The sequence below is a fragment of the Shewanella jiangmenensis genome (genome assembly GCF_018596335.1).
Taxonomy (GTDB): domain Bacteria; phylum Pseudomonadota; class Gammaproteobacteria; order Enterobacterales; family Shewanellaceae; genus Shewanella; species Shewanella jiangmenensis.
This window is the reverse complement of the sequence record NZ_JAHEPS010000002.1, coordinates 633,727-691,397: the sequence shown is the minus strand read 5'-3', so window position 1 is coordinate 691,397 and position 57,671 is coordinate 633,727. Positions and strand designations below refer to the sequence as shown.

The window sequence follows — 57,671 nt, the reverse complement described above, 5'->3', positions numbered from 1 at the left end:
GAGCGTTGGTCCTGGTTTGCCGGCCCCTCTCTCCACTACGGCAGCGCCAACTGGTGGGCGACGCTCACCTGGCTGCCACAACTCGCCGGTGGCGGAGAGCAGTTCGATGGCCAGGACACCAGCCTGCACCTGATCGAGAAAACCGAGCAGGAATGGCGCTTTAAGGTTGCCTACAACTTCTGATCCGCAAAGGGGCACGCACTGTGCCCCTTTCAAAAGCATGACTTTTCAGTTTTTGGGAGAATGACGATGTCTGAATCTCTATTCAACAACAGCTTATGGTTTATTCCGATGGCGCTTGTCGCAGCCCCCGCAATCGCCACCGACTACCTGAGCATCCCTCAGGCGCAGCAGCTGCTGTTTGCCCAGGCCAATCAGTTCAGTGAGCGCCCGACCCTGCTCAGCGACGATGCCCGCGATGCCATCAAGTCCCGCGCCGGTACCCGCCAACGCCAGAGCAATCAACCCATCTGGCGCGCCGAAAAGGATGGCGAGTTTCTGGGCTGGTTTATCGTCGATGACGTGATTGGCAAGCATGAATACATCACCTATGCCACCGCCATCAGCCCCACCGGCGAAGTGCTGGGTATCGAAGTGCTGAGCTACCGCGAGACCCACGGCGGCGAAGTCAGGGAGCAAAGCTGGCGCGCCAATTTCAAGGGCAAAACCCTCAAAGACCCGTTCAAGCTCGATGAAGATGTGCCCAACATCAGCGGCGCAACCCTGAGTTGCCGTAACCTGCTGGATGGCGTCAAGCGACTGCTCACCATACACGAGCTATACCTGACAAAAGATGCCTGAACGCCCTGAGTCGTTGCGCCGAGCCAGACCCCTGCTTGGCACCTTCACCGACATCCGTATCATAGATGCGGGCAGCGCCTGCCCGCAGTCGGCAATAGAGGCCGCCTTCATGGCGATGAAATCGATCGATGAGGCACTCTCGTTTCATCGGCCGGACAGCGAGCTGTCACGGCTCAATGCCCATCCGGGCAGCTGGCAGCCCATGGGCCGCCATGGCCTGAGGCTGCTGAAACTCGCGCAAATCTTGGGCAGGCACAGCGACGACGGCTTCAACGTCACAGTGGGCGGCGAACTCGTTGCCGCAGGTGCCCTGCCACGCCACGTTAGCCATACTTTTATCCCCATGGGCAACTGGCAGGATATCGAGCTTAAACCCGGGCATGCCAGGCTTCGACGCCCGGTGCTGATAACCCTCGATGGCATCGCCAAGGGTTATGCGGTGGATTTGGCGATAGCGAGCCTTAAGCGCCATGGCGTGCAAGGCGCCTCGGTGAACGCTGGCGGCGATCTGCGGGTGTTTGGCGAAACGGCTATTCGCATCGTACTAAGACACGATAATGGCTTAGCGCTTGGAAACGATAACGGCTTAGTACTTAGAAACGATAACGGCGTAGCGCTTGGAAACGAAAAGGGTATATCGCAAGTGCTTTGGCTTAAAAATGCCGCCATCGCCAGCTCTCGCCACGGCGGCAAAGAAGATGCACGTTTTGCCTCGCGGATTATTACCGGCAACGCCATGCCTGAAAGCGCGCAGCTTCACAGCGTTATCGCCCCCTTTGCCTGGCGCGCCGATGCGCTGACCAAAATAGCCGCCAGCGGTAATGAGGCAAAGCTTTTACGCCTTGGCGGCCGCCGTGCCGACCGCCGTGCCGACCGCCGTGCCGACCAGAGTCTTCTTAAGGTTTGATAATGAAAAAACTCAATGGCTATCCCGATTGGTTCTTCTATCTCCTCCTTGGCGCCATGCTGATGAGCGCCCTCACTGGCCTTGCGCTGTTTCCCTGGGTGATGGAATTCAAACTGGAATGGGAGCTTGGCAGCACTTTGCCGGGCAGCATGCGCCTGCCGATAGTCAGCAGCCATGCATTGGCATCCTTTATCCTGCTGATGCTGCTTGGCGCCCTGTGGCAGGTGCACATACGCGCAGGCTGGCGCCGGCGGGAAAATCACAAAAGCGGCCTGATGCTGGCGCTGTCACTACTGCTGCTGATGTTGACTGGCACCGGGCTTTATTATCTGAGCAGCAGCGATTGGCAGCTCAGTGCAAGCCTTATTCACTCGGCCGCCGGGCTGATGCTGAGCCTTGGATTTATCTGGCATTGGATTGCCGGGCGCAGGATAAGGCTCGGCCTCATCGCACGCGCCAAGCATCGATAGTAAAAGCATTGACAATAAAAACATCGGCAATAAAAGCATCAGCAATACGGAGATGTGCCTTAAAAAGGCTTGGCACAAAAAAACCAAGCCCCGTGTAAAAGCAGAGCCCATATGCTCAGTAAGTAAACCCAGCAAGCGGGCTGCGACAAGCCGGATTATTTGCGCTCAAGCGCGTCGTCTTTCATCAGCTGATCGTTATGGGTTTTCATCGGGTCGGCCTCGGGCGCAGCCGTATCAGACACCTTTTCCTCTTCAACGCTGACCCCTTCCCACTCAAACGACTCGCAGCCACCAAGCAAGGCGGTGCTTAACAGGGTAACGGGCAGCAAAAGTGCGGTTTTTCTTATCACAAACATCTCCTTTGTATTCAAATCTTCTCTGGCATCAAACGTCACAGAGCCTTCGCCGCAAACAGCCATCATCGCGAAAAGCCAATGCCGCAAACAGCCGGCTTAAACATCCAGGTTTACCGGCTAAAGAGTAAAGGCCGGAAGGCTTAGCATAAAGAAGGCGCAAAGAGTGTTATCCCCGCGCCTTGCTGACTGTTAAGAGTCTCTTATCTTTGAAAAAGTTCCTCAAGGTGCCTGACGGCCCTGTTCCTCAAGGCCCGGGCGGCACCATTCCTCAAGGCCAGGGCGGCTCTGATCCTCAAGGTGCCTAACGGCCCTTTGGGGCAAAATGAGTGCGACCAGCTCATCAATGCGGCTGTCGCTCAATTGGCGGTAATCGAAATAGGGGCAAACAATAATCCGGCGCTGGATATCGATGGCAAAGGATTCATTAAGCCAGCTAAGCCGTATTCCACGCTGTGGCTCGGATGAAAGTGCCTTGCCGTAACCCCGGCCCATCACTATGTATAGCGAAGGCGCTTCGGCCAAAGCCTTTTGTGCGCTTGCTGCAGTCAATGCCTTGTGCGCACCTTCAGCAGTCAGTGCCTTGTGCGCTCCGGTATCAGCCACAGGCGGCGGGCTAAACAGCAGCGCAGTGCCGGAGCCGGGCCTTAGCAATCTGGCATCGCGGTACGCTTGCCAGCTTGGATATTCAAGAACTTGTGCTAGAAGTGGCCCAAGATGCGGTGCAAGCAAAGCCGCATCATCAGACGCGGCTTCCGTTTCATCCTGCTGGCGTCGCCATTCAGTTGCCAATGCCCACAATAGCTTGGCGTAGACATTAAACACCTTGCGCCAGCCATTGCCGCAGGCCTGGCCGATAGCCGCAATTTCGCCATCGACCAGCCCCTGAAACCCCGAAAGCTCGTCCAGATGCATAAAGGCCGGCCGCTTATCGATGCAGGCTGCAATCCGGTATTGGGCATCGCCAAGACCCGTATTTATGTCGCTTTTCATGCGATTATTCCGGCTCAGGTTCATGAGGCCGGGCTGCTTTGCTGACTCTCGTCGCCGCCAAGCACCTGACGATAGATACTGAGTACCCGCTCGGCATGGTCCTGTACCGTAATTTCAGGCAGTTGGCCCGCCAGACGCTGCAGGGTCAAGCGATGATTTTCATCCCGCAGGTTGCAGTAGGCGGCCACCAGCTGCTGCGCCTGATTGAGCGGCAGAATATCAAGCTCTGCCGCCGTCTGGAAAATCCGCACATTGTCAGACCAGACGGTAAGCTCCGGATGCTCATGGCTGCCCGCAAGCACCAGATACTGGGCAATAAATTCGATGTCGGCGATGCCGCCGGGGCTTTGCTTCAGGTCAAACAAACCGGCATCGACACTGAGAAGGTGCTCGCGCATCTTGATGCGCATGTCCCGCACCTCGGTCTTGAGCGTGGCTTTATCCCGCGTCTTGCCGAGCACCTCGGCGCGAATTTCGCTGAAACGCGCCGCCAGGCTGTTATCGCCAAACACAAAGCGCGAACGCACCAGCGCCTGATGCTCCCAGGTCCAGGCTTCGTCGCGCTGATATTCGCCAAAGCGCTCGATTTCACTCACCAGCAGTCCAGAAGCGCCGGAGGGCCGCAGGCGCATATCGACCTCATACAGCTCACCCGAGGTGGTGCGGGTAGAAAAGAGATGCAAAATCCGCTGCGCAAGCTTGATATAAAAGTGGCCGACTTCAATCTGGCGCTCACCGTTCGTCACGCCGCTGCCCTGATGATTGTGCAAAAACACCAGATCCAGATCCGAGCCATACCCAAGCTCTATGCCGCCAAGCTTGCCATAGGCCACCACCGCAAAGCCCATGTCACCGGGTTCAAGCGCAGGCGGCACGCCATGGCGGGCAGCCACCTGCCCCCAGGCCTGATGCACCACCTGCTCGATAATGGCCTCAGCCAAAAAGGTTAAGTGATCGCTTACCTGCATAATTGGCAGCACCCCGGTCACATCGGCGGCGGCAATCTTAAGCTGCTGCGTGAGCTTAAACTGTCGCAGCGCCTCCATTTGCTGCTCCATGTCATCTTCGGGAACCCTGAGCAGATATTGGCGCAGTTCACTGCCGTAGTCATCGAGCGAGGTGATGTCATACAGCGCCGCCGGATCGATAAGCTCATCCAGCAGCATGGGGAATTTTGCCAGCTGATCGGCAATCCAGGGGCTGGCGCAGCACAGGCTCACCAACTGGGCCCGGGCGCCGGGGTTTTCGCACAGAAGCTCAAGGTACGTAGTGCGGGTCAGCACCTGCTCGACCACGTTGAACACAGGCGCAAATGCCGCCGAGGGTTTGGGCATGATCACCAGCTCACCGAGCAGCTTGGGCATCATCCGGTCGAGTGTCTCACGGCCGCGCGGACCTATGGGGCGACGGGCCATGGTTTCGCGCCAGGCTTTAAGCAGCGGCCAAAACTCCGCATCGTCGATTTGCTGATCTTTCAGCAGTGCCTCTGCGTGATCTTCTTCCTGCACATTCCAGAACTGCCAGGTCCAGTGCTCATGATTGTCTTCGGTTTCTTCACCGCCAACGGTGGCGCGAAAATGCTTGTGAATTTTGGCCATGGCCGCCTCGATATGGGCGCGCAGGTCAAATTCATTCGCCATCTCAAGGGCATGGCATAAACGCTGCCAGTCGAGCGGGTTGTCGGGCAGGGTCTGGGTTTGCTTATCGTCTATGGCCTGCAGCAGGTTTTCGACCCGCCTTAACAGCTCATAGGCATTTTTAAGCTCATCCACCGCCAGATATTCAAGCTGCCCCAGGCTGTAGAGGGTATCGATGGCGCCAAACAGGCTTTGGGTGCGCAGGCTTGGCTCGCGCCCGCCACGGATAAGCTGAAAGCTTTGCACCACGAACTCCACTTCGCGGATGCCGCCGGCACCGAGTTTGATGTTATCGGTGAGCTGACGGCGGCGCACTTCCTGGGCAATCATCTGCTTCATCCTTCGCAGCGATTCAATGGCCGAAAAATCGATGTAACGGCGATACACAAAGGGGCGCAGCAGGCTGTGCAGCTCGTCGCTGTAGCCACTCCAGGGCCCGAGCGAGCGCGCCTTGACCATGGCGTAACGCTCCCAGTCACGGCCCTGCTCCTGATAATAATCCTCAAGGGCGCTGAAACTGACCACCAGCGGGCCGCTGTCGCCATAGGGACGCAGGCGCATATCGACCCGAAACACAAAACCATCGGCGGTTACCTGCGACAGCAAATTCACGAGCCGCTGCCCCATTCGGATAAAAAACTGCTGGTTATCCAGCGTTTTACGCCCGCCTTGGGTCTCGCCGTGCTCAGGAAAGGTGAAAATCAGGTCGATGTCAGACGAAAAGTTAAGCTCGCGGCCGCCAAGCTTGCCCATGCCAAGGATCATCAAAGGCTGCGGCTTGCCATTGGCATCGGTCGGGGTGCCGAGTGACTGACACATGTCTTTATAAAGCCAGTCGCGGGCGGCAATAATCAGCGCTTCGGCGAGCGCCGAAATGTCCAGCAGCGACTCTTTAAGCGCCACCTGTCCGGTAAAGTCACGCCACGCCAGCCGCACCATCTGCAAATTGCGGTAGCGGCGCAGCACCGCCTTGGCCTCATCTTCGCTGCTTACCGACTCAAGCTCGCGGTGCAGCTCTTTATCAAAGCAGGCGCGCTCCACTTTGTTGAGTAGCCCCTGCTGGAGCAAGGCAATCCGCTCGGGATGTCGCAAAAGCTCCCTGGCAATAAAATCACTGAGCCCGGTTATCCGTTTAAGCTCGGCGCAGGCCGCGCCATCAAGCAGCGCAGCGCCCTCGGGCCAGCGCTCATTCAAAGCGGCAAAAAACGCCTCGCCCTTGGCCAGGATCTGCGGTGTGATTTCTGTCTGATGTGGCTTGGACATACAATTCCCTGACAAACTGAGTATCGACATATTATGTCGAGAGTGATATAGCTAGTGCCATGCGTTGGCATTGCAAAGGCGTGCTTAAACATCCATGCGGCCCGGGTCCAACACCCAGTTCTCGCATCCTGGCGACAAAAGCACGCTGCAAAGGCCCGCCTGCGATTAAGGTTACTATAAACCCTCCGCCTTCAACCATGGAATAAACCGATAATATTCCCAGATTTTTAACCGGGCAGCGCAGGTAATCAGCACTTCGGGAGGTAGAAGTTAGATGGCAACATGGCGTCATACCCTGGCAAGCATCACGCTGGCCGCGTCGCTGCTGGGTTTAAGCGGCTGCTCTGATAATCAGGCCAAACTTGAGGCGGCGCAGGCTCAGGAAATCAGTCAATACCAACGGCTTGCCGGCGAGCGTATCGCAGCCTTGGGTGAGCTGCTCGATAAAGGCGAAGTGCGAAATGCGACCCTTATCCGCCACTACAGCGAGCGTATCAAGGCAGCCGACCCAAGCCTTGCGCCAATTGTTGATGCACTGGAAAAAGATGGCGGCCGCGGCCCCTTGTATCAAAACCTTGAGCGGCGCTTGGCCGAAAGTGAGGATCCAAACCGTTTCAGCGATAACAGCCTGCGTCTCGCAGAGACTGAAAACCTGTATCAGGCGGCCGACCCTGCGCTTTACAACGACATGCTGTCCGATCCGCTGAACGCCCTCGCCGATATGTCTGGCGGCACCCTGCCCCGGGTCAGCGCCATCAGCCGCGAAGCCGAAATTGCTGCCACGGGCGACGACCTCGGCGCAGGCAGTCAGCTTATCGGCAACCCAGCCTATGGTGAGTGGCAAACCCCTAGCGATGGCACCTCCTTCTGGGCCTGGTATGGCATGTACGCCATGTTCTCAAACCTTATCAACCGGCCTGTTTACTACGACACCTGGGCCGGCAGGCGCCATTACAGCTATTACCATGATGTGGGCCGCTATCGTTACAGCTCGCCAAGGGACTTGCTGCGCCAGCAGCAGGTGTTTACCGAAACCAAAAAACGCTTTGATAATCAGGGCAAACGCTTTGACAGCCCCTACGCCAAGGTGCGAACCGGTGCCAGCGGTCTGTCGCGTCAGAGTCAGCAGGCCCCTACTGTCGCCCAGGCTGCGAAAACCAGTGCCCAGAAACTAAGCGCACAAAAAGAAGGCTCTGAAAAACAAAAGTTTCGCTCAAACTACTCCAAAAGCGGCAACTACCGAAAGTCCTCAGGCAGCAAACGCAGCTTCAGGCGCAGATAACGGCCGTTTCGGGCACAGATAAAAGCACACCACAGAATTAAGGAACAAGGACTCCACCATGATGCTCTTAGAAAACCACGGCCTGCCGCAGGAGCTTTTGATAATCCTCGGCATCGATTTGGCCATCGCCGTGCTGCTGCTCACCGCCATGCGTTACCTGCAGGGCTGGAGCGTTAACGTCAATAGCAGTAAAGAGCTGGCCGAAAAAGACAACTTCGCCTTTGGGATAAGCACCGCCGGCGCAGTGCTGGCGCTTGGCATAGTGCTCACCGGCGCCATCACAGGCGCGCCCGCAAGCGACTATGTGACCGAGGCCATCGGCGTTACCGCATACGGCCTCTTTGGCATGCTGCTTATTAAGGTCGGCCGGGTGATGCACGATAAAATCGCCCTCAACAACATCGACAAAAACACCTTTATCCTCAAAGGCAATGTTTCTGTGGCGCTGGTGGATGCAGCGGCGGCCGTGGCCACCGCCATTATCATCCGCGCCAGCCTGCTGTGGGTCGAAGATTTAACCCTCAACACCTTTATCGCCATCGTCAGCGCGTTTTTGATTGCCCAGCTGATGCTGGTGCTCCTGACCCGGATGCGGGAAAACCGCTTTGCCTCGCGTAATCAGGGCGCCTGCATGCAGGATGCGCTCGCCAAAGGCCACACGGCGCTCGCCATCCGCCATGCAGGCCACATGCTGGCCATGGCATTAAGCTTCAACGCCGCCAGTCACTTTGTGATTTATTCACCCACAGGTTATGTGAGTAACCTGCTGGGGTGGTTTGCCTTTTCCATCATCATGCTGCTAAGCCTCACCGTGCTGCTGACCCTGGTCAAAGCCATGGTGCTGGCGCGCATTCGCCTTGCCGATGAGATTGAGCGTCAGCACAATGTGGGGCTTGCGGCGGTGGAAGTGGCCATCAGTATCTCAATTGCACTTATCCTGACGGCACTGATGGCCTAAGTCATCCAGCGCCATCGGCTAACACACAAGGACGTCGCCGATTACCCTGTGCGCTACCCAAATGACAACGCCTGAACTAAAAGGCAGTTGTTACAGGAAGCGCTATGGCAATGCAGTTCGGCAGCGATGAAAAAACCGCCAAAATAACACTTGACATATTATGTCCCAGTGTTATTTTGAACACAGACATAATATGTCAAAGAGGACGACTATGAATATCCACGCCATCGCCAACCACCTCAACGGACTGGGTGACAACAGCCAGACGGGTTTTCGGTTTGACTGTTATCCCATCGAAGGAGATGTGGAGGTGCTGCAGGTCAATATCGTAGGCCGGGAGGAGATCCCAATTTTTGTGTCGGTGACCGACAACCAGGTGCTGTGCATCAGCTACCTGTGGGGTGAAGACGAAGTCAAACCCGAGACCCGCGCCGAAATGTTTGAAACCATGTTGGAGCTGAACATTCCCATGCCACTGTCGGCCTTTGCCAAAATTGACGACAAATACGTGGTGTACGGGGCGTTGTCACTCAAATCCAGCATGGCCGAAATTGAACAGGAACTCAGCGTCCTGTCAGACAACTGTCTGGAAGTTATTGCCGAAATGGTCGATTACCTGAACTGAGGAGCAAGATTATGGGCATTCTGAACAAAATTCTGACCGCATTTCGTGGCGGCGCCAACGAAGTGGGCCAAAGCATAGTCGACGCCAACTCGACCCGTATTTTCGAGCAGGAAATCCGCGACGCCGAAAAGCATCTGACCAAGGCCAAGCGCGATCTGACCGATGTGATGGCCAAAGAAATGGCCGCCGCCCGTGAAGTGGATCGCTTAAAGCGCACCATCAGCGAGCACGAAGGCTACGCCAGTCAAGCGCTGGATAAAGGCAACGAAGCACTGGCACTGGAAGTGGCCGAAAAGATCGCCCAGCTTGAGCTTGAACTTTCTGAGCAGCACTCAGCCAACGAAAGTTTCTCGGCCAATGCCGCCAAGCTTAAAGAACTGGTGAAAAAGACCGAGCGCCAACTGGCTGATTATCAGCGCCAGCTGTCGATGGTTAAAACCACCGAGAGTGTGCAAAAGGCTACCGCGTCTATTACCGACTCGTTTGCCTCCAGCAACTCCAAGCTGCTCAACGCCAAAGAATCTCTCGAGCGCATCAAGGCCCGTCAGCAGCAGTTTGACGATCGCATGAAAGCCGCCGAGACCCTGGAAAACGAAAACAGCGACAAGTCGCTGGCCGCCAAACTGGCCGAAGCCGGCATCGGCGAGCAAAAGAGCGATGCCAATGCGGTGCTCGAACGGCTCAAAGCCCGTAAAGGCTAAGCAAGCGTTATCATCAACACCCGGCCCAGTGCCGGGTGTTGGCGTTTGATTTTTTAACTGCTTACCCGGCGGAGACACTCCATGAGCTTTTTTAAAAGCCTCTTTGGCGGCGACAAAGCCCCAACGCCCCGCAGCATTCGCCATCCGCGCGAGCTGATGAAAGGCGATATTATCAGCCTGGACAACGACTTTGGTTTACCCGCGCAGCTGCGCGGACAGTCGCTGGAAGTGGTAGCCATCAACACCTACGAGTTCGAGCGCAGCCAGGAAACCGAGTGGCAGCTTAAAGGTCCAAGCGGCGCGCCGGTGTTTTTAAGCCTGGTGGAAGGGGATGAAACCTGGCTGCATTTTTGCACCAAAATCACCCGCGCTGAAGTCGACGAGGTATTTGGCCTCGATGCCTTTGCCGACGTATTTGAGGAAGATTGTCAGCTGGCGCTGACCACGCAAAGCGAGCCGGTGCAGCTATCTCAGTGGCTTGGGCAGCATTATCACAGGGTAAGCTTTGCGCTTTTTGGCTATTTCCACCGCGAAGATTACCGCAATTTGCGCCCGCCCCAGGACGCCCATGGCGCAACCGGCGAGCCGTTTGAGTTTTACTTTCTTGAAGATGAAAACGAAAAGTACAGCGTCACGGTAGAAGTGAGTGAAGGCGGCGATACCGAGGTGTCAGTCGGCTTTTATGCACCGCTCAGCCTTATCCGCGAGTATTGGCCAGGAAAATCAGCATGACCAAAACCAAACATCCACTGCCCGAAACCTGGTTACAAAACCAGAAAGCTGCCAAAGCAACCCAGGTCGCCTTTGATTTGGATGAAAAATTTCAGTATCAAATCCGTAAAGCAGCACTCGACTCCAACTTGAGCCCATCGGATCAAATCCGCTCTATTTTGGGTTTGTCGGTGGCCAAGCGCCCCACCCGCCCACGGCTTACCGTGTCGCTGAGTGCCGAAGATTACGTGCTGTTGGCCGAAAAATATGGCCTCAGCGCCGAGATGCAGCTTGAAATCAAAAAGCGGGTGCTTGAAGACCTGGTAAAGTTTGTCGCCGATAAATAAGGCACTGACGTTTCGGGGGATTAATGTCAGAACATCTTCATGTGCGGCGGGTAAAGAGTCCGGCTCCCATCGAGCTTGCGATGATGCTGCTGTCATTGCTGGCGGTGATTGTGGTGCTGGTCATGACCTTTGGCCGGCTCGACGACGAAACTTACCGGCTGCTGTTTATTATCGATACCGGCATTTGCTGTATCTTTTTGCTGCATTTTTTTGTTGGCCTGTTTCGCGCCGATAATAAATGGGTGTTTATCAAGCATCACTGGATAGACTTTGTCGCCAGTATTCCGGCCATTGAGGCGCTGCGCTTTGCCAGACTGTTTCAGATCCTGCGGGTCATCCGGCTTATCCGCATGAGCCGCTCGCTGCTGTCGCAGGTACTGAGGCAGCGCCGTCAGGCCACATTGGCAAGCCTGTTGGTGGCGCTTATCACCATTTTAACCCTGTCGTCGGTGGCGATTTTGCTGGTCGAATCCCCGGCCGAAGGCGCCAACATACTCACCGCCGAGCAGGCTATCTGGTGGGCCATGGTGACTATCTCCACCGTTGGCTATGGCGACCATTATCCGGTGACCACCGCAGGCCACATCGTCGGCTCCATGGTCATTGTTTGTGGCGTCAGCTTCTTCGGTATCATTTCGGGTTATATGGCGTCGGTGTTTGTCGCCCCGGATGAGGAAGAGCGGCAGGAGTCGCAAACCGAAACCCTGCGCCATGACATGGAAGCGGCGCTCAAACGCTTGGAAGATAATCAGGCAACCATGCTCAGGGAAATGGCAGCGCTCAAACACGCGCTCAAAGAAGCCCGCGACGCCGCCCCATCAAGGCCGCAGGACTGAACCGCTTCACTTTTCAGCTACAGCAATCAACAAAAATCCCGGCAACCGCCGGGATTTTTATTGCTTAGCCAATAGTTAACCGGCTTTAATGCCTAAAGCGCGCTAATGCCAATAGCGCTTAAGTGCCAATAGCGCTTAAGTGCCAATAGGGCTTAAGTGCCAAAAGCGCCGCAAGACTCTGGCGCGCGCCAAAGTTCAAGGTCACGCCTTTATCATCCAGCCAGTCGTGCATCTCGGCATCGGGACCCGCAAGCTTGCCAAGCAGCTGATAGGCACCAAGCACATCAAAGCGCTGCTTCGCATCCTGCCAGGCGGCGCGGTAATGGCGTCTTGCCGCCGGCTCATAAAGCTCACCGAAAGTGATATCGGCAAGGCGCATCGACTCAAGTTCAGCGCCGGCATCACGCAGGGCTGGACTGAGCAGCTCTGCACTTAGCTCGATTGTGCTATTCGATGCCGCCGCGCGCTCGATAGCAACCAGCTCATCAAGGCATTGCTGCAAACGTTGGGCGGCGATGGTAGCAATGGTCGAAGCAGGCATAGTCGAAGCAGCCATAGTCGGAGCAGCCATCGACGAAGAAGCAGAAGTTGCTATTTGCCCCTCAGCTTGCGGTTTCTTAAAAAGCAGGCTGACCATCGCCAGTTGCACCTGACCATACGCTGGCAGACGCCACAGCCGCTCAAGCCTCGCAAGCAAGTCATCACTCTTCAGCCGGTGCGCGGCATCATCCTGCCAGCGCTTGCTATCCGGGCGACGGCCAAGGAGCTCATCGCGGTTTTCAGCAATCAGGGCCAGAGCCTGCGCTTCATCAATAAAATCAAGCTGCGCCAGGATCTCTGAAAAGCCCGCCGCCAGAGTATCTGTCATCACGCCGAATTGACGACAGGCCGCGTCAAGCAGCATGACTGCAGTGCGAAGCCTTGCCCACAGCGGCGCAGCGCCGAGCGGATCGCCGCTTGACTGAGCGAGCAAATCCTCAAGCAGCTGCCAGCGCTCGAGCGCCGTTTCAATAATCAGCGCAAACCCAGCGCCAGCGTCACTGACACCAGCAAGTGGCACCCCTTCAAGCACCTCAAGCGCCCGCTTACCGCCAAGACCGGCCAGACGATAACCGCGCTGGGCCTTACTCGCTTTGCCAAGTCGCATCGGCACTTTGGCAACCAGCTTGTCGGCAAGGCTCAGCAAATCAGCCGGGACGCCGGAGAGCAGCTCAAACTCAAGCTCGCATAGCGGCTCACTTTTATTACCGCTGCTGATGGTGCCTTCATCAAGGGCGATTTCTATCCGGCTTTCGCCCTCGGTCACATGCCATGTCAGGCGACGAAAATCGGTATGAAACACGCACCCAAGCCGCGCCTGAGTGGCGCCAAGGTCGGCGCCCTCGGGCCAAATTGCAGCGGGGAACAGCGAAAGCTCCGGGGTATCAGCATCAATGGCCACATTATATTCGGGCCGACTGTGGATACCGCCCACCACCTTGCCGGCAGTTTTGATGGTCTGCTCACGCTCGCCGTTGCGGCCACGAACCCGAAGGCCCATGTCCCAATGTCTCAGTTGCAGGTCTTCCGTATCAAAATAGCCGTTACTGAGCACGACATCCGACTGAAAATCACCACTAAACAGGTGATTAATCTCGTTAATGAGGTTATTTTTATTCTCGGGAAGAAAAAAGAGTTTGAGTTCTATCTCGGCGTCCATGTGCTCCGGGCCTTAAGTCGTGTCATTAAAAGTTCATTGAACCGACACCTGAGTGTCACAATGTCATACAGTTGTCATAATTCGTCTGTATGATTTGCGTCGCGGGTCAGGTTATAACCCGTTAGTATAAATACTGACGTTTTTTAGGTAAAAACACAGTTTCAATACGTGGACGCATGGGGTAACATGCGCCCGCAATTTCCAATGGTGGAATAACCTACGTAGGTAAACGGCTATGCCAGTAAACTCCATTTTGGGCGTGTTTGCAAAATCGCCAATCAAGCCACTGCAAGAGCACATCGATAAAGTCAGCGAATGTGCAAACATTCTGGTCCCCTTCTTTGAAGCTACAACCGCGGGTGACTGGGAAAAAGCAACGGAACTGCGTAAGCAAATCAATAAAGCAGAAAAAGATGCGGATGCACTGAAGCGTGAAATCCGTCTCACCTTGCCCGGCGGTCTGTTTATGCCGGTCGAGCGCACAGACCTGCTGGAACTTCTCACCCAGCAAGATAAAATCGCCAATAAAACCAAAGACATCTCCGGCCGAATCATTGGCCGCAACCTGGTAATCCCTGCACCTATCCAGGAACCCTTCATGTCCTACCTCAAGCGTTGTCTTGATGCCGTTGCGCTGGCCAAAGAAGCCATCAACGAACTGGACGAGCTGCTGGAAACCGGTTTCCGCGGCCGCGAAGTCGACCTGGTAGAAAAAATGGTTAAAGAACTCGACTTGATCGAAGAAGACACCGACGAGCTGCAAATTGCCGTGCGCCGTGGTCTGTATGCCGTTGAAGAAGGCATGAGCGCGGTCGATGTCATGTTCCTGTATAAAATTATCGAGTGGGTCGGCGACCTGGCAGACCTTGCCGAGCGCGTTGGTTCCCGTTTAGAGCTGATGTTAGCTCGCGTTTAACGAAGGTTTTACTACTATGGTTGATATTTTTGTCACCTATGGCCCCTGGCTTATTGGTCTGGCGGCTGTGTTTGGTTTTCTGATGGCTTGGGGTATTGGCGCCAACGACGTAGCCAACGCCATGGGCACCTCAGTAGGCTCAAACGCCATTACTATCAAGCAAGCTATTATCATTGCGATGATTTTCGAATTTGCCGGCGCGTTTCTCGCCGGTGGCGAAGTGACCAACACCATTCGCAGCGGCATCATCGATTCCAGTTACTTCAACGACGTACCGCACCTTTTGGTTTACGGCATGATTTCAGCGTTGCTGGCGGCCGGGATCTGGTTGGTGGTTGCGTCTGCGCTGGGCTGGCCTGTGTCTACCACGCACTCCATCATCGGCGCCATCATTGGCTTTGCCGCGGTGGGTGTTGGTACCGAAGCCGTTGCCTGGGGTAAAGTAACCGGCATCGTTGGCTCCTGGGTTGTGACGCCGGCTATTTCTGGTTTCATCGCCTTCCTGATTTTCCAAAGCGCCCAAAAGCTGATTTTCGATACCGACAATCCGCTGGAAAACTCCAAGCGCTACGTGCCTATGTACATGTTCTTCGCCGGCTTTATGATGTCGCTGGTGACCATCGACAAGGGTCTGGTGCATGTGGGTCTGGACTTCACCACCGCGCAGTCTTACGGCCTTGCAGCCGCTATCGGTGTGGTTGTAGCCATTGTGGGTAAGTTCTTTATCAGCCGCCTGAAAATGAGCGATAAAGCCGACCGCCACACCCAGTTTGCCAACGTAGAAAAAGTATTCGCCATCATGATGGTGATGTCAGCCTGTTGTATGGCCTTTGCCCACGGCTCTAATGATGTGGCCAACGCCATCGGTCCGGTTGCCTCTGTGGTATCTACCGTAAACAACCACGGCGAAATCGTTGCCAAGGCACACCTCGACTGGTGGATCCTGCCTCTGGGCGCCTTCGGTATCGTGTCGGGTCTGGCGCTGTTTGGTAAGCGTGTAATGCAGACCATCGGTAAGAACATCACTCACCTGACCCCAAGCCGCGGCTTTGCTGCTGAGCTTGCTGCTGCCTCTACCGTGGTAATCGCCTCAGGTACGGGTCTGCCAATCTCCACCACCCAAACTCTGGTGGGTGCGGTGCTCGGTGTGGGCATGGCCCGTGGTATTGCCGCCATCAACATTGGTGTGGTGCGCAACATCGTGGTGAGCTGGGTTGTTACCCTGCCAGCCGGCGCAGGTCTTGCGATTGTATTCTTCTATATCATCCGCGCTGTGTTTGGTGGCTAAGCTTACGCCTAAGCCCCTGTAGCAAGGTTGAAAACAAGAGGGAAGTCCACGGACTTCCCTCTTGCATTGAAGGGCGCAAATCCCTAGCATGTTGGCAAACTTTACCTGATGGGATGTTATCTGTGTTCAGACCCTTGCTCGTAGCAGGAGCCCTGCTCCTCTCCCCTGTTGTAATTGCGGAAAATCAGCCCCGCGTAATCTCCGATGACATCTTCGTTTACCTGCTCAATGGCCCGGGTACCGAGTACCGGATTTTGGGCAGCATCACCGCTGGCACCCCGGTCACCTTCACCGGTGAAATCTCTGGCGATTACGCCCGCATCAGCGATCACCGTGGCCGCGATGGCTGGGTACTGAAGAGCTCGCTGAGCAGCGAAAAGAGCATCAGGCAAAAGCTGGCTGAAACCGAGCAGGCCCTGATGGAAAGCCGTGCTGAACTTGCCTCCTTCAACGAGCAATACTCAGATACCGCCGGCACCATCAATGCGCTGAAAGATCAGCTCGCCAAGGCCGATGAGCTGGTGCGTGCCGCCACCGAAGGCAAAGTAGCCGCCGAAGCGGCCCGCGATGCGGCGATTGCCAAAATCCAGAGCGCCGAAGAGGAAAAGCGTTATCAATTCTGGAAAGAAGGTGGCCTGATCGCCGCCGTTGGCGCGCTCATCGGCATTATTCTGGTGTATCTGCCACGGCCACAACGTCGCAGCAGAAAGCGCTGGATGAACTGATTTACTGTCAAGACCCGGGCCTTTTCAAACGCCCGGGTCTTGTCAATTGTGCGTTACGCCCGCCTCGATTAATCCAAATCAAACAATCTTCACATTCCCTCCCCGTCCAGTGTCACCGATCACAATTTGCATGTATAATTTGCGCGCCCGAGACGCAAAATTGTATACAAAATGAAAAAGGCGTCCGCCGGAGCTTTGGAAAGCCGCCCTCAAGGCTGCCTATAACCCCTTACCGGCCCAGATGGAAAGATAACTATGTTCAAAGCGAGTGAAGTACTGGCAGGTCGTTATGACAACGCCAATCTCGACGAATTGTTCAGTCTGATCAGTCAAAACTACATCGTGGATGAAGAGGCCTACCTCAAAGAACTGATTGCACTGGTTCCGTCGAGTGACGACGAAATCGCGCGTATCACAAGCCGCGCTCACGATCTGGTCGCCAAGGTGCGCCAGTACGAAAAGAAAGGTCTGATGGTCGGCGTTGACGCCTTCCTGCAGCAGTACACGCTCGAGACCCAGGAAGGTATTATCCTGATGTGTCTGGCCGAAGCCCTGCTGCGTATCCCCGACGCCGAAACTGCCGACGCGCTGATTGCCGACAAGCTGTCCGGCGCCAAGTGGGACGAGCACATGTCCAAGAGTGACTCAGTGCTGGTTAACGCCTCCACCTGGGGCTTGATGCTTACCGGCAAAATCATTCAGCTCGACAAAAACATCGACGGCACCCCAAGCAACCTGCTGAGCCGTCTGGTTAACCGTCTGGGTGAACCTGTTATCCGTCAGGCCATGTACGCCGCGATGAAAATCATGGGCAAGCAGTTCGTGCTTGGCCGAACCATCGAAGAAGGCATCAAAAACGCCGCTGAAAAGCGCAAACTCGGTTACACCCATTCTTACGACATGCTGGGCGAAGCCGCCCTGACCATGAAGGATGCCGAGAAATACTACCGTGATTACGCCAACGCCATTCAGGCGCTGGGCACGGGTCAGTTTGACGAATCAGAGTCACCACGCCCAACTATCTCCATCAAGCTGTCTGCGCTGCACCCACGTTACGAAGTGGCCAACGAAGACCGCGTGATGACCGAGCTCTACGGCACCCTTATCAAGCTTATCGAACAGGCCCGCAGCCTGAATGTCGGTATTCAGATTGATGCCGAAGAAGTGGACCGTCTCGAGCTGTCGCTGAAACTGTTCAAGAAGCTGTATCAGTCAGATGCCGCCAAAGGCTGGGGACTGCTGGGTATCGTGGTGCAGGCTTACTCCAAGCGCGCCCTGCCGGTACTGATGTGGCTGACCCGTCTTGCCAAAGAGCAAGGGGATGAAATCCCGCTGCGTCTGGTAAAAGGCGCCTACTGGGACAGCGAGCTTAAGTGGGCTCAGCAGGCAGGTGAAGCTGGTTATCCGCTCTTTACCCGCAAGGCTGCCACCGACGTGTCGTACCTTGCCTGCGCCCGCTATCTGCTGTCTGAAGCCACCCGTGGCCTGATTTATCCGCAGTTTGCCAGCCACAACGCCCAGACCGTTGCCGCCATCACCGCCATGGTTGGCGATCGCAAGTTTGAGTTCCAGCGCCTGCACGGCATGGGACAGGAGCTGTACGACACAGTGCTGGCCGAAGCCGCCGTACCGACAGTGCGTATCTACGCCCCTATCGGTGCCCATAAGGACCTGCTGCCGTACCTGGTTCGCCGCCTGCTGGAAAACGGTGCCAACACCTCTTTCGTACACAAGCTGGTAGACCCCAAGACCCCGATTGAGTCGCTGGTAACCCACCCGCTCAAGACTCTGCAAGGCTACAAAACCCTGGCAAACAACAAGATAGTTAAGCCCGCCGACATCTTCGGTGCTGAGCGTAAAAATTCCAAGGGACTCAACATGAACATCATTTCCGAATCTGAGCCATTCTTCGCTGCGCTGGAAAAATTCAAAGACAACCAGTGGAGCGCAGGCCCGCTGGTTAATGGCGAAACCCTGTCAGGCGAAGTGCGTGACGTGGTAAGCCCCTACGACACCACCCTGAAAGTAGGTCAGGTTGCCTTCGCCAATGAAGCCGCCATCGAGCAGGCCATTGCCGGCGCTACTGCTGCCTTTGGTGACTGGTGCCGCACGCCGGTAGAAACCCGCGCCAATGCCCTGCAAAAGCTCGCTGATCTGCTGGAAGAAAACCGCGAAGAACTGATTGCCCTCTGTACCCGCGAAGCCGGTAAGAGCCTGCAGGACGGTATCGATGAAGTGCGCGAAGCCGTAGACTTCTGCCGCTACTACGCCGTACAGGCCAAGAAAATGATGGGCAAGCCAGAGCTGCTGCCAGGCCCAACAGGTGAGCTTAACGAGCTGTTCCTGCAAGGCCGCGGCGTGTTTGTCTGTATCAGCCCATGGAACTTCCCACTGGCCATCTTCCTCGGTCAGGTTGCGGCCGCGCTGGCCACCGGTAACACAGTTATCGCCAAGCCTGCCGAGCAGACCTGTCTGATTGGTTTCCGCGCTGTGCAGCTCGCTCACGAAGCTGGTATTCCAAAAGCCGTGCTGCAGTACCTGCCAGGCACAGGTGCCGTTGTCGGTGCCAAGCTGACCTCTGATGAGCGTATCGGTGGCGTGTGCTTTACCGGCTCTACCACTACCGCCAAGGTCATCAACCGCGCCCTGGCCGGTCGTGATGGCGCCATCATTCCGCTTATCGCTGAAACCGGTGGTCAAAACGCCATGGTGGTTGACTCCACCAGCCAGCCTGAGCAGGTTGTGAATGACGTGGTATCGTCTGCCTTCACCAGCGCCGGTCAGCGCTGCTCCGCCCTGCGGGTTCTGTATTTGCAGGAAGACATTGCCGAGCGCGTACTGGACGTACTGAAAGGCGCCATGGACGAGCTGGCTTTGGGTAACCCAGGTTCAGTGAAGACCGACGTAGGCCCGGTGATCGATGCCGCTGCCAAGGCAAACCTGAACGCACACATCGACCACATCAAGCAAGTGGGTCGCCTCATTCACCAGCTGCGCCTGCCAGAAGGCACCGAGAACGGTCACTTCGTGGCGCCAACTGCCGTAGAAATCGACTCCATCAAGGTACTGACCAAAGAAAACTTCGGTCCTATCCTGCACGTGGTGCGTTACAAAGCGTCTGAGCTGAACAAGGTCATCGACGAAATCAACTCTACCGGTTTCGGTCTGACCCTGGGCATTCACAGCCGTAACGAAGGTCATGCGCTGGAGGTGGCCGACAAGGTTAACGTGGGTAACGTCTACATCAACCGCAACCAGATTGGTGCCGTGGTTGGCGTGCAGCCATTCGGCGGTCAGGGTCTGTCAGGCACAGGTCCAAAGGCCGGTGGTCCACACTACCTGACCCGTTTTGTGACCGAGAAGACCCGCACCAACAACATCACCGCCATCGGCGGTAACGCCACCCTGCTGTCGTTGGGTGACGCCGACTAACAGGCTGCGCCTGTCAGGAAGCTTGCTTCCATCCTCAAAGCCGGGCTCTGCCCGGCTTTTTGTTTTTGCCTTTCAACTCGCTTGCCGCTAGAGCCTGAGCTTTGCGCCTGTGTTTGCCTCGCCACCTTGCGCCTCAAAAGCTTTGGCTATACTTGATGGATGACTGACATTGAGCCTGAGTCATCAGCCTTGGCATACATGCTTCAACATCCATGCACTGACATCGATGCCCTGATATCTAGCCATTAACATCTAGCCATTAACATCAGAGAGGAACGGCCACATGAGCGATAAACTGCTGACATTGGACGAGGTCGCCAAAATTCTCGACAAGTCACCCGTCACCATCAAACGCTACGCGCGGGAGAACCTGCTTTCGGCCAAGGGCGAAGGCGACGATCTGGTCTTCAAAGAAGAGGAAGTGATGCGGTATCTGGAGTTTTCCAAGCGCCTCGGCTAAGCGGATTTGTACTCGGCATAAAAAAACAGGGCGATGCCCTGTTTTTGTTTACTCAAGGTTCTGCGAGTCCGCGTCGAGGTTTCAGGCTCGGCTTTTCAGCGTAGGCTCAGGCTCTGGCTCGGCGTCTCAGTTTCTGCTTTTAAGGGAGCGATACTCGGGATGCGCTGCGAGCAGTTCGGTATGTTTGCCGCTGGCAACCAGTTGGCCACCTTCCAGAATATGGATGCAGTCCATCTCGGCCATCGCCGTCAGCCGGTGGCTTATCATCAGCAGGGTCTTACCCTTGGCATGTTCAAACAGCCGCGCCAGCATCAGCTGCTCGGTCTGGCTGTCGAGCCCTTCGGTGGGTTCATCCAACAGCATAATTGGCGTATCCCGAAGCAGTGCCCGCGCAATCCCGATACGGCGCTGCTCGCCGCCGGAAAGCTGCCGCCCACCTTCTCCAATCCACTGGCCAAGCCCTTCATCGCCGCTTGCAAGATAGCCAAGCCCCACCTGCTCAAGCACCTCGATAAGCGTGGCATCAGCGACCTTTTGCTCGCAGGCAAGGGCAAGGTTATCCCGCAAAGGCCCAGCAAACAAATGCACTCTCTGGGTAACCACCGTCAGGGTGGCGCGAAGTGCTCTTTCATTAAGCTCTGTAATCGGCACGCCGCCAATGCTGATACTGCCGTGCTGCGGCTCATAACTGCGGCAAAGGAGTGCAAACAGACTCGATTTACCGGCGCCGGTCTTACCAAGAATGGCGACCTTGGTGCCAGCGGCAACCGTCAGGTTAAACGCATTCAGCACAGGATTACCGCTTCCATTTGCCGCATCATAACTGAAGCTGACATTCTTAAAGCCTACCTCGCCGGAAAGCCGCTCATCCCGCTCGCCAAAGCAAATGGCGCTCTTTTCATCCAGCAATGATTTAACGCGCCCGGCCGCAGCAGCGCAGCCCGACAGCTGCGAAAACGCCGATGCCAGCGGCTGCAGCAACTCCATGGTGGCAAGCGCAGCAAACAGCACCATGGCCGCGAGCGGCCCGGGCGGCACCCGCTCACCCACGCCCTGAGCCGCCAGATACAGCATCAGCAGCACTATCGCCCCATGGGCAAGAATAATGACCGCCTGCGACAAACCAAGCAGCGACGCCATGGCGCGCTGGGCCGTTTGCCACTCTGATTCCGCCGAATCCAACAGCGCTCGCTCGCCCTTAAGCCCTTTAAACATGGCAAGCTCGGCAAGGCCACCCAAATATTCGAGGGTAAGCAAACGGTAACGCCGTTTGCCATTGACCACGGCGGCCGCACTTTGTCGCCCAAGCAGGTAAAACCCTGCGGGAATAATCAAAAGACACAGCAGCAGCGCGCCGCACAGAGTGAGCGCCAGGCCCATATCAAACCAGCCGATAAAGGCAAACAGCGCCAGCAGCAAAGCGATAAAGGCGCCCATTGGCACCATCAGGCGCAGGTAAAAATGGTCGAGCGTATCAATATCGGCCACCAGCCGATTGAGCAGCTCACCACGGCGCTCACCGGCAAGGCGCGCTTCATCTAGCGGCATCAGCGCCTTCCACACCCGTACCCTGAGCTCGGTCAGCAATCTGAAGGTCGCTTCGTGGGTGGCAAGGCGCTCGCCATAGCGGCTGGCGGTGCGGGCAATGGATAAAAAGCGCACCCCACCTGCGGGGGTAAAAAAGTTAAATGTCTGCGCCGTGGCCACACTGAGCCCGGCTACAGCGGTGGCCGATAAAAACCAGCCCGACAGCGACAACAGGCCAATGCCCGCCAGCAGGGTCACTATCGCGAGCGTAAGGCCTGTGAGCATCATCAGCCACTGACGGCGGATAAGCGGTAAAAACAGTGACAACAGATTCATGCGCCGACCTCCATGGCAGGCTGAATTCCAGCCGCTGCAAGCAGCCCGGCAAGGGCGCCGCCCCGTGATGCGAGCTCAGATGCGGTGCCGGACTCAACTACTTTGCCGCCTTCCAGCACCAGCACCTTGTCCATTTCAGCGAGCAAGTCCAGACGATGACTCACCATCAGCACAGTGCAATTCTCGGTTTCGCGCGCAAGCGCCGCCATCACTTTGCGCTCACTGTCGATATCAAGGCTCGCGCCCGGTTCATCGAGCAAAAACACCTGTGGTCGCTGCGCCAACGCCCGCGCCAGCGCAAGCCGCTGCGCCTGCCCGACCGACACCCCTTGGCCACCCTCGCCAAGGCCATGGTCGAGTCCGGCCGAAAGAGAGGTAACAAAATCAGCGATTTGCGCCTTCTCAAGCAGAGTCACTATCTCGCTGTCGCTAAGCTCACGGCCCATGGCCACATTGTCGCGAATACTGCCGTGAAAAAGATGCGGCTCCTGCCCAAGCCAGGCGATGGCTTCGCGAAGCTGTTCCAAATCCAGTGTTTCGATGGCAAGGCCGCCAATTTTAAGCTCACCTTCTATCGGCAAAAAGCCCATGATGGCGTTGAGCAGACTGCTTTTACCGGCGCCGGATACGCCGACTATGGCAACCCGTTCACCCGCCTTGATGGAGAAATTCAGCGGCCCGGCGATACGGCCGCCCTGATGGGAAAGGATATAGAGATCTTTGGCTTCAATGTCCCAGTGCTTAGGCGTAGCGTCTCTGTGCTCGGCCTCAGCGCTGCGGCTTTGCGGCTCTTGCTTAATTTGCTGCTGCGGCGCAAGCGCAAGCAGTTCCGAAAGATTTTCAGCCGCCGCCACCGCCTGTGCCTTGGCATGATAGTGGGTGCCCATGTCCCGAAGCGGCTGATAAAACTCAGGCGCCAGCATCAACACAAACAAGCCGGTAAAAAGGGAAATACCTAGGTCATAATGGCCAAAATTCAGGTGGCCAAGGTAACTGAAGCCAAAATACACCGCCACCAGCGCGATACTGATGGCGGCGAAAAACTCGAGCACCGCCGAGCTTAAAAACGCCATCCTGAGCACCGACATGGTGCGGCTTCGAAATTCATCGGAGGCCTTTTCGATGGCGCGGCCCTCGGCTTCGGCGCGGTGGAACAGCTTCAGGGTCGACAATCCCCGCAGCCTGTCCATAAAATGCCCGGAAAGTCTTGAAAGCGCAGCGAAATGTTTTCGATTGGCATCGGCCGCGCTCATGCCGACCAGGATCATAAAAAGCGGAATAAGCGGCGCAGTCCCCAGCAAAATCAGCCCCGCCGCCCAGTTCATCGGAAACACACAGGCAAGGATGATAAGTGGAATACAGGCGGCGATAGAAAGCTGCGGCAGGTAGCGGGCATAAAAGTCATGTAAATCTTCGATTTGCTCAAGCACCAGGGTGCCCCAACTGCCAAGGGGCTTACCCTTGATAAACGCAGGCCCAAGCAAGGTGAGCTGATTAAGCACCCGCGCCCGCAAGTCGGCGCGAAGGCGGCGCCCCGCTTCAAACGCCACCCGCTCACGGCCAAAGGCAGCAAGTGCCCGCAGCGCAATCAGGCCACCGAGGAGAGCAAATTCGCGGATAAACAGCGTAGGCACCGCGCCATCCATCACCACGGCCGCCAGCAGTTTGGCAATCAGAAACGCCTGGGCTATCAAAAGCATGCCACTTAGCACACCGAGCACTACCGACAAAAAAAGATACGGGCCACAGGCAGCCTTTTGCGCCTTAAGCCAGAGAGCGAGTTGCTTTTCGAGGGATTTGTCCATGAATTCCTGCACCGGGAGACTTGATCTTACCCGCAAACTGCGGCAGGAAAGCAGTATCGCAGCCTTACTCAACCGAATAAACCCGCGCCGGCGGAATTGTTACACCTTTCACAAAATTTGCGCTGGATCAATGTTTTCCTTAAGCCTGATTTAACGAAGAGCGCAAAACTACTGCGATGAAAGCGAAGGGATGAACGCGATTGAAGACAAATTTAAAGCCCCTGCGCGTGAGCGAGGGGCTTAGAGTCAGCCTAAGCGATTGGCGTATTCGACGATTGGCGCTGCACTAAGTGATAGACGCAGGATTCGGGCAAGCTCTACAGAGCCATCTACCCACAGCCGCTCAGCGTTCTTCGCGCAGGAAAACCGGGGTGAGCGGTTTGGATTGCTCGGGGCTGAAATAATAGCCGTCATAGTTGAAATCGTTCAGCTCGGCTATGGTCTGAGGGCGCTTTTCAAGTATGTAACGGGTCATCAGGCCGCGCGCTTTTTTGGCGTAGAAACTGATTATCTTGTACTGACCATTCTTGGCATCTTTAAAGACAGGGCTTACTACTGTGCCTTTGATTTGCTTGACATTAACGGCCTTAAAATACTCGGTGGAGGCCAGATTCACCAGAATATCATCACCTTGCGCCGCCAAAGCCTCGTTCAGTTTGTCAGTGATGATGTTACCCCAGAATTCATACAGGTTTTTACCGCGGCCGTTGGCAAGCGAGGTGCCCATCTCAAGTCGATATGCCTGCATTAAATCGAGCGGCTTCAGCAGTCCATACAGACCTGACAACATCCGCAGGTGCTGCTGGGCATAATCAAGATCGGCGCGGCTCAAGCTATCGGCATCAAGGCCGGTGTAGACATCGCCGCGAAAGGCAAACAGCGCCTGCTTGGCATTCTCCAATGAAAACTCAGGCCGCCAGCTGGCAAAGCGCGCGGCGTTCAGCCCGGCGATTTTGTCGCTCACCGACATCAAAGAGGCAATATCGGCAGGGGTAAGTGCCTGACACACCTTGATAAGCTCGGCGCTATGACCGGTAAGCTCGGGCTGAGTGAAGTCAGCAATCGGGGCGGGATTTTCATAATCCAATGTTTTGGCGGGAGAAATAACTGCCAGCATAGGAGCCTCTCTTATCTTTTGGGATGCTAATGATACCCAAGTGACATAAAAAAACCACGCCGTACGGGCGTGGTTTTATGGATTGGCTCAATCGGCTCAGGACTTGGCGGCCTGACTTTGCACGTCATCCGGCCAAATGTCAGTTTCGACCTGACCTTCAAGCTCAGGGAACTTACTGCGGTCAAACACCGGCATGTCGCCGTTTTTGAGCTGCTCACGGTAATCGTTGATAACCCGGACAGCAAGCCCGGAGAGCAGCACCAGTGCCACCATGTTAACAATTGCCATCAGCCCCATGGACACGTCAGCCAAGTCCCACACCAGGCCAATCTTGGCCATGGAGCCGAACATCACCATTGCAAGCACCGCCAGGCGGAACAGCGGCAGGGCTTTTTTGCGATTGCCGGACAGGAACATCACATTGGTTTCGGCGTAGGAATAGTTGGCAATAATGGAGGTAAAACAAAACAGCAAAATCGCAAACGCAATAAAGGCGCCGCCCCAGTCACCTACGTGGCTTGTCAGTGCATCGATGGTGAGCTTGATGCCGTCACTCTCGCCGCCCATGTCACCGGCCAGAATAATGATGGCGGCCGTTGCGGTGCAGATAACCAGAGTATCAACAAACACGCCCATCATCTGCACAAAGCCCTGCGATGCCGGATGATTTGGATTAGGCGATGCACTCGCCGCCACGTTGGCTGCGCTGCCCATACCTGCTTCGTTTGAAAAAAGACCGCGGGCAATACCGGCCTGCATCGCCTGCGCCACGCTGTAGGCCACGCCGCCGGCAACCGCTTCCTGCCAGCCAAAGGCACTCTTGATAATCAGCATAAAGGCATCGGGCAGCTTTTCGATATTGAAAATAACGACCACCAAGGCAATCAGCAAATACGCGAGCGCCATAAAAGGCACAACGATTTCAGACACTTTGGCAACTTTGCGCAGCCCGCCAACTATCACAAAGGCGCTGGCTATCACAATGCCTATGCCCACATACATGGGGTTAAAGCCAAATACCCGCTCCATGGCACCTGTGATGGTATTCGCCTGCACGGCGTTGAATACCAGGCCGAATGCCAAAATCAAAAACAGTGAAAACAGCACGCCCATCCAGCGCTGGCCCAATCCCTTCTCCATATAATAGGCAGGGCCACCACGGAACTGACCATCTTCATCTTTTACCTTGTAGACCTGTGCCAGAGTCGATTCAATCATGGCCGTTGCCATACCGAGCACCGCAATCGCCCACATCCAGAATACGGCGCCGGGGCCAGCGGTGCCAATAGCTACGGCGACACCCGCCATGTTTCCAGCGCCCACCCGGGCAGCCATGCTGGTACAAAACACCTGAAATGATGACAGACCATCGGCGCCACCCTGACGGCTGATGCTCATGATCTTAATGCCGTGCTTGAAGTGGGTCAGCTGAATAAATGCCAGCCTGACGGTGAAGTAAAGCCCTGCCCCTACCAGTCCGTAGACCAGCAGCTTGCCCCAAAGCAGAGCATTCAGAAAATTAACGATGGTTTCTAACATAGTCTTGAACTTATTCCTTCTGGCAGTGATGGCGAATTTTGCCCGGCATCACTGTGGCGAATGATCCGTTAAGATCATGAATAGCTGTAATTTTTGAATCATTATTTTGTTGTGAGACAAAAGTTTCGTCACATTTTACAGCGTATTGGCGTCCGACGGACGCGGCAAAATAGCACAGTAGCGGAAAAAATTCGCGTGATCCATCTCACGATTGCTCATTTATACGACATGCGCATCACGCTATTAAAACAAGGATAAGCTACTGTTAAAGCTCGATTAACAATCGAATAACTGCAACTCAAAAGCACAACGCAGTGAAATCAACTTCATAAAAATTGGATGGCGGACACGTTTTTGTAAAAAAATTACAAATATAGTGTGTCCCAAGAAAGCTATTCCAATTAACCATTTTAAGCATCGAGAGGCTTATTATGACTCAAGCACACGAGATAGGCGCACTGAAGAAATTTGTGCGTGCCACCAACTTTCTGGCCACGTCCCAGATTTATCTGAAGCAGAACGTTTTGCACAAACGGCCGCTGGCCCACAGTGACATCAAACCCAGACTGCTCGGGCACTGGGGCACATGTCCGGGGATTAACTTTGTTTATGCCAACGTTAACCGCCTCATCGTTAAACACAAACGCCCCTTCCTTTATCTCGTTGGCCCAGGCCATGGTTTCCCCGCTGTTCAGGCCAACCTGTTTATTGAAGGTTCTCTGAGTCATTTCTACCCCGACACCATTCCTTATAATGAAACCGGCATCGAAGATATCTGTAAGAAATTTTCAGCCGCCTATGGTTATCCTTCCCACGCCAACCCAGAAGCCCCCGGCCAAATCCTGGAGGGCGGTGAGCTTGGCTATTCCTTATCTGTCGGTTTTGGTGCAGTGCTCGATAACCCGGATTTGATTGCCACTGTACTGGTTGGCGACGGCGAATCTGAAACCGGCCCGCTGGCTGCCTCATGGTACGCCAACCGTCTGGTTAACCCTGCCACCTGCGGCGCCGTGCTGCCGATTGTGCATATCAACGGTTACAAGATTTCCGGCCCGACCCGTATGGGCCGCATGAGCCACGAAGAGCTGGATCTGGAATTCCGCGGCCTTGGTTATCATCCAATTATTGTTGACGACCAGCTCGAAGAAGATGTGTACGTGCAAATGGTTAACGCCATGGACACCTCTTACGCGATGATCACCGACATCCAAACCCGTGCCCGCGCCGGTGAAGATATCTGTAAACCGCGCTGGCCGGTTATTTTGATGCGCACCGCCAAGGGCTGGACCGGGGTTGCCGAAGATAAAGGCAAAAAACTCGAAGGCAACTGTGAATCGCATCAGGTGATTGTAAACAAGTGCGCCACTGACAAAGCGCACCTGGAGGCGCTGGACAAATGGCTTGCCAGCTACGGTTTTGCCGAGCTGTGCAAGATAACCGAGACTGGCACCATCGAGTTCGATGCGGATATTAAATCCCTTATTCCACCAAAAGAGTTGACCTGTGGTCGTCAGCGCCTGTCCTACGGCGGCGAAGTGGTGCGCGCCCTGTCCAATCCGGATCTGACCAAGCTGTCTTATGGTCCTGAAGTGCCAAGAGGACATCGCGGCTACTCCATGAATAAGATGGGCGAGTGGATGCGCGAAGCGTTCAAGCTTAATCGCGATCAGCGTAACCTGCGGATTTTCAGCCCTGACGAAACCTACTCCAACCAGCTGCAGGCGGTGTTTGAAGAAACCGATCGCGCCTGGCAGTGGCCCATCGAAAGCTGGGATCAGGACATGGCCCGCGATGGCCGCGTACTGGAGCTGCTGTCAGAAAACCTGTTGTTCGGCATGATGCACGGCTATACCGTGACCGGCCGCCACGGCATGTTCCCAACCTACGAGGCGTTCTCGCAGGTGGTATCGTCCATGGCCGACCAGTACTGTAAATATGTGTACGCAAGTCAGGGGGTACATTTCCGCAAGCCGCTGCCATCGTGCAACGTGGTGCTGTCATCGCTGCTGGAACGTCAGGATCACAACGGTTACTCGCACCAGAATCCAAGTTTCCTGGGTGCCATGTTGGAGAAACACCCTGAGATTATCTCGGCTTATTTGCCAGCCGATGCCAACAGCACCCTGGTGTACACCGAGCGCGCCTTTGCCGACCGCGACAAGCTCAACATCATAGTCGCCGGTAAGAAAGAGCTGCCGCAGTGGCTGTCACTCGAAGAAGCTCGTCGCCAGGCAAAAGATGGCCTGATGGTGTGGGACTTCGCATCCGATGAAAACCCGGATGTGGTGCTGGCCGGTTGCGGTGACTACGCCACCCAGGAATGTATGGCCTCCCTGGTGCTTATCCGTGAGCTGTTACCACGGGTACGGGTGCGCTTCGTCAGCGTGTCTGAACTCAACTCCAGCGGTCTTGGCAGCCGTAAATTCCAGCAAAAGCCCTGGATGATGGATGAGATCTTTACCAGCGATAAGGGTGTGGTGTTCAACTATCACGGCTACCCCAACACCATTAAGAAACTGATTTTTGATTACAAAGGCTGCAAACGCTTCCGCATCAAGGGCTATGAGGAAGAAGGCTCCACTACTACACCATTCGACATGGGGGTTCGCAACGGTACGTCGCGATATCACCTGGTCATCGACATGGCGTACAAGCTGTTCCAGCAGGGCGTGATTGATGAGACACAGCACGTGGCCATCACCACCGACATGCTGCAGCGCCTGGTGGACCACAAAAACTACATCAAGGCCAATGGCGTCGATCCTACACATATTGAAAACTGGGTATGGACACGTTAAAAAGTTTGTAAATTTGTGATCTAAAAGGCGCTTTAACCGGCGCCTTTTGTTTTTTTCCACAAAAAGAATGATGTACTGTGGATATTCGAATATTTAGAATGGATAATAATGTTGGCTCGCTAAACCACAAAGGGATCACCACACTAAGTGCGGGCTATGCGCTATAAAATTCACTGCGCATTCTGGTGGATATCATCAAACAATGGACTTGGAGAATTATGATGAAAAACTCATTGAAAATTGCACTGCTCGCGTCTGTGCTGCCTTTTGGCGCATATGCTACTGACAGCGGCATGAGCCCATGGTACGTGGGTGGCGGTGTGGGCGTAAACAACTACGAACCAAACTGCGACGAAAAAACCATGAAGACCTGTGGCGAAGACAGCCCATATGCATGGGATGTGTTCGGTGGTTACCTGTTCAACGATTACTTCGGTATCGAACTGGGTTACCGCGATCTGGGCCGCGCTGAGTGGACCGATTATGCCAACGCTCTGAACGACGTGGGCGCCAAGGGCACTACCCTGGGCCTGGTAGGTTTCTGGCCATTTGCCAGCAAGTGGAGCCTGTCTGCTGAAGCCGGCGCCATGAACTACCTGGTTTACAACAACAAACAGTGGGGTTCTAAATACTACAGCGACAGCGGTATTGCTCCATTCGTTGGTGCTGGTATCGGTTACAACTTCACTGACAACCTGAAACTGTCTGCCAAATATCGTCGTTACGAAAACCTCGACGAAGAAATTTGGAACACCCTGCAAATGGAAAGCAACTACTGGGGTCTTGAGCTGAGCTACCGCTTCGGCAGCAAGGCAGCTCCTGTTGTAGTAGCGCCAGTTGTTGCAGCCGTTGACTCTGACAACGACGGTGTGACTGACGATATGGACAAGTGCCCAGCCACTCCGTCCAACCACAAGGTTGATGCTTACGGTTGTACTGTTTACCAGGACGACGTAACCACTCACAATCTGGGTTCACTGCGCTTTGCCAACAACTCAGCCGTTATCCACTCATCTTCTTATGAGTCTGTTGAGAAGCTGGCAAACTACATGAACCAACACCCAGGTTCTACCGTTGAGATCGGCGGTCACGCCTCCAACGTAGGTAACCCAGACTACAACCAGAAGCTGTCTGAGAAGCGCGCCAATGCCGCTGCCAAACTGCTGGTTGAGAAGTTCGGCATCAGCTCTGACCGCGTATCTGCCAAAGGTTACGGTATCAGCCGCCCAGTAATGGAAGGCAACACTGCTGAAGCCCACGCAGCCAACCGTCGCGTTGAAGCTGTTGTGACTGGCTCTGAAAAGGTGCCTGTTCTCAAGTAATGCTTGAGTAACGTTATGAAAGCCACTGCCCTGCAGTGGCTTTTTTCTTTTACACTGTATGCATCTGCCAGCACATTAAGTGAAAAATTAAACCGTTTCTGTAATTTTTTTTCATGTCGCGGTTGGAAAAAAGCCCAAAATCGCTTCTAATATTGTCACTAGTACTCCGGCATTCCGGCGACTTTTCGAGAAGGACAAGACCCATGGCCAATACCTTAGAGCAACTCAAATCCTTTACCACCATTGTTGCCGATACCGGCGATATCGAGGCAATCAAGCGCTCCCAGCCAGAAGATGCGACCACCAATCCATCGCTCATTCTTAAAGCGGCACAAATTCCTGAATATGCGCCCCTGATTGACAACGCCATTGCCTGGGCCAAGAGCCAGAGCAGCGATCTCGCCACTCAGATTGAAGATGCCGCCGACAAGCTGGCCGTTAACATTGGTCTGGAAATCCTCAAGTTGGTTCCCGGCCGCATTTCGACTGAAGTCGACGCCCGCCTGTCATTTGATAAAGCCGGCTCCATCGCCAAAGCGCACAAGCTCATTCGTCTGTATCAGGAAGCCGGCATCGACAAGAGCCGTATCCTTATCAAACTCGCTTCCACCTGGGAAGGCATCTGCGCCGCCAAGGAACTTGAAGCCGAAGGCATCAACTGCAACCTGACACTGCTGTTCAGTTTTGCCCAGGCCCGCGCCTGCGCCGAAGCCGGTGTGTTTTTGATCTCTCCTTTCGTTGGCCGCATTCTGGACTGGTACAAAAAGTCCACCGGCAAAGACTACAGCGCCAGTGAAGATCCGGGCGTAGTGTCAGTGACTGACATCTACAACTATTACAAGCGCCATGGCTACAAGACGGTAGTTATGGGCGCAAGCTTCCGTAACACCGGCGAAATCATCGAGTTGGCCGGTTGTGACCGCCTGACCATAGGCCCGTCACTGCTCGAGGAAATGGCAGCCAGCAACACCCCTGTGGTACGCAAGCTCACCCCGACCAGCGAAACCGTTGCACCGGGCGACGCCTTGACCGAAGCCGAATTCCGCTGGGAATTTAACGAAGATGCGATGGCAGTTGAGAAACTCGCCGAAGGTATTCGTAACTTCGCTGTTGACCAGGGCAAACTGGAAGATATGCTCAAGGCAAAACTGCAAGGATAAGCCAGGAACACACCATGACCCGACTCACTCAAACCACGCAATGGCAGGAACTGAAGGAATATTCCAACAATCTGCCCCACATGCGTGAACTTTTTGCAACCGACAGTGCCCGCTTCGACAAGATGTCACTCAAGGCCTGCGGTCTGCTGCTTGATTACTCCAAAAACCGTGTAAACGATGACGTGCTTGGCAAGCTGTTTTCTCTGGCTCGTGGTTGTGAGCTTGAGTCGCGCATTCGCGCCATGTTTGCCGGTGACATCATCAACAACACCGAAAAGCGCGCCGTGCTGCACACAGCGCTGCGCGCACCAGCTGGCAGCGTAGTCAATGTTGACGGTGTGAATGTGGTGCCGGAAGTACAGGCCACGCTGGCTAAAATTGAGGCCTTTGTTGACTCAATCACCTCAGGCAAATGGCGCGGTTACACCGGTAAAGCGATTACAGATATCGTCAGCATTGGGATTGGTGGTTCGTTCCTTGGCCCGAAAATCGTCACCCAGGCACTGCGCCCCTACGCCAATGGCAAGCTGAAGTGCCACTTCGTTGCCAACGTAGACGCCACCTCCCTGGTTGAAAAACTTAAGCTGGTTGACCCGGAAACCACCCTATTTTTGATGTCATCCAAGTCTTTTGGCACCCAGGAAACCCTGACCAATACCTTAAGTGCCCGCGACTGGTTTTTGAGCACCGGCGCCACCCAGGCGGATGTTGCCAAACATTTCGCCGCTGTAACCTCAAACGTTGCCAAAGCTACTGATTTTGGTATCGATGCTGAAAACATTTTCCCGATGTGGGATTGGGTAGGCGGTCGTTACTCGCTGTGGTCGGCCATTGGCTTGCCGATTGCGCTGATGGTTGGCATGGATAACTACCGTGCCCTGCTGGCCGGTGCCCGTGCGATGGACGAGCACTTCACCTCGGCGCCGCTTGAGCAAAACATGCCGGTTATCATGGGCATGCTGTCTGTTTGGTACAGCAACTTTTTCAATGCCCAGTCACATGTAGTGCTCACTTACGATCACTACCTGCGTGGACTGCCCGCCTACTTCCAGCAACTGGATATGGAAAGCAACGGCAAGTCTGTGACCCTTGGCGGTGAAACCGTTGATCATGCAACCGGCCCTGTGATTTGGGGCGGTGAAGGCACCAACGGTCAACACGCCTACCACCAGTTGCTGCACCAAGGCACCGCGCTCATTCCGGCTGACTTTATTATGCCGCTGCAAAGCCATAATCCGCTTGGGGAGCACCATGCGCAGCTGGCATCAAACTGCTTTGGTCAAACCCAGGCACTGATGCAGGGCCGCACCTTTGAGGAAGCGCTCGCTGAGCTCGCCTCAAGCAAGCTGTCTGATGCTGAAAAGCAACTTATCGCCCGCCACAAGGTGATGGACGGTAACAAGCCAAGCAACACCCTGCTGATGGACAAGCTGACCCCGGCGACCCTCGGCGCCCTGATTGCCCTTTATGAACACAGAACCTTTGTTCAGGGCATCATCTGGGACATCAACTCCTTCGACCAGTGGGGTGTGGAGCTCGGTAAAACCCTCGGTAATGACGTACTGGCACGCCTCGGCGCAGCCAAGGAAGCGACCGAACTGGACGCATCCAGCAACGCGCTGATTAACCTGTTCCGTCAAGGACATATCTGATCCGAGCGAGTTAATAACGCAAAAAAGACCGGCATACCGGTCTTTTTTATTTGTTTAATATCAAAAACTTAACCATAGACTACTGAACTTCATCAAAAGGTCATGCCAAGTTAACACTCCTGAAACAATCTTCTTGCACCCTGTTTGCATTGTGTGGTATTTAGTTGCTGAGAAAACATACAACAACAGGAGGTTGCCATGGATCGTTTAGATTATGGTAGTGCGCTAGATGAAGTCGTAGAAAGACCCGGCCGCTCCAAAGGCTCCAATAAAAAACGTAAATGGAGAGAAATCGAGGCGCTTAAGGATAAGCATCGTCTGCTGAAGGAATTGCAGGATATTGATTCTAACTTTGACTACGATGTGGACAGTCTCCTGGCCTGAACTACAGGCAAATAAAAAGAGCGCGTAATGCGCTCTTTTTATTTGCTTGTGGCCGCTAATCCGACTGTGCCAGATAACTTTTCAACTCACCAAACAGCTGGCTGTCGTTGTCGGCAAACAGCGGGTCATCTTTCAAACTGATTTGGCAGCGCTGATGAATTTCCTGCCAGTCACTTTCATTTAAATGCTTGGCAAGGAGCGGAAACAGCTCGCGCTCTTCAAAAAGCATATGTTCTTCCTGCTCGGCAATATAATGCGATAAGTCACTGATGAGTTTATCTCTGGCAACCACTACATCACTGAGGATCAGATTCAGGGTTGCCATTAAAGCGCCGGAGGAAGTAATAAGCTGCTGGTGCTCTGCCGACAAACGCCCGAGCCTCGCGACTTCGGGTAATCTTTCGGCGCCATACTCATAAATCACATCCTCCAGCGGATGGTGACTGTGCTCGGCGTAACTCTGCATGTACTCAACGATATCTCTGACGAGATTGAAGTTTACGCTGTCGCCGTTTTCCAGCATGGTGCGCTTTTTGGTCAGGATCCGAAGCAATATCGCAATATGCTTGTGATCTCTCATGAGTCTACTGAGCATAACAATCCCCCTCGTCAAGGCCTGTCGCCGACAGTCATTTGAATAAATAGTAGTCAAAGCTGCCACGCCAGACCACTATAGCAAAGGCTTTAAGTGCCGTATCATGATGGGGATCAAGCTTTTAAATTAAGCACCACTGCGCTCGAGCGCTTTGATCATGGCTTTCAAAGCCGACTGCAGCCCAAGGAAAGCGCTGCTGGCGGAATTCGCTTGCCTGAGATTGCGCTCCACCAGGCTGGTGAAAAAGTTTTCCTGCTCTTCTGTCATGTCGAGCACATGGAAACTGGCGCGGATCTCAGAGGTAATACTGGTCATGGCCTGACAAAACTGCTGGTCGCTTTCCTGAATACGATTGGCAAGCCCACCCACCAGTTTCTGAATGTCATCTACAACACGGCTTAGGGTTTGCTGACGGGAAATATCGAGGATACGGGCCTCCAATCCTTCGACCACTACGGCAATCACATCGCGGATCCGGCCATAGAGCACATCGTTATCCAGCGGCATGTTTTTTATCAGAAACGATACGTGCTTATCATTACAAATGGTCCGGGAGCCAAAATCGTACAAGCGCCCCTGATGATCCAGCAGTTCAAAAATATTGGCCTCTATCGGACTGATGGCGGTGTGCTCCGGCACAAAATACAGGTTTTCCTCTACCCGGATTTCAAGGCAGGTTTTAAGTTCCAGATGATTCATCAGCTCAAAAAACGCATCGGCCAATTGAGAATATTGCTGACACAGGAAGCACTGACGGAAAAACTGCAGCACAGCACCGTATTGAGCCGACTCACTCATCGACTGGAATGCCATATGGCGGGAGAAGCTTTCGGCTTCCGCTAACGAGCGCTTTTTAATCTGGTAATTGGCAACGGCGTGAGTTTTAGCAACGAGCTCCTTCAGCTCAAAAGGTTTGGCGATAAAATCCACCCCGCCGGCCTCATAAGCCTTGAGCCGCTCTTCGAGCGTATTCATGCCGGATACAAAGATGACTGCACTGTCCATACCACTGCGCTGCAATTCAAGGCACAGCTCAATGCCGGACACGTCCGGCAGGCTGATGTCCATCAGCACTATGTCAGGCTTGCCGCCTGCAAGTGCCGCACGAAAACTGCCAGCCTCAAAGAACAGGCTGACCTGATAGTCGTCATGCAGTACTTCGTGCATCAGATGACAATAGTCATTGTCATCATCCACGATCCACACATTCAGTTGCTCCATCAAATACGCTCTCCCTTACACAGAAAATTTAACCCCGACCTCGGATAAGGCACGGGCGAATGCGGCTAACTCAAAGGGCTTGTGCAGCACTTTAAACGGCATCTCCTCATCCTTTTCAAGCCCTATATCCTCAATAAACCCGGATACCAGCAGCACAGGCATGGGATGCAGGGCCACCAGCTCACTGGCAAGCTCGTAGCCGTTCACGCCGCCGGGCATAAGCACATCGGTAACCAACAGCCCGGCATCACATGGCGACTGCAAATACTTGGCCCGCAGCGTCTGTGCATCCGGAAAGGTTTCCACCTCCATGCCCATTAGCGTGCAGTAGTCAGACAAAATCCGCAGCAGCTCCGGTTCATCGTCAACCAACAGCACCTTAAGCTTGCCACTGACCCGCGGCAGCACCTCATTGCGGGCCAGGGTTTGCTGCTGCGGCGCTTCTTTATTACCCATGGCCGGAAACCAGATCCTGAATTCGGTACCCAAGGAGTTGGTCGAAATCACATTCATGTAGCCGCGGGAGCGCTTTACAAAGCCGTAAATCATCGCAAGCCCAAGGCCGGTGCCCTTGCTCTTATCCTTGGTGGTAAAAAAGGGCTCGAAAATTTTATCGAGCAGATGCAAAGGAATACCGTGGCCCGAATCAGTTACCGAAATCCATACGTAACGGCCAGCCTCCACCATCACCTTGGTGCCAAGGCCCGGTAAAAAGCCCGCCAGCTCCTGCTCGCCGGTTGAAATAATCAGGGTTCCGCCCCCTTCCATGGCGTCGCGGGCGTTAATCACCATATTCAGGAGCGCATCTTCCAGATCGCCCTTATCGACTGTGATGTCTTCAATCTGCTCGGCCGGTTTAAACTGCAGCTGAATCTGGCTGGTGAGGGACTTGGCAAACAACTCCCTTAAACTTTCAATCACCTCATTGACCTGACAGCGCTGGGCATTAAATTGCTCCTGACGGGAAAACTGCAGCAGCCTGCGGGTAAGTTCGGTACCGCGTTGGCAGGAGCGCAGCGCGGTGGCGAGATAATTTTCAAGCCGCTCGTCCTTACTCTTGATTTGCATCAGCTCAATATTGCCGCGCAGCACCCCAAGAATATTGTTGAAATCATGGGCTATCCCACCCACAAGCTGGCCAATCGCCTGCATTTTCTGGGTACGGGCCATGGCATGCTCCATGGCGCGAAATTCGGTGTAGTCACGCCCTATCAGCGCGTACAGGCCGCCGGTTGCATCCTGATCCAGCGCCACCACATGCATATGTAAAAAAGCCTGCTCACCATTGGCCATTTTGCAGAAAACTTCCCCTTCAAAATCATGGCTTTTTGTCAGCATTTCCGACAAATCCAAATCAACGCCATTGGCCTGAATCGCCTTGGGAAAGAGTTGTGACAGCGACATATTCATCAATTGGCTGCGGGGATAGAGACTGATACTGGTAACGGCGGAATTGCTGTAAACAATTTGGCTTTTTCCGTCATGGAACTGTTTAACCACCAGAATAAAGTCATCGCTGTTGCTGACTATCGAGCGGAACATATCCTGATCCCAGCGCTCACCACCTGAGCCCAGAGCCCGCTCATCTGCGCCCAGCATCTGCACGCTGAAAATGCCCATCAGAATTTCGGCAAGCATTTCGCCAAAACTCCACATGAAGTTAAACCAGTCTTCCCTTGGGGTATGAAAGAACACTAAGAGATTTGTGTGTTTAACCGGCCAAATCACAAACTTATGCCAGCAGTGCACCAGCGGCTCTTCGCTTGCGAAGGGCCACTCTTTGATGTCTTTCCAGAGGGTAAGGTAGCGAACAGGATCGCGGCACCAGCAGGAAGCAGACGCCGGCATATCTTCATCATTGATATGCGCAAGCTCCACCAGCAGCACCGCCTGCGACTCACTGTACTCAGCAAGGATGCGGCACAGCGGCAACACCACATCTTCCCCCCGCATAAACCTGGCCTGCAATTTACCGAGTTCGGCAAGCAGTGCGGGATCGAAAATGGCCTGGCGGGTATCTAGCAGCATATTGTCGACACCAGAGTCCATTCCAGCAGTTCCGTTTCAGCATTCATTGACTAAAGCTTAGTCAAGTTAAGAAACTTTGCTGAACAACATGCTGTAACTGACCACAAGATGGTGATTTCGGGCTGCAGTGATAAAAAAGGAGGCCGAAGCCTCCTTTACTCTTTCAATGAATTGCGCACTGAATTTCACACAGAAGCGCGCTTCGATGCTGCCTAGTCGTTTCCTAGCACACTGAAAAGATGCGCCTTAAGGGCGGCAAAATCCGCCGGCAGCTCGGCCGCCAGGCTCGGCTTATCAGCTACTGCAGCAAGCTCAGGCGGCAGCGGTAAGTTCACTCCAAGCTCACGGTCGACCACATCCTTGAATTTTGCTGGGTGCGCCGTGGCCAGGAAAATCCCCCGCTCGGCGGCGCCAAGATTGTCGGTGAGCGCCTTGGCCGCGATGGCGGCATGGGGCTCTGATAAATATCCCGCCGCCTGCAGTGCTTTTAGCGACTCACGGGTGCTTGCTTCATCCAGCGCCACGCCGTCTATGCTTGCCAGCGGCCAATCCATATAGCTGGCGATGGCTTCGACCCTCGGCCAATTGCTTGGGTCGGCCACATCCATGGCATTGGACATGGTGGCAACTGTCGGCTTCACCTGCCAGTTAAGGCTTGCCAGATAGCGCGGCACGGTATCGTTGCTGTTGGTCGCCGCCACAAAGCGTTTTACCGGCAGCCCCATCGCCTTGGCAAAAAGCCCGGCAGTCAGGTTACCGAAGTTGCCGCTTGGCACCGCAATCACCGGCGCATCGCCATGATGACGACGATACTGGGCAACCGCTTCAAAGTAGTAGCAAATCTGTGCCAGCAGTCGACTGATGTTAATCGAGTTGGCAGAGTTTAAATGCAAACCTTCACGCACCGATGGCTCATCAAAGGCCTGCTTGACCAGCGCCTGACAGGCATCAAAGTCTGACTCAACCGCCACGGTGTGAATATTACCGCCAAGGGTGGTGAACATCTTTTCCTGCAGCTCACTGATTTTGCCCTTGGGATAGAGCACACACACCTGCACCTTGTCGAGGCCATAAAAGGCATCGGCCACCGCTGCGCCGGTATCGCCGGAGGTGGCGGTCAAAATGGTCAGACGCGCATCGCCGGCAAGGTGCTCAAGGCACTGGGCCATAAAGCGCGCACCAAAATCCTTGAACGCCAGAGTCGGGCCATGGAACAGCTCAAGGCTGTAGCGGCGCTCATCCACCTGCACCAGTGGCGCTTCGAAGGTAAAGGCATTGTCGACCAGTTTATCAACGACTGCCTGCCCGAGTTCATCGGCAAGCCAGGCGCCGAGCACTTTTTTGCTGCGCTCGGCAAAGGGCAGCGACAACAGCGATTCAACGTCCGCCAGCACCGGAATACGGCTTGGGAAAAACAGGCCGCGGTCTTTGCCAAGCCCTAGTTTGACCGCATCACTGAAGCTGACCCGCTCTTCGGGGTGTTTCAGGTTAAATAATTCCATCACATCATTCCTTGCCAGCGCCGCGGCCATGCTGCCAACAGCGCTTCAAATTTCTATCAAAGTCGCGGGATATCAGCCCATTATCACATCACACAGCGCGGGTTCCCAGCATATCGAGGCGGCACACATGGGCAAAACCGCCGTCGGTGAGATAATGGGATTCAAGCCAGGCCTTGGCGGCCTCGGCGGTTTTTAAACAGCTGCTGACGGAAAACAGCGTCGGGCCACTGCCGGAAATACCAGTGGTCAGCATGCCGAGTGAGTTCAGCGCTTCACGTGCCTCGTTGTAACCCGGAATAGCCGGCGCGCGATAGGGCTCCGCCAGCACATCCTTAAGCACCGCGATGGCAAGCGCCTCGTCCTGACGGTACGACGCATGAACAAAGGCCGACAGGTTACGGCCAAAATCGATGACCACAGATTTCGCGTACTCAGGGGGCATCAGTGCGCGCATTTTCGCGGTTGAAAGCGAAATGCCGGGATACGCCACCACCCAGTACCAATTCTCAAAACTCGGAATCGCCTCACAGATGCGGCCCGGCAAATCCAGCATCAGCTGCATGCCGCCAAGGTAGCAGGGTGCCACGTTATCGTAATGCACCGAACCGCTGATCCGCCCTTCAAATTCGCCCATCAGCGCCAGCAGCGCCTGCTCATCAAAGGGCCGGTCGAAATGCTCATTGAGCGCATAAAGCGCCGCCACCACTGAGCTCGCGCTCGAACCTAACCCACTGCCAACCGGCAGGTTTTTCTCAAGGGTAAGCTTAACGCCCTCACCTTCTTTGCCAAGGCGCTGTAAAAAGAACTCGGCGCACTGCCACACAATGTTATCCGCGGGGTTGCCCGGCAGCTTATGGGCCCAGGCACCGGCAAGTGCAAGCTCAATACCTGAATCTGCTTTTTCGATACTGACCCTGTCACCAAGGTAACTGCCATCTATCGGCGCCAATGCGGCGCCGAGCAAATCAAATCCCACACCCACGTTACCCATGGAAGCCGGGGCATATACAGTCAAACTCATAAACCCACCTCTCGGGTCCAATTCAGGGTACGCAATAAATCGGCAAAGGCGCCAGCGGCAGTCACATCGGTACCGGCGCCATAACCGCGCAGCACCAACGGGATGGGCTGGTAATAACGGCTGTAAAACGCCAGCGCATTCTCGCCGCCTTTCACGCTGAAAAGCGGGTCTTCCGGCCCAACCGCCTGAATACTCACCCGGCAGCCAGACTCATCTATCTGCCCGACATAGCGCAGCACTTTACCTTCGCTGCGCGCCGCTTCCACCCTTGCTGCGATTTCGGCATTGGCCTTGGGCAGATTGGCCATAAAGGTATCGACATCGCCGGACGAGTCGAAGGATGACGGCAACACAGAATCCACCACCACATCGTCAAGCTCAAGCGCCATGCCTACTTCACGGGCCAAAATCAGCACCTTGCGCGCCACATCCATACCACACAGGTCGTCGCGGGGATCAGGCTCGGTAAAGCACTTGTCACGGGCGATGGCAGTCGCCTCAGACAAACTCATGCCTTCATCGAGCTTACCGAAAATAAACGACAGCGAACCTGAAAGTATTCCATTGAATTTATGCAGCTTATCCCCTGCGCACAGCAGCTTTTTCAGGTTATCTATCACGGGCAGCCCGGCGCCGACGTTGGTTTCATACAAAAACTGACGTCTGTGCTTGAGCGCCGCATCACGAAGCGCGCGGTAAAATCCAAGCTCGCGGGTGTTGGCTTTTTTGTTCGGCGTAACCACATGCAGGCCCGCTTCCATCACCTCAAGGTAGCGGTCCGCCACATCAGACGATGAGGTGCAATCCACCAGCACAGGATTAAGCAGTTGCTGCTCTTTGGCCCACTGCACCATAGCGCTGATGTCACAGGCTTTTTCCGAGTCTGCAAGCAGTGCCTGCCAATTGCCAAGCTCAATGCCCTTTTCATCCAGCAACATGCGACGGGAGTTGGCGATGCCGCACACCCGGATACTGATGTGCTGCTCTTTAAGCGCCTCAGCCTGAGCCTTAACCTGCTTGAGCAGTGCCGCGCCCACATTGCCGGCGCCCACCAAAAACAGATCCAGATATTGCTGCACATCGAAAAAGCGCTGATGGCAGGCACCGATGGCCTTGTGCACCTTGCGCTGCTCAATCACGGCAGAAATAGAGCGCTCGGAAGAGCCCTGGGCAATCGCCACAATGTTTACCCCAGCCTGGGCCAGTGCCGAGAAAAACTTCGCCGCCACGCCCTTGTGGGTGCGCATGCCATCGCCGATAAGCGACACAATCGCGAGCGCATCGCGCATTTCCAGCGGCTCCAGCAGCTCGCTCTTAAGTTCGAGCTCAAATTCCTGCTCAAGTGCGCTGCGCACCTTGACGGCATCTTTTTGCGACACGCAAAAACTGATGGAATACTCGCAGGAGCTTTGGGTGATAAGCGACACCGACACTCCGGCGCGGGCAATGGCACCAAGGGTACGGCTCGCCATGCCGACCATGCCTTTCATGCCGGGGCCAGACACATCAAACATGGTTTGATGATCAAGGCTTGAAATGGCTTTCACTTCAAGACCTGTGGTATCGGCGGCATTGGACACCAAAGTGCCGGGTGCCGACGGATTGAAACTGTTTTTGATGTAGCAGGGAATATGAAACTGGGCAATAGGTGCGATGGTTTTGGGATGCAGCACCTTGGCGCCGAAATACGACAGCTCCATCGCCTCCTGATAAGAAAGCTGCGACAGCAGTTTGGCATCGGCCACCACACGCGGGTCGGTGTTGTATACCCCATCAACGTCGGTCCAGATCTCACAGCTTTGCGCATCCAGGCAAGCGGCCAGCACAGCGCCGGAATAGTCCGAGCCATTGCGCCCAAGCGTTACGGTGCGGCCATCGCTGTCAGCAGCGGTAAAGCCCGGCATCACCCACACCCGCTTGCTTGCAAGTGGCAGCGCCTTGAAACGCGGCTTACTGACGGCGATATCCACGACAGATTCAAGCGGTGTACCCTGGGCCAGAAACAGCGCGCGCGGGTCGAGTTTGTCGCTGCCAAGCCCGCGGGCATTCATCAGCGCCACCATCAGCTCGCTCGACAGCCGCTCACCGGCAACCACGATTTCTGCCCGCACGCTGTCGGGGCACTCACCAAGAAGATGAATGCCCTGCAGACGGGTTTGCCAGGCGTCAACCTGGGCATCGAGCGCGGCAAACAGCGCATCGCGGCTTATCGCAGCATGGGTGTCGCATGCTTCAGTGTAGAGCCGGACAAACACGCCTCTCACCCGCTCCAGCACTGCGTTAAAATCACCGCCCGCAACGGCCACATCGACCATTTCGAGCAAACCGTTGGTGACGGTGGCGGGTGCCGACAATACTGCGGCGACCTGAGTCTCTTCTGCTGCCTTGGCGATGATAGCCGCGGCCATCTCAAACCGTCCCCAGTTGGCAAGGGAGGTGCCTCCAAACTTCATTACTTTCATACTTCGCTACTCCATCCTGCCTCGCCGAATCCCCGGAAACAAAAAACCCGCTCCTTGGGGGGAGCGGGCTTGTTGTTTTGAATCTTTCGTCAGGGTGTAATCAGCCCGCCCCCATTATGGTAATGGTGGTGGTAGTAATAATGGTGGTTACTACATTGAACTGATACATGTGAGTGGTCACGTCCTGATTTAAGCTGTGGACACAGAATTGCTCGGAACGGCAATTCTTGTCAACCCCTGCATTTAATTATTTTTTACAGATCGGCAACAATATTTCATATCCTGCAATCATTGGTTCCCCGGAATGAAAATACCATACAAAAATGATGAGTTCGCTGACATCATCCTCACTTAACGTAAAGGTTAACCAATAACGCGCAATTCCGTAATGTGTTAATTTTAAAGAAAAATGAATTTGTGCATTATTAAAAACACCGCAACGCGCAACCACAGGGGCAAAAGTAGCCCCACAGCACCTTTGCACGACCGCTTTAACAAGACTGTGAAAAAAGCTGCGTAAGTTAACAATCACTGATGTAAATCATCGCCTGAGGCGCAAATCCTTAGTATCATGCGCCCACATTGCGTATATGGAGGCAGTATGAATATCACTAAGCACAGCGCGGTAACCATTCATTATCGCTTGAGCGACCAGCAAGGCCAGCTGATTGAAAGCTCTTTTGAGGCCGATCCCATGGTTTACCTGCACGGTGCCGAGAACCTGATCCCGGGTCTGGAATCTGCACTCGAAGGCAAAGCAGCCGGTCAAATCATCGAAGTGACCATCGACTGCGAACAGGCTTATGGCCCATACCACGACAGCCTGCGTCAGGAAGTGCCACTGGCCGCCTTTGGTGATATCGAAGACATAGTGCCCGGCATGCGCTTTATTGCCGAAACCGAAATGGGTCAGCGTCCGGTTCAGGTTACCGAAGTGCTGGACAACAGCGTAGTGGTTGACGGTAACCACCCACTCGCCGGTCAGTCACTGAACTTCTACGTTGAAGTGATGGACGTACGTGAAGCCAGCGCCGAAGAAGTGGCCCATGGCCACATTCACGCCCACGGCGGCGGTTGTGGTGGTCACCACCATCACCACGATGAAGGCGGCTGCTGCGGCGGACATGGCAATGATCACGACCATGGTCACTGTGCCCACGACGAAGAAAAAGAAGCCAAACCTGGCTGCGATGGTAACGGCGGCTGCGGTTGCCGCGGCTGAAAAGCCAACCGATAGTCGGAAATTATTAAAAAACGCCGGTCATTTTTTGGCCGGCGTTTTCTTTTGGGTCTAAAATGGGCTGGTTGGCATGGATTGCCGTAATTGAACTCGTCAAGGAGAGACCAATGCTGAGCCGCCCCTTTTATGAGAGCCTGCCCTATCTTTGCATGATTGCCGCTGCCACCACCCTGTTCTGGCAGCGCACCCCGCTGACCATTTCAGCCGGGCTGGTGCTGTTTTTTGCCGGAGCCAAAATTTACATCATGCGCTCTGACAATCGCCGCACCGACCCAAGCCGAAAACGCAAAAAAGGCAGTTGGCCCAAGTCATTGTATGAATTGTTTCCCTTTCTGTGCCTGGCGCTGAGCGCCATGCTGCTGGGTATGCCGGATGCGAGTTGGATGATATTGCCATCCCTCGCCATGATGGCCTATTCCCTGTATGTACTGGCAAGCCGCGCCAACTATCGCCATCACCAGATCCCATCGCCGCGGGGCAACCGCTGACAGGCATCAGTAGACAGGTGAAGGTACCTGCACGTTCAGGCTGTCTGAACCTCAAGGCGCAGCAGTAACACAACCAGTAGCACAATCAGCAACAAAAGCATGCAGCCGCAAGGCTCAGCGAATGTCAGTTGGCTCAGTAACGATAAGATTGGCAATGGCGGCGCGCTCTGCGTCCGTCATGTGCTTTAAGTAATTGGAGCAGCGGGTAATGGTTGCAATACTGATTTGGTATTCAGCTGCGATTTGCCGCTGACTCAGCTCGCCGGCCAGCAGTAATTGAAACACCTTGAGCCGGCCGGCAATGGCGCCGCGCTCTTCCTCGGTCAGCAGCAATTGAAACAGAGTCACCAACTCGCTTTTGTCCGGATGGGTCAGAATTTTTTCGATTACCAGATCCCAGGATGCCCGCATATTGTCCTCTTATTCAGGTGCCTTTGTCGTGCCAGAGTGTATCAAGGCCGCCATAGACAAACAAATCCCCTGCACTTGGCCGCCACCTTACAAAATCTAACAAATTGCGCTGTTTAGTTTATTGCCGATACAGGTAGAATGGGGCGCTTTACTCCCTTGAATCATTTTGCACAAGGATGAATAACAATGAAAAAAGTACTGCTTTGCTTGAGCGCTCTGGCCGCTTTCGGCGCCACTGCCAACAACTTTGAGAGCACCGACGACGCCATTCACTATCGCGAATCAGCCTTTGGCCTGATCGCTTATCAATTTGGCGATATGAGCGCCATGCTCAAAGGCAAAAAGGAATTTAACGCCGACGTATTCGCCCAGCGCGCTGCCAACGTCGCCGCCCTGTCCAAGCTGCCAGCCGAAGGCTTTATCGATGGCTCAGACAAGGGTAAAACCGATGCGCTGCCAAAGATTTGGGAAAACAAAGCCGATTTCGACAGCCGCATGACCGAGTTCCAGGACAACGCCGCCAAGCTGGCTGAAGTGGCCAAAGGTGGCGACAAAGACGCTATCAAGGCTGCCTTTGCCAACACAGGCAAGAGCTGTAAAGGTTGTCACGATAACTACAAGAAAGACTAATCCCTTGCTTGTATGACAAAAAAGCCTGCAATCGCAGGCTTTTTGTTTATTTAATCTTGCTAATTTTAGCTTATTAATCAAAGACCTTTAACGGACGGCCACAGCAAAAGGTAGCCCACAGGAGCCAGCACCAGCGCCAACAGCACCAAGGCTTTCCACAGCGGCGCAAACGAAAGGCTCTCATTCACACCTATATCATCCCTGTGTCGCTTGCCGGTAAACATGGCGCCGAGCAATCGGTCACCCTTGATGATATGCGCAACGACCGCCAGCACATGTACCGCCGCAAGAATAAGCAGCAAATCGAAATTGCGCTTGTGCAGCCAGGTGAGCCAGGAGGCGGTGTCACTGCTGACCATGCTCACCAGCGGCCCTTCGGTAAACACCTCATCGGTGGCAAAAAGTCCGCTGCCAAGCTGCACCAGCAGCACCAGCAGCATGGTCATGACCATGTAACCACCCAGCGGATTATGGCCATGATGGCCTTTAACACCTTTGCTGGCTGCGGCTTTGGCATACTGAATAACGGTTAACGGATGATGCAGGAAATGGTTGAATCTGGCCGTATCGCTGCCAATAAAGCCCCACAGCAGCCTGAACAGGACCAGCGCCATCAGTGCATAAGCAAACACCTGATGCCACTGCATCTCACCGACCTCGGCACTCCACCACAGCAGGCCAAGCAGCGCTACCATCAACCAATGAAACAGCCTTGTCGGCAAATCCCACACCCTGGCGTGTGTCATTACAACCTCCGAACACTCTGCAAACCGCCTGAAAAAGTATCGGGATGGTAATCAAATCAGGAGGGAAAGAGAAGAAAAGGAATGTAAGCAGGGGTGAGTTATCCATTCGAATATGCGCCCCTTTTCCCAGGGGTTCAAGCCTTTTCGGGGCAAATTCCCGCATTTTTAACCAAGCGCTCAAATATGAAGCGAACGAAAATATCGCCTTGAAAAAACGTGATTTTGTTCACGACTTTGCTTGGGCAGCTTGGTAGTCTGGAGTCACGGAAACAAAAAGAGGTTCGACAATATGTTGAAAATTACCAGCAAACAGTTCGAAGTTACTGCTCCCATCCGTGAACGTGTAGAGAGCCGTTTTGAGAAGTTATCCCGTCTGGATGTGCAGCTGATTAATCCCCATGTGATTATCAGCCAGGAGAAAGCCCTCTTTAAGATTGAAGCCTCAGTAGGCGTGCCACAAGGAGATTTATTTGCCCAGGCGAAGCATGAAAACCTGTATGCAGCCATTACGGCCATGGGACAGAAGCTCGAGAAGCAGCTTAATCGCCTGATCCACAAACCCGAAGCCAAGCGCACTGACACCGCAGAGGTTGTCGAGGAAGCCGACTTGGATGATGACTACGAGGAGGAATACGCAGCTTGACCGCAATTAGTCTCACGCCTAAGCGCACCTTCGGGTGCGCTTTCATTTTATTGCACACCTGATTATTTTTTGATTGACACCCCCGGCATCGACCATTAGTTTTAAGGGCCATGAACACATTCGTATTCGCCGTTTTTACTTTCTTTTTTATTCACTTCCCCTGTGGAGGCGGATTTTCTGTGTAAAAACGAAAGTGAAAATTCAAAAGCCTCCCTCCAAAAAAGGGAGGCTTTTTTGTTGGATGGCGATGCAGTAATTCAAAAACAGAGGTCAGTATGGATAAACCACAGCCCCTGAGCGAAACCCGGGAGCAAATCACCGACATCGACAACACTGTGCTGCAACTGCTGGCCAGACGGCGTGAGCTGAGTCTGGAAGTGGCGCGCAGCAAAGAAGTGGATGTACGGCCGGTGCGGGACACCCAGCGCGAGCGCGAGCTGCTCGCACGTTTGGTGCAAAAAGGTCGTGAGCAAGGGCTGGATCCCCATTTTGTGATGCAGCTGTACCAGAGCATTATCGAAGACTCAGTGCTCAATCAGCAGGCCTATCTCCATGGCCGTGCCAACCCCGAGACTCAAAAGCAGCAGTATTGCATCGCGTACCTTGGCGCCCGTGGCTCTTACTCTTACCTTGCCGCCAACCGTTATTGCCAGCGCCGTCAGGTGGACATGGTGGATTTGGGCTGCCAGAGTTTTGATGAAATCGTGCAAGCGGTGGAATCCGGCCATGCCGATTATGGCTTTTTGCCAATTGAGAACACTTCGTCCGGCTCCATCAACGAAGTGTACGATGTGCTGCAGCACACCAGCCTTGCCATCGTCGGTGAAACCACCATCGAAGTGGGCCACTGCTTACTTGCCAAACCCGGCACCAAAGCAAGCGATATCAAGACCCTGTATGCCCATCCGCAGCCCATCAGCCAGTGCAGCCGCTATCTTGCCCGCCATCCGGGCGTGAGACTTGAGTACTGCGCCTCCAGCGCCGAAGCCATGGAAAAGGTGCAGGCCGCTGCAGGCAACGATGTCGCCGCCATTGGCAGCGCCGAAGGCGGCGCGCTCTATCAGCTCGAAGCCATTGAAAAGGGTCTTGCCAACCAAAAGGTCAACCAGAGCCGCTTTATCGTGGTGGCCCGTAAGGCCGTGGCGGTTCCTGAGCAGCTGCCTGCCAAGTGCACCCTAATCATGGCTACCGGCCAGAAACCCGGCGCCCTGGTAGAAGCCCTGCTGGTGCTCAAAGCCAACAACCTCAACATGAGTAAGCTCGAGAGCCGCCCTATTCCCGGCACGCCGTGGGAAGAGATGTTTTACCTCGACATTGATGCCAATCTGGCAAGCCCGCCGATGCAGCTGGCACTCAAAGAGCTTGAGCGCATCACCCGCTTTATCAAGGTGCTGGGCTGCTATCCCTGTGAAACCGTGGCGCCGACCCAGCTGTCGAACGCCCAGCTGTTGATTGAGCCTGAGCATTTTCGCGCAGATGCGCCGCCAGCTACAAAACCACACCCAAGCGCCGCCGAGCCTGCACGTCACAGCCTCGCTTACAAAGCAAGCCTCAGTGAGGCTGTGGCTGGTTCACTGCTTCTTGGCAACGGCCATACCGGTGCGCTGGCGCAGCTGCCGCTGCCGCAAACCCTGGAAGGCTTTGAGCCCTTTCTTAAGCAGATCAAGGCCGCAGGGTTTGCCGGTTTAGTGTTAAGTCAGCTCGCTGAGCAGCCAAACCCCGCCAAGGCGCTGGATGCCTGCGCCAAAGCGGCTGAGAAGTTTGGCCTTATCACGGCCGCCGCAATCGATAAGGAAGAGGAGCTTGAACATGCCCTCTCACGGGTCGAGCTTATCCTCATCAAGGGCAAACAGATGTTCAACCGGCCGCTGCTTGAGCGCGTGGGTAAACTGCATCTGCCGGTGGTACTTGAGCGCAACACCATGGCCGACATCGACGAGCTGCTTGGCGCGGCCGATATCATATTAGGCGCAGGCAATCAGCAGCTGATGCTGTGTGAATCCGGCGTGAGCAGCTTTAAGAGCAGCAGCCTTGCGACGCTCGATTTGGCGGGCTTGGTGGAGCTTAAAGCGAGAAGCCACCTGCCGGTGCTGGTAAATCCAAGTTATGCGGTCAGCGCGGATGCCTGCCCACGGCAGGCTAAGGCTGTTAAACACCTTGGCGCCGATGGTTTGGTACTGGATGTAACCCTGGACGCCCCGATAGCCGACAATCATATCGGCGAAACCCTACGCCAGTTTTTTATCTGACTTCACCAGCTGACTGACGGAACCTGATAACTGACAGTACCAATGGAAAAGGGGCCAACGGGCCCCTTTGGTGTATCTGGTGTGCTAATTTTGCGCTTATCCTAGCGTTGTCTAACCAATGCTGATTGAACCAATGCTGATTGAACCAATGCTGATTGAACCAATGCTGATTGAACCAATGCTGATTTAACCAATCTGATTGAACTGATTTGGCCCCGATTCATTCCGCTCAGTCAATCGAGCTTGCTGCTACCTGACTGCGCGGCGGCTGAATGGCCACCCCATCAATCAAACTGACCCAGCCCTTCACTATCCTGAGTACAAACCAGGCAAGCACTCCCACAAGCACGGATGCCGCAAGCCAGCCGCTGGGAAGCCAGTACCAAAGTGCAGCACCAAAGACCAATCCCAACATTGAGTTTCGCTGCCATTTCAGGTGCGTCACGCATATCGCGCAGCAGTCACTTTTGCGCAGTGACAAATTCAGCAGCAGCGCAATCATCACCGGCAGCAGCAACACAAAGGCGCTCATCAGGCCATATTGGATGTGGATAAGGCTGGTGTCCTGGGCGGTGGTGTGGGGCAAACTCAACTGGGCCATGGTGTGCTCCGGTAGTACTGACAAGGGGCGGTAAAAATGAACCGTTAGCAAGCAACTTGTTTGCGGCCCTGAATTAACCTTACTTTCCCATCGGTAAAAGCGCAACCAAGGCCCGCGAAAAGCCAAGTATATTTCAGCATACTGACTTAAAGCTTAAGCCGAACATCGCTAAGGGCACGGGTAGAGCACGCGAGCACCATACCCTTTGCCTTATCATCCTCAGTCAGGGTCATTTCAGATATACGTTCAACCTCACCTTCCAGCACCTGACACTTGCAGGCACCGCAAACACCACTGCGACAGGCTGCGATAATCGGCAATTTCAGCGCTTCAATCCCGTCAAGCAAAATTCCGCTCTCCCCCAGCGGTTGCAGCATATTGCCGATGGTCAGCACAAAGCCTTTGCTTTCGCCTTTGTTTTCGCCTATGTCGGCACCCTCATCTCCCGTAGCGGCAGTTGCAGCACCAAAGCTCTCCTGATGAAAACGCGCCATATCAAAGCCTGCTGCTGTCAGCATACCCGCCACCGCCGCCATATAGCCGTCAGGACCACAGACATAAAGAGTACGCTCCCGCCAGTCACTCACCATAAGATCCAGCGCCTTTGCCGTTAACCTGCCCGGCAGTGCCAAAGCAAAGTCCCAATCCGGGCACTCGCCTGTTTCGAGCAGGTATCCAAGGCGAAAACTGCGATGATTTTGCGCCATCGCCTTAAGCCTGGGCCCGAAAATTATATCGTCCCGGGTTTTGGCACTGTGGATAAAGGCGATATCGGCGCCAATGCGGGTATCCGTAAGCCAACGGCTCATGCTGAACATGGGCGTAATGCCACAACCAGCACTCAGAAACAGAAACCTATCGGCGGGAATATCCACCAGATTAAAGCCACCGGCCGGCCCCTTGGCATCCATCACATACCCTGGTTTTAGGTTATCTATCAGATAATTGGAGACCTTCCCTCCCGTCACCCGCTTTACAGTAATGCTGATACTGTACGGCCTGGAGGGAGAGGACGAGATGGTATATGCCCGGCAGTGCGGCTCGCCGCCAATCTCCAGTAGCAGGCTGATAAATTGCCCCGGTTTATAGCTAAAGCGCACAGGCTCGCCCGGCGCGTCGAAGCGGAAGGTCACCACATCGTGGGTTTCCTCAATCCGTTCGATACAGCGAAGGCGAAAAATGGTGCTGTGCGGCAAATCCTGCCAGGGTTTGGCGGCCAGTAAGGCCGCGTCCCGGTTATGACTCATCAATAATTTCCCCAATACAAAAAGACGGCGCATGGCGCCGTCTTATAGCCACTCAGGCGACGTTCAGAATCGCGTTCAAATCGGCCTCTACCGTGGTGGTATTTTTAAGGCCGAAGTTATCCTCGAGCACCTTCAGCAGGTTGGGAGTGAGAAACGCTGGCGGCGTTGGGCCGGTGCGGATGTTTTTTACCCCCAGCGACAATAAGGTCAGCAGGATAACTATCGCCTTTTGCTCAAACCAGGACAGCACCAAACTCAGAGGCAACTCGTTGATATCGCACTCGAACACCTCCGACAGAGCAAGTGCCAGCTGAATTGCCGAGTAAGCATCGTTGCACTGACCTATGTCCAGCAGTCTTGGAATGCCATTAATATCGCCAAAGTCCAACTTGTTGAATTTGTACTTACCGCAGCCCAGGGTCAGGATCAGGCTGTCTTTCGGCGTGGCCTTGGCAAAATCGGTGAAGTAACTGCGCTCGGCCTTATCACCGTCGCAGCCGCCCACCAGGAAGAAATGGCGGATGCTGCCATTTTTCACGTTTTCAACCACCGCAGGGGCCGCCGCCATCAGGGCATTGCGGGCAAAGCCTATGGTGATTTGGTGGGGTATTTCATCATAAGAGAAACCTTCGAGTTGCAGCGCCTTATCGATCACCACCGAAAAGTCATCGCCATCGAGGTGCACCACACCCGGCCAGCCAACAATGCTGCGGGTAAAGATACGCTCGGCATACTGGCCCACGTTGGGGTCGATAATGCAGTTGGAGGTCATCACCACAGCGCCGGGGAAGTTGGCAAATTCCTTCTGCTGATTTTGCCAGGCGCTGCCATAGTTACCCGCCAGATGTGGATACTTTTTAAATGCAGGGTATGCAAGCGCTGGCAGCATTTCACCGTGGGTGTAAACGTTAACTCCCTTGCCCTCGGTTTGCTGCAGAATAAGCTCCAGATCCTTCATATCGTGGCCCGATACCAGAATGGCCTTGCCCTTCACTGGCTTGGTGTTGACCAAAGTAGGCTCGGGATGCCCGAAGGCGGCGGTTTCGCCCTCATCCAACATAGCCATCACTTTAAAGTTAAGCTGACCTATGTCCATGGCGGCCTTAAGCAGGGCGTCGGCATCCACGCTGTCGGTGCCAAGAAACGCCATAATACGGTGAAACTCGGCGGCAATCTCGGCAGATTGCTGCTCAAGCACCCGGGCATGTTCCATATAGGCGGCCGCGCCTTTGAGGCCGTAAAGGCACAGCAGTCTCAATGCCATCACATCTTCGTGGATCTCGTCCTTACCCAGATTCGGCAGAGCCGCTTTTGCCTGTTCCAGCAGCTCAGGCTTTGAAGTGCCGAGCAACAAAGAAGCGCTGTCAGGCAGAGTTTCGAGGCGCAAACCTTTCTTTTCAGCGGCCACAATGCATTGGGCTTTAAGCTCATTGCGCAGCGCCTCGGCCTCTTTCGCGTACGCTATGATGCGCTCGTCATCGAAATTCACATTGGTCAGGGTCGCAAAAAAAGCCTTGGGCACAAAGGTATCGGCCTCAGAGGGAGGCAGTCCCAATTCATGGGCCTTAACCGCCCAGGCGGAAACCCCTTTAAGCATGTAAATCAGCAGATCCTGCAGATCAGAAGTAGACGCCAGCTTGCCGCACATGCCCTGGGCATAGCTGCAACCGTTGCCGGCAGGGGTACGAATGGTTTGCTCACATTGAATACAAAACACGACGAATGCTCCTTGTTGTTTCATGCTTTATTTATGCATGTTATTGGCAGAGCATACGCATATTGCCGCATTTAAAAAGCAGCAAATAGTGATTCCTTGAAGCGGATCATCTTAAGGAGTTGCTGATTTACAAAGAAAAAAGCGCCAAATACGGCGCTTCTTATTGCAATTACAGCAGCTTATACCGAGCGCATGTCATTGACCGATTGCAGCATGGCGCGGCTCTCGGTGAGAAACTGCTGGGAGTAATTACCGAACCAGTTTGACACCTCATTGAAGCGCTCAATAAAGCCTGCTCTGTCGCCGGTTTTCAGTAATTCCAGTGCGTCTCGGTAATTATCGAGAAAATCTGAAATGGCGGTCAGGCTCTCCTCCTGGGCGAAGATAATGTCGGCATACAGCTCGCCTTTCTGGGCAAAGAGACGCCCAACCATGGCAAGTTCAAGCCGGTAAATAGGCGAGCTGAACTCAAGCAGGGTGTCGATATCCGCCTGCTCGCGGCAAAGATTCAGACCATACACAAACGAGGAAAAGTGGCGCATCGCCTGTACCAGCTGCATCGCCTTATCGTGACGGGCAGCATCGGCTTCGACAAGCCTCGCGCCCCAAATACCAATCTGCTCAAGCAGCCAGCCATATTTGTCACTGCCGCGGCCGTGACACACCACCACCACCTGCTTGGCAAGGCTGCCGACATCGGGGCCAAACATGGGGTGCAATCCCACCACAGGGCCCTTGTGGGTTTCCAGCATCGCCTTGAGCGGCGCGCCTTTGATGGAGGTGAGGTCGGCAAGCACGCACTCATCGGGCAGGTTGCCAAGGCGCTCACGTATGAGTGAGCAGGTTGCGCCTATCGGCACTGTCACCAGCACCAGGCCTGCGCCGTTAAACATGTCACCGGCATGATCCCAGTCGTCTTTATCGAGCAGGCGCACCTCATAACCCGACAGGGCAAACATCTGCGCAAACACCCGGCCAAGCTGGCCCTGCCCACCGACAATAACGATATGGCCAAGCTCGGGGTTTACCTGCTTAAAGCCAACGTCTTTTTCGCTCATGTAAGATTCGCGCATCAAACGGCGCAGTACATCCTCAATTAATTGCGGATTCACGCCCATTGCCTCGGCTTCGGCGCGGCGCTTGCCGAGCATGGCCGCCTCCCGCGCTGGGGCATAAATCGGCAAGCCTGCGGCATGCTTGACTGTGCCAACCTGGGCCACCAAATCGAGGCGTTTACGCAGCAGCGACAACAGCTGGCTGTCGACACTGTCAATCAGGCCTCTGAGTTTCTCAAGTTCGGCGGTGGTCTTTTCGGTCATATCAAATATCCTGTCAGCCATTGGCGGCCTTCAGCATAGCAAATCGGCTCGGGATCACTGAAGTGAGCAGTTGTGCCCCTTCCTTCAGCAGCGCATCTGTGGTTTGCCAGTCAATGCAGGCATCGGTAACCGACACACCGTATTTAAGTTCAGACAGGGGTTTGTCGCAGGGCTGATTACCGGCACTGAGGTGGCTCTCTAACATTACGCCGATAATGGCATTGTTGCCGCGGGCCACCTGCTCAAATACATCACGGCACACCGGACCCTGACGGTTGTGATCTTTTGATGAGTTGCCGTGGCTGCAATCGATCACCAGCTTAGGTTCAAGCCCCGCCCAGCGCACCTGCGCCTCACTTTCGGCCACACTGGCGGCGTCGTAGTTAGGCTTGCTGCCGCCACGCAGGATGATATGGCCATCGGGATTACCGTTGGTTTGCAGCAGCGCAACCTGGCCTTCCTGATTGATCCCCATAAAACGATGACCGCTGGCGGCAGACTTCATGGCGTTAATGGCAACATCAAGCTTGCCATCGGTACCGTTTTTAAAGCCGACCGGCATGGACAAACCGGACGCCATTTCCCTGTGGGTTTGAGACTCAGTGGTACGGGCACCAATGGCAGACCAGGTCACCAGCTCAGAAATGTACTGGGGGCTGATAGGGTCGAGCGCCTCGGTGGCCACCGGCAGTTCAAGCTCGGCAAGGAAAATCATCAGCTCGCGCGCAAGACGCAGCCCCTTTTCCACATCAAAGGACTCATCCATGTCAGGGTCGTTAATCATGCCCTTCCAGCCAACCGTGGTGCGCGGTTTTTCAAAGTACACCCGCATCAGAATAAAAAACTCGTCTTTAAGCTCATCATGCAATTTTTTGAGTTTGAGCGCGTATTCCTTGGCGGCAGCGATATCGTGGATGGAACAGGGGCCGGTTACGACCAGCAGGCGTGGATCGCGCTTGTGCACTATGTCAGCCACGGTGCGGCGGGAGCGCAGAATATATTGGTAGCCGTGATCCGACAATGGCAGCTCGCGCTTGAGTTCCTGTGGCGTGATAAGCACCTTCTCGGCGCTGATGTGCACATTGTTGATGGTATCTTGCTGCATGGGATCACCTTCCGTATTTACCGCTGACGTCGCCCCACCGACTACGCCGTTGATTAGTTGCATCTCGCAATCTGTATTTTTGTAATGCTACACCATTACATCGAAAACACAGTGTGCCCGTTTCACCGGGTCAGTGCAAGGCCAGTTGATGAAATTTCATCAAAAATCCTATTCAGGGGATACAGGATCAGTAGTAACCGTATTTTGAGCCTGATGCTGACTGTAATGCTGAGCAGGCTTGCGTGGTGCGCTCGGTCTTTGGAGAGAAAGTTTTTGAACAGAAAGTCTTGGGGCTGAAAGGCGTTGAACTGGCGAGCTGTGAGCCTAAAGAGAATTGGCGGGTATAAGAGCGAGGCATCAACAATCAAAACGTTGCCAAACGCCAAAGCAAATTTCTACGCAAAAAAGCAAACGTCTACGCTGACAAGCAAAAAACAGCCAGCGGGTAGCCGGACAAACAAAAACCCGCCACGAGGGCGGGTTTATGTGCGAACACTTGCGTCTTATTCAGGCGATTACTTGGTCGCCAGCTTCTCACGGATACGTGCAGATTTACCTGAACGATCACGCAGATAGTACAGCTTGGCGCGACGAACGCGGCCACGACGCTTAACTTCGATGCTGGAAATCAGAGGGCTGTGAGTCTGGAAAGCACGCTCAACACCTTCGCCGTTAGAAATCTTACGAACGGTAAAGGCAGAGTGCAGACCACGGTTACGCTTGGCGATTACAACGCCTTCAAAGGCCTGCAGACGCTCTTTGTCACCTTCTTTAACACGTACCTGAACCACTACGGTATCACCTGGGCCAAAATCAGGAACGTCTTTTTTCATTTGCTCATCGTTGAGCATCTTGATGATGTTGTTCATGTAAACTCCATACTAGGATTAACTGAGCTACGACTTCTGTGGACTTTCCATTTCGTCGACAAACTGGGCCAGAAGGCGAGTTTGTTCGTCAGTCAGAGCTAGATTTTCAAATAATTCCGGCCTTCTTAAAAAAGTTCTTCCGAGACTTTGTTTAAGACGCCAGCGTCTAATGTCTTCGTGGTGACCGCCAAGCAACACTGCCGGTACATCAAGTCCATCCAAAGATTCGGGCCGGGTGTAATGAGGACAATCGAGCAAGCCGTCGGAGAAGGAATCCTGCTCCGCTGACGCCTGTTTCCCGAGCACGCCGGGCACCAGACGAGATACTGCATCGATCAGGGTCATTGCCGGTAATTCGCCGCCCGAGAGCACGTAATCACCGATTGACCACTCCTCGTCCACTTCGGTTTGAATGATGCGCTCATCGATACCTTCGTAGCGACCACACACCAAAATCAACTTCTGTGAACCTGCCAGTTCAGCCGCGCCACGCTGTGTCAGCTTGCGCCCCTGAGGAGACAGATAAATCACCTTGGCACCGTCACCAGCCGCCGCACGGGCAGCCTGGATGGCATCTTTCAGTGGTTGCACCATCATCAGCATTCCCGGGCCGCCGCCGTAAGGTCGGTCGTCCACGGTATTGTGCCGGTCATGGGTGAAATCACGGGGATTCCACGTGTGCAACTCCAGCAGGCCACTCTTGATGGCCCGACCCGTGACCCCAAAATCAGTGATGGCACGAAACATTTCGGGAAACAGGGTAACAACCCCTAACCACATGTTTGGCACCTCGATTTAGAAGTCAGGATCCCAATCCACAATAATCTGTTTTTCCGCCAGTTTTATCTCAAGGACGAACTGGTCGGGAAGAAACGGAATCATACGCTCCGTTTTGCCGAAAGCATCTTTGGCGTTGGCCTTCAGCATGAGTACGTCGTTGGAGCCTGTTTCCAGGATCTGCTCAACCTCACCCATGTTGTAGCCCTTGGTGTTGATCACAGTGCAGCCAATCAGGTCGCGCCAGTAGAACTCGTCTGCGGGCAACGCGGGCATTTGCTCTGCCAGGATCCCAATCTCACAGTTAGTGAGCATCTGGGCCTGATCCCGGTCATTCACGCCTTCAAGGGCAGCCACAACTGACTTACCATGAAAACGCCACTGGGAGACCTTCACTTCGCGCCACTTCCCCTGTTCATTAAGATACCAGGGAGAGTAGTCAAAAATACCTTCAACGGAATCGGTATAGGCCGTGATCTTCAGCCAACCTTTAACGCCATAGCAGGAGCCGATTTTGCCCACTACTATCGGCTGTTGGTTACTGCTCATCAAACTATACCTTTACGCCATTAAGCAGCAGCTTTACGGGCGTCTTTGATCAGCTTGGCTACGCGATCGGTAGTGCTGGCACCAGTGCCAACCCAGTAATCAACGCGATCCAGATCCAGACGCAGAGTTTCTTCCTGACCTTTGGCCAGTGGGTTGAAGAAACCAACGCGCTCGATGAAACGGCCGTCACGGGCGTTGCGAGTGTCA

52 protein-coding genes and 1 other annotated feature (2 of these 53 only partly in view) are annotated in these 57,671 nt (G+C 54.5%); of the genes, 26 read left to right on the top strand and 26 right to left on the bottom strand.

Annotated features, from left to right (window positions below; all coding sequences use genetic code 11):
- The 4 genes from KJI95_RS08485 to KJI95_RS08470 all read left to right on the top strand — a co-directional run.
- Window positions 1–183: the final stretch of a DUF6662 family protein gene (locus tag KJI95_RS08485; RefSeq protein WP_214506740.1), read on the top strand. The gene continues 714 nt to the left of window position 1, outside the view; the window shows 183 of its 897 coding nt (coding positions 715–897); its start codon lies beyond the left edge, outside the window; it ends in the stop codon at window positions 181–183.
- 66 nt (window positions 184–249) lie between these two features.
- Window positions 250–801 carry an FMN-binding protein gene (locus tag KJI95_RS08480; RefSeq protein ID WP_214506739.1) on the top strand — a complete coding sequence of 184 codons (552 nt, stop codon included), beginning with the start codon at window positions 250–252 and terminating at the stop codon, window positions 799–801.
- The gene (locus KJI95_RS08475) at window positions 794–1,708 is read left to right on the top strand and encodes an FAD:protein FMN transferase (protein WP_214506738.1); all 915 of its coding nucleotides are present in this window, start codon (window positions 794–796) and stop codon (window positions 1,706–1,708) included. The genes KJI95_RS08480 and KJI95_RS08475 overlap by 8 nt, the downstream gene beginning before the upstream one ends.
- A 2-nt stretch (window positions 1,709–1,710) precedes the next feature.
- Complete coding sequence (locus KJI95_RS08470; RefSeq protein ID WP_214506737.1) at window positions 1,711–2,178, top strand: hypothetical protein; 468 nt, start codon at window positions 1,711–1,713, stop codon at window positions 2,176–2,178.
- A 155-nt stretch (window positions 2,179–2,333) separates the two neighbouring features.
- Here the strand turns inward: KJI95_RS08470 and KJI95_RS08465 are convergent, their stop codons facing one another.
- From KJI95_RS08465 to glnE, 3 genes are all read right to left on the bottom strand, one after another.
- Window positions 2,334–2,528 (bottom strand): hypothetical protein, encoded by a 195-nt coding sequence (locus KJI95_RS08465; RefSeq protein ID WP_214506736.1) that lies wholly within the window; start codon window positions 2,526–2,528, stop codon window positions 2,334–2,336.
- 225 nt (window positions 2,529–2,753) lie between these two features.
- A complete protein-coding gene (locus KJI95_RS08460; RefSeq protein WP_214506735.1) occupies window positions 2,754–3,524 on the bottom strand; it encodes a DUF6942 family protein in 771 nt (256 codons plus the stop codon).
- A gap of 20 nt (window positions 3,525–3,544) precedes the next feature.
- Window positions 3,545–6,424, bottom strand: coding sequence for a bifunctional [glutamate--ammonia ligase]-adenylyl-L-tyrosine phosphorylase/[glutamate--ammonia-ligase] adenylyltransferase (glnE, locus tag KJI95_RS08455; protein WP_214506734.1), 2,880 nt, complete (start codon window positions 6,422–6,424; stop codon window positions 3,545–3,547).
- Window positions 6,425–6,698: 274 nt separating this feature from the next.
- Between glnE and KJI95_RS08450 the strand changes: the two genes are divergently transcribed.
- The 7 genes from KJI95_RS08450 (at window position 6,699) to KJI95_RS08420 (ending at window position 11,884) form a co-directional block, all read left to right on the top strand.
- On the top strand, window positions 6,699–7,706 hold the full coding sequence (locus KJI95_RS08450; protein WP_214506733.1) for a hypothetical protein: 1,008 nt from the start codon (window positions 6,699–6,701) through the stop codon (window positions 7,704–7,706).
- Window positions 7,707–7,764: 58 nt separating this feature from the next.
- The gene (locus KJI95_RS08445; RefSeq protein WP_214506732.1) at window positions 7,765–8,664 is read left to right on the top strand and encodes a DUF350 domain-containing protein; all 900 of its coding nucleotides are present in this window, start codon (window positions 7,765–7,767) and stop codon (window positions 8,662–8,664) included.
- A gap of 211 nt (window positions 8,665–8,875) precedes the next feature.
- Complete coding sequence (locus tag KJI95_RS08440) at window positions 8,876–9,289, top strand: YjfI family protein (protein ID WP_214506731.1); 414 nt, start codon at window positions 8,876–8,878, stop codon at window positions 9,287–9,289.
- Between the two features lie 11 nt (window positions 9,290–9,300).
- Window positions 9,301–9,990: a PspA/IM30 family protein gene (locus KJI95_RS08435; protein ID WP_214506730.1), complete on the top strand. Its 690-nt coding sequence runs from the start codon at window positions 9,301–9,303 to the stop codon at window positions 9,988–9,990.
- 81 nt (window positions 9,991–10,071) lie between these two features.
- Entirely contained in the window at window positions 10,072–10,722 is a 651-nt protein-coding gene (locus KJI95_RS08430) for a hypothetical protein (protein ID WP_214506729.1), read from the top strand.
- A complete protein-coding gene (locus KJI95_RS08425; protein ID WP_214506728.1) occupies window positions 10,719–11,048 on the top strand; it encodes a hypothetical protein in 330 nt (109 codons plus the stop codon). Before KJI95_RS08430 ends, KJI95_RS08425 begins: the two co-directional genes overlap by 4 nt.
- 23 nt (window positions 11,049–11,071) lie before the next feature.
- Complete coding sequence (locus KJI95_RS08420) at window positions 11,072–11,884, top strand: ion transporter (protein ID WP_214506727.1); 813 nt, start codon at window positions 11,072–11,074, stop codon at window positions 11,882–11,884.
- A 118-nt stretch (window positions 11,885–12,002) separates the two neighbouring features.
- Here the strand turns inward: KJI95_RS08420 and KJI95_RS08415 are convergent, their stop codons facing one another.
- Window positions 12,003–13,583, bottom strand: coding sequence for a CYTH domain-containing protein (locus tag KJI95_RS08415; protein WP_214506726.1), 1,581 nt, complete (start codon window positions 13,581–13,583; stop codon window positions 12,003–12,005).
- A 235-nt stretch (window positions 13,584–13,818) separates the two neighbouring features.
- On the opposite strand from KJI95_RS08415, the gene KJI95_RS08410 reads away from it, so the two are divergent.
- The 5 genes from KJI95_RS08410 (at window position 13,819) to KJI95_RS08390 (ending at window position 20,404) form a co-directional block, all read left to right on the top strand.
- Window positions 13,819–14,499, top strand: a complete 681-nt coding sequence (locus KJI95_RS08410) for a TIGR00153 family protein (protein ID WP_214506725.1) — start codon at window positions 13,819–13,821, stop codon at window positions 14,497–14,499.
- Window positions 14,500–14,515: 16 nt separating this feature from the next.
- Window positions 14,516–15,787: an inorganic phosphate transporter gene (locus tag KJI95_RS08405; RefSeq protein WP_214506724.1), complete on the top strand. Its 1,272-nt coding sequence runs from the start codon at window positions 14,516–14,518 to the stop codon at window positions 15,785–15,787.
- Between the two features lie 122 nt (window positions 15,788–15,909).
- Window positions 15,910–16,512, top strand: a complete 603-nt coding sequence (locus KJI95_RS08400) for a TIGR04211 family SH3 domain-containing protein (RefSeq protein ID WP_214506723.1) — start codon at window positions 15,910–15,912, stop codon at window positions 16,510–16,512.
- A 255-nt stretch (window positions 16,513–16,767) separates the two neighbouring features.
- The gene (gene putA, locus KJI95_RS08395) at window positions 16,768–19,944 is read left to right on the top strand and encodes a bifunctional proline dehydrogenase/L-glutamate gamma-semialdehyde dehydrogenase PutA (protein ID WP_214506722.1); all 3,177 of its coding nucleotides are present in this window, start codon (window positions 16,768–16,770) and stop codon (window positions 19,942–19,944) included.
- Window positions 19,945–20,227: 283 nt separating this feature from the next.
- Window positions 20,228–20,404, top strand: coding sequence for a helix-turn-helix domain-containing protein (locus tag KJI95_RS08390; RefSeq protein ID WP_214506721.1), 177 nt, complete (start codon window positions 20,228–20,230; stop codon window positions 20,402–20,404).
- Window positions 20,405–20,530: 126 nt separating this feature from the next.
- Here the strand turns inward: KJI95_RS08390 and cydC are convergent, their stop codons facing one another.
- From cydC to KJI95_RS08370, 4 genes are all read right to left on the bottom strand, one after another.
- Window positions 20,531–22,267, bottom strand: a complete 1,737-nt coding sequence (cydC, locus tag KJI95_RS08385; protein WP_214506720.1) for a heme ABC transporter ATP-binding protein/permease CydC — start codon at window positions 22,265–22,267, stop codon at window positions 20,531–20,533.
- On the bottom strand, window positions 22,264–24,072 hold the full coding sequence (gene cydD / locus KJI95_RS08380) for a heme ABC transporter permease/ATP-binding protein CydD (RefSeq protein WP_214506719.1): 1,809 nt from the start codon (window positions 24,070–24,072) through the stop codon (window positions 22,264–22,266). The genes cydC and cydD overlap by 4 nt, the downstream gene beginning before the upstream one ends.
- A gap of 343 nt (window positions 24,073–24,415) precedes the next feature.
- On the bottom strand, window positions 24,416–25,189 hold the full coding sequence (gene yaaA, locus KJI95_RS08375) for a peroxide stress protein YaaA (protein WP_214506718.1): 774 nt from the start codon (window positions 25,187–25,189) through the stop codon (window positions 24,416–24,418).
- 96 nt (window positions 25,190–25,285) lie between these two features.
- Complete coding sequence (locus KJI95_RS08370; RefSeq protein WP_214506717.1) at window positions 25,286–26,728, bottom strand: alanine/glycine:cation symporter family protein; 1,443 nt, start codon at window positions 26,726–26,728, stop codon at window positions 25,286–25,288.
- A gap of 431 nt (window positions 26,729–27,159) precedes the next feature.
- Between KJI95_RS08370 and KJI95_RS08365 the strand changes: the two genes are divergently transcribed.
- The 5 genes from KJI95_RS08365 to KJI95_RS08345 all read left to right on the top strand — a co-directional run bounded on the left by KJI95_RS08365 (window position 27,160) and on the right by KJI95_RS08345 (window position 34,044).
- The gene (locus KJI95_RS08365; protein WP_214506716.1) at window positions 27,160–29,526 is read left to right on the top strand and encodes a phosphoketolase family protein; all 2,367 of its coding nucleotides are present in this window, start codon (window positions 27,160–27,162) and stop codon (window positions 29,524–29,526) included.
- 218 nt (window positions 29,527–29,744) lie between these two features.
- Complete coding sequence (locus tag KJI95_RS08360) at window positions 29,745–30,848, top strand: OmpA family protein (protein ID WP_214506715.1); 1,104 nt, start codon at window positions 29,745–29,747, stop codon at window positions 30,846–30,848.
- A 203-nt stretch (window positions 30,849–31,051) separates the two neighbouring features.
- Window positions 31,052–32,008 (top strand): transaldolase, encoded by a 957-nt coding sequence (gene tal, locus KJI95_RS08355; RefSeq protein WP_214506714.1) that lies wholly within the window; start codon window positions 31,052–31,054, stop codon window positions 32,006–32,008.
- 14 nt (window positions 32,009–32,022) lie between these two features.
- Window positions 32,023–33,660 carry a glucose-6-phosphate isomerase gene (gene pgi / locus KJI95_RS08350; RefSeq protein WP_214506713.1) on the top strand — a complete coding sequence of 546 codons (1,638 nt, stop codon included), beginning with the start codon at window positions 32,023–32,025 and terminating at the stop codon, window positions 33,658–33,660.
- A 198-nt stretch (window positions 33,661–33,858) separates the two neighbouring features.
- Window positions 33,859–34,044 carry a DUF3545 family protein gene (locus KJI95_RS08345; RefSeq protein WP_126166042.1) on the top strand — a complete coding sequence of 62 codons (186 nt, stop codon included), beginning with the start codon at window positions 33,859–33,861 and terminating at the stop codon, window positions 34,042–34,044.
- A 55-nt stretch (window positions 34,045–34,099) separates the two neighbouring features.
- On the opposite strand, the gene KJI95_RS08340 is transcribed toward KJI95_RS08345, so the two are convergent.
- From KJI95_RS08340 to KJI95_RS08310, 7 genes are all read right to left on the bottom strand, one after another.
- On the bottom strand, window positions 34,100–34,639 hold the full coding sequence (locus KJI95_RS08340; protein ID WP_214506712.1) for a hemerythrin domain-containing protein: 540 nt from the start codon (window positions 34,637–34,639) through the stop codon (window positions 34,100–34,102).
- A 126-nt stretch (window positions 34,640–34,765) separates the two neighbouring features.
- Window positions 34,766–35,860 carry a response regulator gene (locus tag KJI95_RS08335; RefSeq protein WP_214506711.1) on the bottom strand — a complete coding sequence of 365 codons (1,095 nt, stop codon included), beginning with the start codon at window positions 35,858–35,860 and terminating at the stop codon, window positions 34,766–34,768.
- 15 nt (window positions 35,861–35,875) lie between these two features.
- Window positions 35,876–37,909: a hybrid sensor histidine kinase/response regulator gene (locus KJI95_RS08330; protein ID WP_214506710.1), complete on the bottom strand. Its 2,034-nt coding sequence runs from the start codon at window positions 37,907–37,909 to the stop codon at window positions 35,876–35,878.
- 191 nt (window positions 37,910–38,100) lie between these two features.
- A complete protein-coding gene (gene thrC / locus KJI95_RS08325; protein ID WP_214506709.1) occupies window positions 38,101–39,390 on the bottom strand; it encodes a threonine synthase in 1,290 nt (429 codons plus the stop codon).
- A gap of 88 nt (window positions 39,391–39,478) precedes the next feature.
- Window positions 39,479–40,411: a homoserine kinase gene (thrB, locus tag KJI95_RS08320; protein ID WP_214506708.1), complete on the bottom strand. Its 933-nt coding sequence runs from the start codon at window positions 40,409–40,411 to the stop codon at window positions 39,479–39,481.
- Window positions 40,408–42,873 carry a bifunctional aspartate kinase/homoserine dehydrogenase I gene (gene thrA / locus KJI95_RS08315; protein ID WP_214506707.1) on the bottom strand — a complete coding sequence of 822 codons (2,466 nt, stop codon included), beginning with the start codon at window positions 42,871–42,873 and terminating at the stop codon, window positions 40,408–40,410. The genes thrB and thrA overlap by 4 nt, the downstream gene beginning before the upstream one ends.
- Before the next feature lie 247 nt (window positions 42,874–43,120).
- Entirely contained in the window at window positions 43,121–43,405 is a 285-nt protein-coding gene (locus KJI95_RS08310) for a hypothetical protein (RefSeq protein WP_214506706.1), read from the bottom strand.
- A gap of 69 nt (window positions 43,406–43,474) precedes the next feature.
- Between KJI95_RS08310 and slyD the strand changes: the two genes are divergently transcribed.
- Together slyD and KJI95_RS08300 are read left to right on the top strand one after the other, a co-directional pair.
- The gene (slyD, locus tag KJI95_RS08305) at window positions 43,475–44,095 is read left to right on the top strand and encodes a peptidylprolyl isomerase (RefSeq protein ID WP_214506705.1); all 621 of its coding nucleotides are present in this window, start codon (window positions 43,475–43,477) and stop codon (window positions 44,093–44,095) included.
- A gap of 125 nt (window positions 44,096–44,220) precedes the next feature.
- Window positions 44,221–44,601, top strand: a complete 381-nt coding sequence (locus KJI95_RS08300; protein ID WP_214506704.1) for a hypothetical protein — start codon at window positions 44,221–44,223, stop codon at window positions 44,599–44,601.
- Between the two features lie 114 nt (window positions 44,602–44,715).
- On the opposite strand, the gene KJI95_RS08295 is transcribed toward KJI95_RS08300, so the two are convergent.
- Window positions 44,716–45,012, bottom strand: coding sequence for a Trp family transcriptional regulator (locus tag KJI95_RS08295; protein ID WP_214506703.1), 297 nt, complete (start codon window positions 45,010–45,012; stop codon window positions 44,716–44,718).
- 186 nt (window positions 45,013–45,198) lie between these two features.
- Between KJI95_RS08295 and KJI95_RS08290 the strand changes: the two genes are divergently transcribed.
- On the top strand, window positions 45,199–45,642 hold the full coding sequence (locus KJI95_RS08290) for a c-type cytochrome (RefSeq protein ID WP_214506702.1): 444 nt from the start codon (window positions 45,199–45,201) through the stop codon (window positions 45,640–45,642).
- Window positions 45,643–45,719: 77 nt separating this feature from the next.
- On the opposite strand, the gene KJI95_RS08285 is transcribed toward KJI95_RS08290, so the two are convergent.
- Window positions 45,720–46,388: a cytochrome b/b6 domain-containing protein gene (locus KJI95_RS08285; RefSeq protein WP_214506701.1), complete on the bottom strand. Its 669-nt coding sequence runs from the start codon at window positions 46,386–46,388 to the stop codon at window positions 45,720–45,722.
- A 289-nt stretch (window positions 46,389–46,677) separates the two neighbouring features.
- On the opposite strand from KJI95_RS08285, the gene hpf reads away from it, so the two are divergent.
- Window positions 46,678–47,031: a ribosome hibernation-promoting factor, HPF/YfiA family gene (gene hpf / locus KJI95_RS08280; protein ID WP_214506700.1), complete on the top strand. Its 354-nt coding sequence runs from the start codon at window positions 46,678–46,680 to the stop codon at window positions 47,029–47,031.
- Window positions 47,032–47,143: 112 nt separating this feature from the next.
- Window positions 47,144–47,270 (top strand) — a sequence feature (Phe leader region).
- Between the two features lie 36 nt (window positions 47,271–47,306).
- Window positions 47,307–49,280 carry a chorismate mutase gene (locus tag KJI95_RS08275; protein WP_214506699.1) on the top strand — a complete coding sequence of 658 codons (1,974 nt, stop codon included), beginning with the start codon at window positions 47,307–47,309 and terminating at the stop codon, window positions 49,278–49,280.
- A 229-nt stretch (window positions 49,281–49,509) separates the two neighbouring features.
- On the opposite strand, the gene KJI95_RS08270 is transcribed toward KJI95_RS08275, so the two are convergent.
- From KJI95_RS08270 to rpsP, 9 genes are all read right to left on the bottom strand, one after another.
- The gene (locus KJI95_RS08270; RefSeq protein ID WP_214506698.1) at window positions 49,510–49,881 is read right to left on the bottom strand and encodes a hypothetical protein; all 372 of its coding nucleotides are present in this window, start codon (window positions 49,879–49,881) and stop codon (window positions 49,510–49,512) included.
- Window positions 49,882–50,027: 146 nt separating this feature from the next.
- Entirely contained in the window at window positions 50,028–51,128 is a 1,101-nt protein-coding gene (locus tag KJI95_RS08265; protein ID WP_214506697.1) for an FAD-binding oxidoreductase, read from the bottom strand.
- 52 nt (window positions 51,129–51,180) lie between these two features.
- Window positions 51,181–52,845, bottom strand: coding sequence for a hydroxylamine reductase (gene hcp, locus KJI95_RS08260; RefSeq protein WP_214506696.1), 1,665 nt, complete (start codon window positions 52,843–52,845; stop codon window positions 51,181–51,183).
- Window positions 52,846–53,024: 179 nt separating this feature from the next.
- Window positions 53,025–54,164 carry a bifunctional chorismate mutase/prephenate dehydrogenase gene (tyrA, locus tag KJI95_RS08255; RefSeq protein WP_214506695.1) on the bottom strand — a complete coding sequence of 380 codons (1,140 nt, stop codon included), beginning with the start codon at window positions 54,162–54,164 and terminating at the stop codon, window positions 53,025–53,027.
- A 13-nt stretch (window positions 54,165–54,177) separates the two neighbouring features.
- Window positions 54,178–55,269 carry a 3-deoxy-7-phosphoheptulonate synthase gene (locus KJI95_RS08250; protein ID WP_214506694.1) on the bottom strand — a complete coding sequence of 364 codons (1,092 nt, stop codon included), beginning with the start codon at window positions 55,267–55,269 and terminating at the stop codon, window positions 54,178–54,180.
- A gap of 515 nt (window positions 55,270–55,784) precedes the next feature.
- On the bottom strand, window positions 55,785–56,138 hold the full coding sequence (rplS, locus tag KJI95_RS08245; protein ID WP_214506693.1) for a 50S ribosomal protein L19: 354 nt from the start codon (window positions 56,136–56,138) through the stop codon (window positions 55,785–55,787).
- Window positions 56,139–56,165: 27 nt separating this feature from the next.
- Window positions 56,166–56,918: a tRNA (guanosine(37)-N1)-methyltransferase TrmD gene (gene trmD / locus KJI95_RS08240; protein ID WP_214506692.1), complete on the bottom strand. Its 753-nt coding sequence runs from the start codon at window positions 56,916–56,918 to the stop codon at window positions 56,166–56,168.
- 15 nt (window positions 56,919–56,933) lie between these two features.
- Window positions 56,934–57,464, bottom strand: a complete 531-nt coding sequence (gene rimM / locus KJI95_RS08235; protein WP_214506691.1) for a ribosome maturation factor RimM — start codon at window positions 57,462–57,464, stop codon at window positions 56,934–56,936.
- A gap of 20 nt (window positions 57,465–57,484) precedes the next feature.
- On the bottom strand, window positions 57,485–57,671 hold the 3' portion of the coding sequence (rpsP, locus tag KJI95_RS08230; protein WP_214506690.1) for a 30S ribosomal protein S16. The gene runs 65 nt beyond the window's last position; 187 of the gene's 252 nt are visible here — the last part of the coding sequence; the start codon falls outside the window, past its right edge; its stop codon occupies window positions 57,485–57,487.

Excerpts from the sequence above, each read along its gene's own strand:
- KJI95_RS08480 (WP_214506739.1), top strand. The coding sequence starts at position 250 with ATGTCTGAATCTCTATTCAACAACAGCTTATGGTTTATTCCGATGGCG.
- KJI95_RS08475 (WP_214506738.1), top strand. The coding sequence starts at position 794 with ATGCCTGAACGCCCTGAGTCGTTGCGCCGAGCCAGACCCCTGCTTGGC.
- KJI95_RS08470 (WP_214506737.1), top strand. The coding sequence starts at position 1,711 with ATGAAAAAACTCAATGGCTATCCCGATTGGTTCTTCTATCTCCTCCTT.
- KJI95_RS08460 (WP_214506735.1), bottom strand. The coding sequence starts at position 3,524 with ATGAAAAGCGACATAAATACGGGTCTTGGCGATGCCCAATACCGGATT.
- glnE (WP_214506734.1), bottom strand. The coding sequence starts at position 6,424 with ATGTCCAAGCCACATCAGACAGAAATCACACCGCAGATCCTGGCCAAG.
- KJI95_RS08450 (WP_214506733.1), top strand. The coding sequence starts at position 6,699 with ATGGCAACATGGCGTCATACCCTGGCAAGCATCACGCTGGCCGCGTCG.
- KJI95_RS08445 (WP_214506732.1), top strand. The coding sequence starts at position 7,765 with ATGATGCTCTTAGAAAACCACGGCCTGCCGCAGGAGCTTTTGATAATC.
- KJI95_RS08440 (WP_214506731.1), top strand. The coding sequence starts at position 8,876 with ATGAATATCCACGCCATCGCCAACCACCTCAACGGACTGGGTGACAAC.
- KJI95_RS08435 (WP_214506730.1), top strand. The coding sequence starts at position 9,301 with ATGGGCATTCTGAACAAAATTCTGACCGCATTTCGTGGCGGCGCCAAC.
- KJI95_RS08430 (WP_214506729.1), top strand. The coding sequence starts at position 10,072 with ATGAGCTTTTTTAAAAGCCTCTTTGGCGGCGACAAAGCCCCAACGCCC.
- KJI95_RS08425 (WP_214506728.1), top strand. The coding sequence starts at position 10,719 with ATGACCAAAACCAAACATCCACTGCCCGAAACCTGGTTACAAAACCAG.
- KJI95_RS08420 (WP_214506727.1), top strand. The coding sequence starts at position 11,072 with ATGTCAGAACATCTTCATGTGCGGCGGGTAAAGAGTCCGGCTCCCATC.
- KJI95_RS08415 (WP_214506726.1), bottom strand. The coding sequence starts at position 13,583 with ATGGACGCCGAGATAGAACTCAAACTCTTTTTTCTTCCCGAGAATAAA.
- KJI95_RS08410 (WP_214506725.1), top strand. The coding sequence starts at position 13,819 with ATGCCAGTAAACTCCATTTTGGGCGTGTTTGCAAAATCGCCAATCAAG.
- KJI95_RS08405 (WP_214506724.1), top strand. The coding sequence starts at position 14,516 with ATGGTTGATATTTTTGTCACCTATGGCCCCTGGCTTATTGGTCTGGCG.
- putA (WP_214506722.1), top strand. The coding sequence starts at position 16,768 with ATGTTCAAAGCGAGTGAAGTACTGGCAGGTCGTTATGACAACGCCAAT.
- KJI95_RS08390 (WP_214506721.1), top strand. The coding sequence starts at position 20,228 with ATGAGCGATAAACTGCTGACATTGGACGAGGTCGCCAAAATTCTCGAC.
- cydC (WP_214506720.1), bottom strand. The coding sequence starts at position 22,267 with ATGAATCTGTTGTCACTGTTTTTACCGCTTATCCGCCGTCAGTGGCTG.
- cydD (WP_214506719.1), bottom strand. The coding sequence starts at position 24,072 with ATGGACAAATCCCTCGAAAAGCAACTCGCTCTCTGGCTTAAGGCGCAA.
- yaaA (WP_214506718.1), bottom strand. The coding sequence starts at position 25,189 with ATGCTGGCAGTTATTTCTCCCGCCAAAACATTGGATTATGAAAATCCC.
- KJI95_RS08370 (WP_214506717.1), bottom strand. The coding sequence starts at position 26,728 with ATGTTAGAAACCATCGTTAATTTTCTGAATGCTCTGCTTTGGGGCAAG.
- KJI95_RS08365 (WP_214506716.1), top strand. The coding sequence starts at position 27,160 with ATGACTCAAGCACACGAGATAGGCGCACTGAAGAAATTTGTGCGTGCC.
- KJI95_RS08360 (WP_214506715.1), top strand. The coding sequence starts at position 29,745 with ATGATGAAAAACTCATTGAAAATTGCACTGCTCGCGTCTGTGCTGCCT.
- tal (WP_214506714.1), top strand. The coding sequence starts at position 31,052 with ATGGCCAATACCTTAGAGCAACTCAAATCCTTTACCACCATTGTTGCC.
- pgi (WP_214506713.1), top strand. The coding sequence starts at position 32,023 with ATGACCCGACTCACTCAAACCACGCAATGGCAGGAACTGAAGGAATAT.
- KJI95_RS08345 (WP_126166042.1), top strand. The coding sequence starts at position 33,859 with ATGGATCGTTTAGATTATGGTAGTGCGCTAGATGAAGTCGTAGAAAGA.
- KJI95_RS08340 (WP_214506712.1), bottom strand. The coding sequence starts at position 34,639 with ATGCTCAGTAGACTCATGAGAGATCACAAGCATATTGCGATATTGCTT.
- KJI95_RS08335 (WP_214506711.1), bottom strand. The coding sequence starts at position 35,860 with ATGGAGCAACTGAATGTGTGGATCGTGGATGATGACAATGACTATTGT.
- KJI95_RS08330 (WP_214506710.1), bottom strand. The coding sequence starts at position 37,909 with ATGGACTCTGGTGTCGACAATATGCTGCTAGATACCCGCCAGGCCATT.
- thrC (WP_214506709.1), bottom strand. The coding sequence starts at position 39,390 with ATGGAATTATTTAACCTGAAACACCCCGAAGAGCGGGTCAGCTTCAGT.
- thrB (WP_214506708.1), bottom strand. The coding sequence starts at position 40,411 with ATGAGTTTGACTGTATATGCCCCGGCTTCCATGGGTAACGTGGGTGTG.
- thrA (WP_214506707.1), bottom strand. The coding sequence starts at position 42,873 with ATGAAAGTAATGAAGTTTGGAGGCACCTCCCTTGCCAACTGGGGACGG.
- slyD (WP_214506705.1), top strand. The coding sequence starts at position 43,475 with ATGAATATCACTAAGCACAGCGCGGTAACCATTCATTATCGCTTGAGC.
- KJI95_RS08300 (WP_214506704.1), top strand. The coding sequence starts at position 44,221 with ATGCTGAGCCGCCCCTTTTATGAGAGCCTGCCCTATCTTTGCATGATT.
- KJI95_RS08295 (WP_214506703.1), bottom strand. The coding sequence starts at position 45,012 with ATGCGGGCATCCTGGGATCTGGTAATCGAAAAAATTCTGACCCATCCG.
- KJI95_RS08290 (WP_214506702.1), top strand. The coding sequence starts at position 45,199 with ATGAAAAAAGTACTGCTTTGCTTGAGCGCTCTGGCCGCTTTCGGCGCC.
- KJI95_RS08285 (WP_214506701.1), bottom strand. The coding sequence starts at position 46,388 with ATGACACACGCCAGGGTGTGGGATTTGCCGACAAGGCTGTTTCATTGG.
- hpf (WP_214506700.1), top strand. The coding sequence starts at position 46,678 with ATGTTGAAAATTACCAGCAAACAGTTCGAAGTTACTGCTCCCATCCGT.
- KJI95_RS08275 (WP_214506699.1), top strand. The coding sequence starts at position 47,307 with ATGGATAAACCACAGCCCCTGAGCGAAACCCGGGAGCAAATCACCGAC.
- KJI95_RS08270 (WP_214506698.1), bottom strand. The coding sequence starts at position 49,881 with ATGGCCCAGTTGAGTTTGCCCCACACCACCGCCCAGGACACCAGCCTT.
- KJI95_RS08265 (WP_214506697.1), bottom strand. The coding sequence starts at position 51,128 with ATGAGTCATAACCGGGACGCGGCCTTACTGGCCGCCAAACCCTGGCAG.
- tyrA (WP_214506695.1), bottom strand. The coding sequence starts at position 54,164 with ATGACCGAAAAGACCACCGCCGAACTTGAGAAACTCAGAGGCCTGATT.
- KJI95_RS08250 (WP_214506694.1), bottom strand. The coding sequence starts at position 55,269 with ATGCAGCAAGATACCATCAACAATGTGCACATCAGCGCCGAGAAGGTG.
- rplS (WP_214506693.1), bottom strand. The coding sequence starts at position 56,138 with ATGAACAACATCATCAAGATGCTCAACGATGAGCAAATGAAAAAAGAC.
- trmD (WP_214506692.1), bottom strand. The coding sequence starts at position 56,918 with ATGTGGTTAGGGGTTGTTACCCTGTTTCCCGAAATGTTTCGTGCCATC.
- rimM (WP_214506691.1), bottom strand. The coding sequence starts at position 57,464 with ATGAGCAGTAACCAACAGCCGATAGTAGTGGGCAAAATCGGCTCCTGC.